Genomic DNA, 53,719 nt, shown 5'->3' with positions numbered 1-53,719 from the left:
CGTCGTGGGGCCCCCCCCCCCCCCCCCGCCCCGGTACGCCTCGTCCTGAGCACGGCACATCCGTTATCGAAGCCGTCTCAGCAGCCGATAGCTCATCGGACGCGAGCCCGCAGCGGACAGACGCTTCAGCCATTGCTCCGCGCGAATAACGTGAAGCGCTTCGAGGTTGGATCTTGGGGAGGGGGTGCCAGTCCTGAGTGATGACCAAGCCGCACTACTCATGGCAGTCGGCGGAAGGCAATCGCGTCGACCATGCCATCCCGCAGATGAAGGCCGATGGAATGCGGGCAATCGGAACCGCGACAGCAGCTGACTACGTCTTGGCCTGGAACCTCGACGCGAGCGACCGCTGGCTGACGCGGGAACTCAGGGTCCAGGTCGAGTCCTTCGACTGGTCACGGTCGCTCACTCTGCAACGGCACGCCAGCGGTGCCTGGTCGTCCGCTGTCTCCGCCACCGGCTCGCCGGACCTTCCGGCGGCGAATGTACTCGAGGACGTTCCGCGACCAGCCGTGCACGGCCGTTTGGCCGGCGCACCAGTCGCGGAGGTCGTGGTAATCAAGCCGGTCTAAGAGGACGGTGATGTGACCCCACGGCAGTTGTCCAACAGCCTGTTGGACGATCGCATCCGCCGAGACACGTCGAGCTTCGACCGCCGCAAGCTGCGGCACAGGGATCTTCTCAGTGTCATATGCCGGATGACAGCGGTCGACGTGGTGGCTTCTCTCGACATCGATGACACTGGCGCGCTCCTCGAGCTTTCAAGGTCAGAGATCGTGGCCCTTCTCGAGTTCGGCCGCCTGTGGGGCTATGACGCTGGGGCTGGCAATCGCATCCCCACGTGGCAACTCGTTCGGGACTCATCCTTCGAGCCGGTTCGACTGCTGGGCAGCTCGCTAAGTGCTGTCGTCGCCGCCATCCCGCCGAGCGCAAGCCCGGGCCTCGTGAGACGTCTGATGACCACCGAGGATCCGTCGCTAGCGTCCTGGGCCGAAGCCGCGTTGACGCCAGCGGAGTGGGTCGCGCGGGGACACTCCCACTGGCCGGTGGTGGCCATCCTCCTGCGGTATCTCACGGGGTCCAGTGACTTCGCGAATCCGCTCCTTTGGGACAGCGACCTGATCCGCTAACCACAGGCGGCTGTCCAGTCGGACGCAACCGACCGCGTACGCGGGTGGGCGCCAGACTCGGCCGTAGGCTAACCTCCGGTAAACATTGAGGGGGCCGCATGTTTGTGGAGTCGATCGAGTTGCGCAACTTCCGGAGCTTTGGCCCGGTGGCGGAGACAATTCGCCTAGAGCCATCGCTCACCGCCTTCATCGGGGCGAACGGATCGGGCAAGACCGCTGTCTGCGAAGCGTTCCGAAGGCTCTTCGGGGTATCGAACGATGAACGCACGATCCGCGCCGAGGACTTCCACGTCGCTCCTGACGACGACCCGGATCCTTCGACTCGGAGCTTGTCCATCGAGGCTGTTGTCGCTATGCCGGAACTCAACGACGGGCCGGACGCGTCAGCGTCAGTCCCTGATTTCTACGCTCATCTTGCCGCGAGGGAAGACGGCGAGCTTCGGCTGCGGGTACGTCTGCAGGCCACCTGGGCAGCAGACGGCACCATCGATGGCTCGGTCGAGACCACCGTCAGCGCGATCACCACGATGGCTCAGGACCCCGAACCTGACCAAATCAAGCCGTTCCCTGCGGCCGAGCGTGCGCGCATCCAGTTTGTCTATGTGCCAGCCTCCCGCGACGGCGCCCGGCACGTCACCGCCTTCTTGCGCGGGCGTCTATGGCGCGCTGCTCGCTGGTCAGAGAAACTCGGCACGCTCGTAGAGGAAAACGCCGAACAGATCGGGGATCTGTTCCACAAGGAACGTGCCACACAAGTCGTCGAGGGAGCGTTCAAGGAACGGTGGCAGGAGTTGCACGGGTCCGGGATGCATGCCGTCCCTCGCTTCCAGCCGCTGTCACCCGAAGTCGCCGAACTGCTGCGCGAGGCAGAGCTGACGTTAGAGCCAGATCACACGAAGCAGTCGCAGGCCGCCAGCGCACTCAGCGATGGACAGCGATCCCTTCTCCATCTCGCGCTGACGACCGCGTCGCTCGACATCGAGCAGCAAATCATTGACGAAGGCGACGCTTCCGGTTTCGATCCGGAGGCTGCGCTTCTGCCTGCCTTGACGTTGCTCGCTGTAGAGGAACCGGAGAACAACCTGTCTCCATTCTACCTTTCCCGAATTATCAAGCAAATCATTGAACTTGGCGGCACCAACAGGGTACAAGCCTTATTGTCGAGTCACTCCGCAAGCGCGATGCAACGAGTCGAGCCGTCCTTCGTCCGCCACTTCCGCATGAGCCCGGTCAGCCAAGCGACAACGGTTCGCCCACTCACCCTGCCTTCCGATGGGACGGCGACTTCGACCTACGTCCGTGAAGCGGTGCGAGCGCACCCCGAGCTGTACTTTGCACGCTTCGTGGTCCTTGGGGAGGGTGACTCAGAGGAAGTCGTACTTCCCCGCGTCGCCACTTCCCGAGGCGTCGATCTTGATCCCTCGTTTGTGGCGATGGTCCCCCTAGGAGGTCGACACACTCACCACTTCTGGAGGCTTCTCACAGACCTTGGGATTCCTTTCGCGACACTTCTCGACCTTGACTGGGGGCGCAGCGGGGGCGGGGGTGGTCGAATCAGGACCGCGGTCCGCAACCTTGAGGCAGTCGGCGTGCCCGCACTCGCTGCGGTACCCAACGCCACGACCGTAGAATCCATCAAGGACGACATGGACGTTGAAGACCTTGGCGTAGCGATGGGTGCACTACAGCAGTACGGGGTGTTCTTCTCGACACCTCTTGATCTGGACATGGCAATGATGCTGGCGTTCAGGCAGCAGTACGAGAAGGCAGCTGGCAGCCGTGGACCCGATCCCCGCGACGCCTATGCGGCCGTGCTGCACAGCGGCGGCCATCCACAGGCCGTCGAGTTCTGGAAGCCCGCCTCGGAACCCGCCAAGACTCAGAAGGCGAATGACCTCCGCTGGTACCGACACTTGTTCGGAACCCGCTCGAAGCCCGCGACGCACTTGAGCGCGATGAATCTTCTCGACGACGACGCCCTCAAAGCAGCGCCGCCGGAACTTTTAGCCCTCATTGACTTCATGCAGGCGAGGATCGGCGCATCGTGAATGATCAGCACCTCTGCTTCCCCGGTCGATTTGTAGCCCCTGAAGCCTGGCAACCACTCGGCGTCGAGTCGCTCGAACCGGCCGCTCGCGATGCTGTGAGGCATGAAGGTAATTCGGCGGTCGTCGCCGGGCCAGGCGCCGGGAAAACAGAATTCCTGGCGCAACGTGCCGCGTTTCTGTTCCAGACAGGTCTTTGTCGAGCACCACAGCGCGTTCTCGCAATTTCATACAAGCGGGACTCCGCCACAAACCTCGCGCGGAGAGTGTCGTCGCGATTACCTGAGTACTCCAATAGGTTCGTGTCGCTAACTTTCGACGCGTTCGCCAAAGGACTAGTCGACCGTTTCGGAGCCGCGTTGCCCAAGCCGTGGCGCATTGGGCAAAAAGGCTATGAGATCTCCCTGTGGACCGCGAGCGAGGTCGGGGACTGGGCCGCAGACGCCTTTTCGAACGAAACGGCTTCTCTTCAGTATCAAATGCGATCCATCGTCGACCGAAGGCGATTCTTGCACGACATCGTGGGCACCTACCAGTTGCCCAACGATCCAACCGGGACGCTCACCGATCTGCGGCTCTACGCGGACATGCGCTGGTGGCACGACCAGTATTTGACCGGCTCGACCAAGCGGGTCGATTTCGTGATGCTGAATCGCCTTGCCGAGTTGCTTGTTCGAAGCAATCCTCAGGTCCGTAATGCGATCCGTGCCACCTACCCCTTCGTGTTTGTCGACGAGTTCCAAGACACGACCGCCGCTCAGATCACCTTCTTGGACGCCCTTTTCGGAGGACCCGGCGTGACCACGACAGCGGTGGGCGACGGCAAGCAGCGCATCATGCAGTTCGCCGGCGCAATCAAGGACGCCCTCGCGAAATACGAATCGGACTTCGAAGCGCGGCGTTTCGACCTCTCCTGGAATTTCCGATCGTCCGAACCCCTCGTTGCGGCGCAGCACGTCGTCGGCACTGTCATCGACGCCCAGCTCGAGCGCGCAGAATCGAAGATTTTGACCAGTTCGGAAGTCGAGCCGTTGTCAATCTGGACGTACCCATCGGCAAGCGTCGAAGCCGCACACCTGGCGCACGCGGTCGCCAAAGACATACGCGAGAACGGTCGTCGACCTTCCGATACTGTGCTGCTTGTCCGACAGAAGGCCGCTGTGTTCGAGCCCGCTCTAGCTGCGGCCTTCTCCGCGGAAGGACTCCGGATCCGCAACGACGACACTATCTACGGGAAGATGCGCCTTCAGGACTTGCTGAAGCACGATCTGAATCGCCTCCTGATTAGCGTGCTCAGCCTCGCGTGCACGCCACCCCCGCTTCCCGATGAGTGGCTCACCGCCTATGAACTCGTCGGCCGCGTTGCTGGAGCCGACCGCGGACGCACTGCAGACCGACGCACCGCCGACGAGTTGGGACGCTTCGTGCGGTGGCTGCACGCCTGGCTCGCATCTAACGGCATAGCAACGACGTCAGCGGATGCCGTGGTTCGGGCCGCTCGAAACGTAGTGGACGACGATCGAGCCGCTGCGTTCGTCTTCGGACAGAACGCCGGAGACGAGGTCGAGGTCATCCTGGAGGCGCTGACCGCCCGTGTCCAGGCGATTCGGTCGGACTGTGGATCTTGGTCAGAGCTAGTTGCTCGAATCGCCGACGAGGACGCCGTACCCCTGATGACCATCCACCGCAGTAAGGGGCTTGAGTTCCACACCGTCGTGCTGCTTGGTCTAGACGATGACCAGTGGTGGGCGTATGCAAAGGATCCCGGCGAGGCCACGTCGACGTTCTTCGTGGCGCTCTCTCGGGCAGCTGGCCGAGTCATCTTCACCAGGACCGATGAGCACCCTGCGACCAGGAAGATACGAGGGCTCTACGAGTTGCTCGACACTGCTGGCGCGACCTACCGACGCTTCGACTCGATCGATGATGAGGCTTGATCAGGGGCGCGCTCTGCCATAACGCGCAACGGACGAGAAGGGCGAACCGAGGCGGGGCTACGGGCGGTCCCGTGGCCTCCGAGTCTGGACTCGCAGACTTGGCCGTCAGAGGGCGACGCCGGGCTGGCTCGGCGGCAGTTTGGCCCGACCGTACTGCGTCGATAGTCTGCGTGGCGACGTCCCGAATTATAGAAATTATAGATGGTTTCGTCGCGAGGCCGACCCGTCGATTGCGATCGAACTCACCGTGCACTACGACGCGCAGGGGAACTCGTTCTTCGTTCACGGTCACGAAGCCCGCCGCGTTCCGGCCTTGAGCAGCCCTGGATGCCACCTTCACCATCTGCGCGGGTCCTCGAAATCTTCATCCTGCTGTCGGTCCTGCTCTGCGTTACGTTCGCTCGCGGCCGCGATGCGTAGGTAAAACTGACGAGATGGCGATCCGTCTGCAAATGAGGTAGCCAGTTCTTGAGCTCGAGAGGCACGACCGAGGTCAACGCCGAAGTCGCCAATACTGCGGGAACGCATGCCGAACATGGTGGCAGCGTAAAGGGCGCCGGCGATCCTCCCCTCGGCGTCCCGACTCACCGCTCGCGCTGCGTCAAGAAGCTCAGCCGCGAACGCAGGCTGTTGCATTCCATATTCCTGTGGCGCTTCGTCCAGCGCTGCTGCTGCAGCTCGGATTGCTGCATCCGTTCCGTCGCGGACAAGCGAGAGCACAAGCTGCTGAATCTCATCGTCCCAAGGACCCGCAACGAGCGCGAACAGCTTCGGTGCCCACCATGAACTGATCCCGCGCGGGACCTTGCTCATCCAGGTCGCAAGGTCCCGAACGAGCACCGGGTAGTTCGGAGCCGCGCGGAAGTTAGGACCTTCGTCCCAGTGGTACGGGAGGGCCTGGTACCCCTTCTCGCGGTCGATAGCTTTCTCGACACGGCTGCGCAGCATGCGGAGAACTTCCTCCTCGCGTCCGGTGACTGCGAGCGTAAGCAGCTTTTGCACCGAGTAGTCGCTGATGTCCGGGGTAGCGCCAAGCTTATTGATTAGCATGGCCTGTGTTGGCGCGGGTAGATGGTCCCAATGTATGTTTTCCGCGCCGTACGCAAGCAGCTGAGCAACGACGTGAGCAACCGATTTGAAAACGTCAACTTTTGCATTAGCGACGATCTCGAACGCGAGTGTCTCTGAATCCGAGCCGTACCAACGAATGCCTGAGACGAGAGCAAGCTCAGTGTCTTCATCCGACAACGCGAGGAGCCGGTGGACGAGATCGAGTTCCAGTTCAGACGCTTGTCCGCCATGATCACCACAGACCGAGCCCGCCACGATGGAACTCCACCGGACGTCCTTTGCGAGGAGGGCGTCTGCCGCAGCAAGCCCCCGGTCAGGCTGAGACTTGAGAAGGTGGCCGAGCGCAGGGAGGACGAGTGAGCGCCACGCAAGGTCATCCGGATCGTGCTCGATGGCATCCCCGAGGATGACGCTTGCGAGAGTCCCGCGCTCGTCACAGAGCAGGGTAATGAAGTAACCGGGCAGGACAAAGTGTCCCTGCTCGGCTATCTCGGCCCGTATCGCTTCCAGGATCGCTTGGACTACTTCCTCGTCACTCCCCTGCTTCGCTAGCAGTGCATGCGCTGTCGCCGCGATCTTCTTCTCGCTCGCGGCGATGGTGTAGCGACCCTCTTCTTCATCGTCCTCATCAACCGCCCAGCCCGATCGGAGAAGACGGATTACTTGAATGTCGAGGTCAACCTTGAAGGTTGAGCGGAGGTCTCTGGCACGGGAGCGGGTTGCGCCCTCCCCATAGGTCGCGTGCCAAGACAAGGCCCGGAAGGCCGCGAGTCGTGTCCCTGCGCTTACCGCAGAATCATTCATCGTCCTCCCAAGAACATCTGAAACCAGCGCGAATTCGTCATCAATCTCTGCCCCAGCACCCTGCAAAGCATGCTCGAGCACCTTGATAGCCGCCGCCGCTACAGCCGGATGCTCACGCAGTTGACCCCTCACGATGCTGATGACAGCGGAACGGATCGAGAGGACGTCTTCAATGGGGACGCGGAAGCGTGTGAAGGTCATCGTCAGGGACCCCTCAAATCCCTCTGACATTCCCTCGCGGTCCAACGCCGGCATCAGCAGCCCGATCAACGTCGCGCGCTCGGCTGGACTGGTGCCTTCTTCATCCAGCCAGCTTGCGATAGTTTTCACATACAGGTCAGTGAGGGCGTAGCGCTTTTCGAGGTCGAAGGCGCCAAGCTCACGCAGCAGCCGAAGCCCGTGCTCAGGATTCTGATTCTCGGGACGGCCATCCTGTTTGCCGATTTGCCACAGCAAGCGCATCGCACGAGGAAGACGCTCGAAGTCAGCAGAGTTCCTAATCAAGCGAGTGAGGGCCCGCTCCACCTGTGCCGGCCCAGTCGACGTATCGTGGTCGAAGAAGTCGGCATAGGGCGACTGCTCGACGGGCGCAGGATTAGCGAGGATCTGCTCGGCAAGTTCGAGTGCCAGTGCAGGCCGGGTCCCCGCAACGTACTCCAGGTCGTGGGCCAACGCGATGCGTTCATTGCTACTCGCCGCAAGAGCGACACTTGTAATCGCCGTCCAGAGGTCTTCGGCTAGGTCCAGATCGGCTCTGTCCTGACGAGCTACCCACTCGGCGATCGCAACGTTGCGCAGGGCATTGCGTAGTGGAGCATTGGTCGCCGCAGCGGCTAGCGATTTCGAGTAGCCGGTGGAGCGACCAGAAGCGGTGACAAGGCTCTGTTCGAGGAGGGCGTCACCCAGCATGTCTGGGACGACCCGGACCGACTCGCCCCGACGAAGAAGTAGTCCGGCGAACTCGAGCCCGTCGATGGCGCGCGCGATTTCATGTTGTGGCGAGTTGAGCAGGCTCGCTAATGTCTCAATGAAATGCGAATCGTCGGTTCGAATGGGCTGGATGGCCGCAATGGCTTCGAGAAGGGGCTGCGAAGCTATGGAACCGCCATCTCCGATCAAGGAAGTTGCGTAGAGGTCGAGGACCTGGACTCGGAGTTCCTGGCTCGTTCCCATGCTCTCGGGGTTCAACCGCCCTTCTCGGATGAGATGCGAGCCGATGACGATCAAAAGGGGGCAGTCGCGACCGTTCAGGGCGAGAGCGCGCACGGTTCGAGAACTGGTTTCGGGTCCGAGCGCCGCCGTCGCGAGTGCACGAGCAGCGTCGATCGACAGAGGTGGCAGATCAATTCGTGGCAGATCTTGCCAGAGGAAACCCCTGCCGACAGCTCCGCGTATGCGTTCCTCGTGGTGCGGGCGGAAACCCAGAATGATCTGGGCGTCGGAACGTGCGCGGACGATTCCGTCGAGGAGCGCCCGGAGGTCGCTGTCTCGGTCACCTGCGTCGTCCACGATCACGGTCGGTGAACTGGGTAGTGCTTCCATGTCCTGAGATGAGATGGGTCCCCGTGCGGCAAAAACCACGTTGTGAGAGGCCGAGCGTCGCGCCAGCTCAGTGAGGAGGCGGGTCTTGCCGCTGCCCGGTCCGCCCGTGAGGACAATGATCTGCCGTCCCTCGTCGGCGAAGGTCGTGAGCGCTTGCAGCTCGTCATCTCGACCGACCAGGTCAAAGTCGCGTTCATACCCTGCTCGACCCGCGAGGAAGGGTTCGTTGGCAGATTCGGACAACCACGGTGACGGCGCTTGGATTCCGAGGAAAGGGGCCCGGTAGCCCGGGAAGTAGCTGTCCACGAGTTGCAATTTTTGATCGTCGCGGAGACCCCTGACGGCCTTGGAAAGGTCTTCGCCATCCTCCAGAACCCACTCGCTGTAGGCGGCTGCCCTTGCTCGCGCTGCCGGCGTGGCTAGGGGACGGCTCAGTGCGATGACACCCCGATCGATCTGCTCGTTCGATGCAGCGTCCTCAATGGCGGCCTGAACGGCGGCGGCTCCGAAGTCTCGGTGCCGCTTGCACTGGACTCCTATGGTGAGTTCGGGCAAACGTACAATCACGTCGACCCCACCCTGAGCGTAGCCCGAGTCCCCGTTCCGCGACACGCTGGCCTGAGGGTAGCGATACGCCCACAGGTCCCGGCAGAACCTCTCGAAGGTTGCGTCAGACAGCTGGTCGAATGGAAGCACGGGCAAGAGCGGCGTCACCGGCGGACCAGATGGCTGCTCGTAACCTCCGGCCACGAGCAGATCTTCGGCTGCGAGCCCGAGGACATCTGCGAGCCGTTCGATCTTGGATCTGCGGGGGCGGCCAGCATCTCGCTCCCAAGTGCTTACCGCTTGTTGACCCACCTCAACCCTTCGCGCCAGCTCCGTTTGCTCTAGTCCCAGTCGCTCGCGGGTTTCGCGGATCAACTCACCGAGGGTGCCCATGTCCCGAAGGTACACACGCGGTGACGCGTACGACACTGTCACGCACGCGGTTCGACGGTCTCCTTCGAAACCGAAAGTGCAAGCCCAGCGTCGAGACTAGTGATGCTGAAGGACGTTGGCTCGGAACGCAATGCATCCGGGATCAGCCCATCGTGAGTTCCTGGATGCGGTCAGCACGGAACTTGAACACGAACGTCTCGTCCCCAGTGAAGCCGCTACCGCTCACGCGAATCCACACGATGGTTGCCGTGGCGGTGTTCTTTACGGAGACACTCGATGCGATTGTGGGTGCCGATGTGCTCCTGATCGCTCCACCGCGTGATGTCGGCCGCTCCAGTGAAGCGCCGCCCCCAGTTGACGCGACGACGTGACTTGACTCGACGTCGTTTAACGCGGAGGTAGTCGCCCAAAGCGGCACGGGGCGACCGGCTAACGGCTTCGCGTCCGCAGACGCGTCCGTCAGCGTGCACGTCGACTGCTGGTGACCGCCGACGCGGGCACGCGTTCCGGCGACAGGTTCGGACGCGTGCGAGGTGACCGCGCGCAAAAGATGCCCTCCCGGACGAGACATGCTCAACACCCAATTGGTTGGTGGGCCGAGCATCATCGGAATAAGAGACGTGCGGAGGTTCGACCCGAGCATCATTGGATAGCGCGACCAAAGTACGCACTCCCGCCGCGGTCGCCTATCCGATTCGGATCAAGACCCGCGAACAAAGTACGCACCACCTGGGACAGTACTCGGTTTTCACATGCTTGGCCATTCACTTCGCGGCATTCTTCGTTTATTGTGCGGTCATGAGTGACATCCGTTCCACCCGGCCTCGCTTCTCGTCGACGGGGGCTGGCCGCCCGCGCGCGCGGGCTGGCGCGGGTCGGAATGTCGCGCGCGACCGCCGAGCAGCGGATCTGATTCGGCGAGACGCGATCGACCTGGCTGCCAGTCAGGAGGGGCTCATGACCCTTGTGCAGCTCTCCCGCGCGCATGGTCGTTCAGCCGCCCAGCTGGGTACATACGCGATGGTCCGCCGAGCTGAGCTGCTCCCAGTACTGGACACCGTGTGGGTACACGCAGCAACGGGTCGGCTTCCCGGTTGGGACCAGCCGCTCGAAGCGCAAGCACGCTGGCTCGCCTTGGACCCGTCACTGCGGCTTCAGCAGCGGGTTCAGCAGGCACGAAGCACCTCTTTGCCGATCCCAGTGATCGGCGGCAATGCGGCGTATCGGCACTGGGGGTTCGGCGAGGTGCCGTGGAAGGCCGAACTGTATGTGCCGGCGGAGAGCGACCTCCTCATCTCCGATGACGAGGTCGATGTGGTAGTCGAGACGATCGACCGCGTCGACGTCCGGTGGGAAGGCTCGTTTCCGTACCTGGCTCCAGAAGCGACCCTGGCTCGTGCGTTCGAGGCGTCCGGTGATCTCGACGGTGTCGCGACCGACCTCCGGGATGCGATGTGGCGACTGTTCCCGTTGCGGCCGGAGCTGCTCTCGTACCACCTGCGGGTAGTCGCGGAGCGAAACGGGTGGGAGGACGATTGCTGGAACGGGAAGATCCTCTACATGCGCCTGATGTCCATGGCGGGTGGATGGCCGGACCAGCCTGCGCGGCCTCACTCAACGGTCTGGTGGGACGACGCGGCTCACATCCGCCGCGTCCAGCGGACACATCCGGACTGGCTGCACGGTCCCGCTCTCCGTCCTTGGTACGACGAGTGTCGGAACGAGCCTCGTGAGTGACGGCTTGGTTGCACGCTTGGCGTGCCCGACGGTGCCACGCAGCCGCGCTCATGCTGCGTCAAGCACGCATCGCACCCTTTGTTGCGACGCACGCATCCCGAAGCTAGCTCAGTCCGTGCTCATTCCTTGATGGCGCAGCGCGGGGTCGAACTCGCAATGGTCAGCCGCGGGCGGTGGCGTCAAGCGAGTACGGCCCGACCGGTACCCCTCAGTCGATTGACCTCTGTCGCAGATCGCCATAATGCTGGGGGGGGGGCCCGACACCGGCTGGCGTGGGCTGGGCAATCTCCACGATCGGTGACCTCGCATACCGGACAACATGATCCGATGTGCTTTGATTTCTCGCCGGACTCGTCGCCGACACTGCCGCACGATCAGGCTCGCTGCGATCGGTACGACGTTCTCATGGGCGCTCGCCAGACCACGCGTCACATTGGCGTTCGACGCTTGCTCGACGCCGATTCTATAAGCGAAACCTAGACTCACGACGAGCCTTCTTACGGAACGGCCGGCCACCCCAGAGGGGGTAGCCGGCCGTCATCATCGGCGCCGCTTACGCCGGCGTTTACACGCTCGAGTCGTCGCTGGTTACGCCACCGTCTTTATCCGCGCCGCTGCTTCGCATCGAGGGTCCGGCCGCTGGCTCGACTCAGCGAGCGCTGGTTCCTCTGCTACCGCGCGATCCATAGGCATGGCGCGCGTGGGCGTCCGCAAGGCGCAGCAACGACCCCACTTACGGGACGGGCTTCTGGCGCAGACGCCTACTTCATAGCGCACGAAGCGACAGGCGCGAGAAGGATGCCAGGGCCAGATTCGATGGAACATTGGGCTGCTCCGACCCGACCGGTCAACATGCCACGCAACCGCCATAGACAAGGCGTACTTCTCGGGCGACCGGACCACCGCCATGGACAACTCGCAACCGACTGTCAGCGTCACCCTCGAATGAATACACGACACAACGTAGCCGAAGCAGGCGATCATTGTCTAAGATGAAACAGTGTCGAGCCCCAAAGGGAGTCAAAATGACATCTGTTACGGTCATCATACCAACCTACGATAGCGCCGAATTTCTGCGCGAAGCGCTGCAAAGCCTCGAACGCCAGGGACTCGATCGATCTCAGCTCGAGGTGATCGTTGTCGACGACGGGTCACTTGATCACACCGAGGAAGTCGTACAATACTTCTCCTCACTCATTTCCACGTATACGAAGATCGAACATACAGGAAGCTGTGGTCACGCTCGAAACGTGGGTCTTGACGCAGCCTCGGGAGAATTCCTCTTTTTCCTGGACGCCGACGATCTGCTTGCCCCAGGCGCACTTCCCGACCTAATCAGCGCCGCGCGCAGACACAATACCGACATAGTGATCCCGCGAATGGTGGCAGAAGGCGGCAGATCAGCACCGAGTGGAATGTTCTCTCATGATAGCCACAATAAAGACTTCCTCGAGTCAGGAGCATGGAACAACTTCGGCGCCTGGAAGCTTTTCCGGAGAAGTTTCCTCGAACATAACGCGATCAGGTTCTGCGACGACATGATATTTAGCGAAGATCAAATATTCGTTGCGCAAGCCTACTTCCGCGGAGCCGCAGTGTCCATCCTTACAGACAGGCCGTATTACATTTTCCGATGGCGACCGGATAACGGAAACACCACGGCGAGGAGGCAAACTCTCGAAGACAAAAGAAAGGTCGTTACGAGACTCGTCGAGCTAATCGGCAGACATGAGGGTCCCGGAGAGAGACGCGACCAGCTTATGCGGCGTCCTTTTTCTTGGACTCTGCCGCGAGGTCTACAGCATCAAATGATCACCGCCGATAAGTTGACGCGCGATGTCGAACTCGATGCAATCTCGCACAAGTTACACCCGTTCTACACGGAAGGTATTTGGGCCCAGTCTTCTATGCTGGCTCGCATCAAGCTAAATTTGCTGTTTGCAGGGGACTATCACACGCTCGAGGAATTGGCAGAGATAGAAGTCGCGATGCTCGAGGTTGACAATCGGAGAATTTCCTATGACCAAGAAGGCGGCGACCTGATGTGGATTCCAAAACGAATTCGAGCAGCAGGAGCTTGGGGTCGCACCTCATCAATTCCTTTGCCATAGGTCAAAGGAGACGCTATTGAACAATCGATCCTTCTGGCTAGTGTTCGGCGAATGTGCCAGCGTGCTCGGCAACGCTGCAACCTCTCTAGCGATCCCCGTTGTAGCCGCCGGCTACCTCAAGCTCCCCGCGAGCGAACTCGCGTTTCTCTCCTCCGCATCCTGGATACCGTGGCTATTCGCCATCGCGGTTGCGCACGCAAGTCGTCGGTGGAGCGCACGCTTGATCCTTACCGTGGCCAACGCAATGTCGGCGCTGGCTCTATTCACCACGGCACTGCTTGTGGAGAACGGAAGATCTTCGTTCTACTCCCTCGCAGCGGCCTCCTTGATGCTGGGCGCATCGACTGTCGCTTATAAAGCCGCGTTCCCTAGACTCGTCCGCGACTCATTCAGGCCAGAACGAATTGCGGCACTGAATCGTGCATTATTCGGCGGTGCTGCTGTCGCACAAGCTACGGCGTTAGTCGCCGGGCCTTTCGTTTTGATAATCGGCGAACCGTGGATTTTATTCACGATCGACGCGAGCACTTTTGTAGTAGCGCTCGTGATTATCTGGGCCGTGTGTAAACCGCATCCGCAAATTGCCAGGAGCATCGGTGTAGAACCATGGGGTGTTAAAGCTAGCATCCTGGAAGTAAACAGAAGGAGTGTGTTGCTCAGACTGACTGGGTACACCGCCCTCACCAACATGTGCATTGGGGGATACTCGTCGCTAGCAGTAACATTGTTTAGTCCGACTAGCTCCGCAGGCGGGTCAGTCGAGGACAATGCATGGCTTGCTGTCGCACAAATCGGAAGCGCCTTGGGAGGTTTCCTCTATTCGCTCTTTGTCAAAGTCTTAGACACTCGCCTGTCTAACGAACGAATCTACGCGATCTGTGGCGTCTTGATACTCGTCCTCCCGCTAGCAACAGCGGGAGCCAACTCGCTGTTCGCGTTCCTGGCGTTCTTCGGAAGCGGAGTCTTCTCCGCAAATCTGACCGTCAGGAAGGCGATTTACTTGTCGCGGGAGATCCCGGCCCCGAAGATCACGCATGTGTCGGCCATCACGCAGCTGACGACAAACGGCGCGTACTTGGTGGGTACGTTACTGGCCGCGGCCTTCGCTACGATAATTGAGGCACGGGTCATCATCGCGGTGTCCAGTGCAGCGCTGACGGTCATCTCGCTCTGCTACGCCATAACCGACCGCCGGGCCGGGCGAAGTTCATCGACGCTCTGAGCGACGAGTGACGCCTGTTGAGACCATCGCCCGTTCAGCTTGCTGCAATTGCGAGGCATCGAAACGTTGCTGCAGGAACCAACTCACATATTCTCTTACCGTGTCAGTGAAGGAATGACTCCGGGTCCAGCCTAACGCCAGAATGGAACCGCTGTCACTAATCATATTCCTAGGATCCCCGAGTCGGAACTCGCCGGTAACCTCGGGACGACCAGCGTATCCGAACGCCGAGACGATCTCGTTCGCGAGGTCCGCAACTGTGGTGGTCGGATCGCCGCCCACGTTATGCACCTCATGTTCTTCGCTTCGGCGTTCCGCCATCATCACATTTGCACTAGCAACATCCCTCACGTCAACAAAGTCACACAGCTGGCGGCCGTCCTCGTAAAGTTTCGGCGGCCGTCCAGCGACCATCGCAAGCATCGCACGGCGGGCCAGCCCTGAGTATGCATTGTGGACCGAGTTCCGGGTACCCAGCACGTGGGTGTAGCGAAGCCCTACCGTGCCGATTCCGAGCCTGTTGCCCAGCGCGCGCGCCAGATGCTCCTTCGCCAGCTTTGACACTCCGTAAGCTGTGTTGGGAGCACTACACGAAGCGACATCCATCAGCAAGGGCGAAGCTTCTGCACCGCAAGAGGGACATTGGTGATCCCACTGACCGCGAGAAAGCTGCGAGAAGCTGCGTGGGACGGGCCAGAAATCGTGCCCGTTTGGACAACGATAATGGCCTTCGCCGCACGCCGCTTGCGATGACGCGTAGACGATACGCTGTAACGGGAAATCAGACCGACTCGATTCCGCAATGCGGAAGATGCGGGCCATGGACTCGGTGTTAGTGTGGATGAAAGAGTCGAAATCTGGTTGATGGTCCTGATAGGCGGCCAGGTGAATCACCACCTCAATCCCCTCCATGCACGACTGCAGCTCCTCTGCATCCGTCACATCCGCCTGTACGAACTTCGCACCGGGGTTGAGCCATTCTGGGACACCTAGGGGATGCACTCGTGTTTGCAAACTATCCATCGCAGTCACACTGTGCCCCCGCTCCACGAGCAAGTCAACAGTGTGTGACCCGATGAAGCCAGCAGCTCCTGTCACAAGAACGTTCGTCACTGATCGCACTCCTTCTGCAGTTCATCTAGTAGGTGCTCATCAACCCGTCGCAACGTGTACCAAGGCTCAGACGTGGCCCAAAATTCATCGCAAGGCCAATCATCGTGGACGGCGCTTATCAAACGTCCGGTGATCGAGAGCTGCTCGGAGAGCAGCTTCTCTATTAAAGCTACCGGTGCGTCGAACGCCCGCGAAGATGCAGCCGCTCGGGACGCGGCATCCGCCATTCGGGTTGGCATGAGGCCCGGCGCAACGGCGTTCACCTTAATATCATAATTCCTCAGTTCGTGGGCTACGCATTCGGTAAGCCGCACGACTGCTGCCTTGGATGTTGCATAAGAGGACCAGGCATCTCGCACCGAGGTTGCTCCTCCTCCGGAGAGCGTAACGATGCGACCAAACCTCGCGTCCATCATGCGCTGAGCCGCTGCGCGCAGGCACAAAAATGTGCCCATCAAGTTCGTTGCGATTACTCGTTCCCACTCAGCAAGCGACGTCTCCCAAAATGGTCTCGGAGTCGGCGCGATGGCCGCACAAATTACGACGCCATGCAATTGGCGGGCACCAGGTACGAGGTCGAAGAAACGTTCGACGCTAGTTTCGGAAGCGACATCTATCTGAGAGACTGAAAGACGGCGCTGCCCCATACCGATCCCTCCCGCAATTCGGATGGCGTCTGCTCCTTCTTGCGAACGTACGCCAACAAGAACGTCATAGCCGTGCGCCAGAAGGGTCCGGGACAGACGAAGGCCCAATCCGGATCCTCCTCCAACGACCAATACCAAGGGGCGGTGTTGCGCCGAGCTGAGCATCTCATCCATAAACTATCCAATCAGAAAACCAGTGATACGCTGTGATTCTAGGGTATGCCTATACGTGAAAGGTGCGACTGATGCGCGTGGCGATATTGGGTTGCGGATTGATCGGACAACGACGAGGACATGTCGCTCGACAGCTGGGCGACGAAGTAGTCGCCGTTTACGACACAAACGGTGAACGTCGCAACACAGCTGGTGCCTTCTTCGACGCGCAGCCTGCTCCCTCTACGACCGCCCTGCTGGAGTCAGCAGCGGATTCGGTGGTCATCGCCACCACTCACGTCGATCTTGCCTCTCTTACTAGGCTCGCGCTGTTGGCCGGCAAACATGTGTTCGTTGAAAAGCCAGGAGCGCTAAGCGCTCATGACCTCTCGTTGAATGCGACCATGGCAAGCCAACTCAATCTCGCGCTGCAAGTGGGTTATACACATCAGCATCATGGCCATGTCGCTGCCGGGCTAGCGAGGGTTAGCAGCGGCGAATTTGGCAGAATATTGAGCATCAGAGGGTTCATGGGAAATGGCGGCAGGCCGGGTCTTGGTGGTGAATGGCGGGCAAATCCAGCTCTGTCAGGCGGGGGAGCCAGTACTGATCTTCTCGTTCATTTGATCGAGCTCACGTCGCACCTACTCCCTCAACCTGATACCTACTATCTTAGTACAGCAACGACCTATTGGAATTTCAACTCTAAAGGCGAGAGTGCTGACGATAACGCGTCTCTTGTAATGGTCGACAAATCGGGAGCTGTTGCGAATCTGGCGGCGAGTTGGACTGAGTGGGCAAACTCTTTCACGTTTGTCATCAACTGCGAAACTCACACACTGCGAATCAACGGCCTCGGGGGCGACAAATACGGAGAAACGTCGCTAACCTTGGTTGCACAAGCTTGGGATGGGAAGAGGCCTCCAGAGCAACTACTTGATTCGACGGAATATGCGAACCGGGACCCGTGGGCGGCCGAATGGCAGTCGTTCAAGAACCTTGTGAATCAGCCTGCCGGTCCGGATGGCGGTCGGCTCAACAGGGCGATCACCACTCTGACCCTCCTGAAGCAATAGACAGATATTCGATCAGGATTCTGCCAAGTAAGCGCCGGCATAATCGAAATCGCAACACAAGGGAGAGCTAGGTCGACCAAAGAGACTCTCAACCGAAAGCTCATAGTAGTCGAACTCTAGTCCGTCGTCCGTCTCAGCTTGAATGGCGTGGAGTCGACGGAACTCTCGAACAGCTGAACGAATGTCTTGCGCCCCCTCGAGGACCGGGTGGGATTCACAGATCTCTTCGTAAGATAAGGCCATGGCCTCCTGACGTGAGCGATCCGCGGTCGCTGCCATTGTCATACTTGCTTTCGAGGCTACGTTTCGGCCATAACCCATGGTCACGACGCCGGTGAACGAAGGTTCGTGCCCGTCTCTGAGCAAGTTCAACCAGGCATCCCAGTCCTCCAGCTCTGTTCGCCGCTGGTCAAAGCTGACCCAACGTCCCGACGACACAGCTGCCGAACTAGGTGGGATCACGTTTGTACTCTGCAGCGCGCTGAAGACGTTTGGCCAGCCAAAACCCGCCGTGGTGAGCGCTGCTCGTCCGTTCCCGTATGTGACAACCCGTGAACCGCTCCAGGCGAACCCTTTCGCTTCGGGAGAGGACAAAGCGTCAGACACTCGGGCGAGGTGATGAGGACACCACACGTCGTCGTCGTCGAGGAATGCTACTGGCGCAGAGCCCGCCTCGTCCAGCCCTATGTTACGTGCCCCTGCAAGCCCGACTCCTCCCGTCACCAACACGGAGAGTCGGGCTACCTCCTCCAACTCCGGGCAGGCGTAACGAAGATCGCGGCCGGACGCACGTCTGTCATCAACCAACACCAAGTTTGGTGCGCTGCTCTGCCTTAGTACGCTGCGCACTGCATACTTCAAGTGCTCGCCACCTACCGTGGGCAGTACGACAGAAAACATCACTTGATCCAACCCCCGCTGAAGACAGGCCTTCCGTTTCCATCGAGGTAGCGCCGCTTTCCCAACCGTCTTTCAATGTCGGCGCGGAAGGCTTCGTCTCTCGCGAATCTTTGTCTCACTGTTCGCCGAATGTGCTCATGCGATTCGAGGGAACCTGGCCTCCGCCCATGGAGTTCAGGTAGGTAAAGCCAGGCCATAAGGTCGGTCATCGACAGCGACGGATACCCATTGGCGATCAGGAGAGCCTCTTTCTCTTTTGTCGACAGCTCCACAAATGGCGCAAAATCTCTCGCGAGTGGCGCAGTTGGAGCTTCAGGGCCGCGACGGAGTTCCAGGCGCAGAGACCCAACATAAAGAACACCGATCCCTCTCGAGAGGCAGAACGCGATTGCCTCCTGCGGTGTGTCGACGATCGGCTCGTCCTTGTCATTCATCGACGTATTCGCAACGATGGGCATTCCCTCAAGCGCGTCGAAGTGACGAAGTAGGTCGGCGAGCTGTGAGTTGGTACTTTCGGAAACGGACTGCACCCTAGCAGAACTGTCGAGGTGCGAGACGCCGGCCAATTCAGCAACGCGCTCCGGCCGAATACTGACAGTTTCGAGCATGTATGGAGTGTTCACCTGGGACTCAAAGAACCGCACCATCTCCGACTCAAGGGCCACAGGAGAGACTGGGCGCCACCATTCACGTCGCTTGATCTCATTCATACGATCCTTCGTAGCGACGGTACGTGGGTCCCCCAGAATACTTCTGTTACCGAGCGCCCTCGGCCCTATCTCGCTTCGCCCCTGGAACCACCCAATGACATCTTTCTTCAGGTCAGAGACGACGTCGTCCATGGTCCAGGCCCGCGAGGATGAGATGAAGTTCACCCAGTCCGAAAGATCGGGCTCCGGATGTTCTCGTCCTAAGTAGGCTCCGGGGAACAAGAAGTCGGGCCAGTCTCCTTGCGGGTGACACCAGCCGAGCAGTCCGAGCCCATAGGCCTGTCCAACATCACTAACACACGGAGGTGCCTGCAACTTAGCAAAAGAGAACTCTCTGCGCAGCTCTGTGTTTGTTGGACAGTTCAAAGCATAGCCACCGGCAAGCGCCAACCGAGCTTCCGAGGGCTGAATCTGCGAAAGTTCAAGAAGTCTGATGATATCTCGGCGCAAGACGATGCGGCCCAGCTCTTCCACCTGCTTCATGACAGCACTGGCTAGATTGTCCTCCGGGCTGAAAGCGGGATCAGAGTCTTGAAGCGTCGCTCGCGCCGCAAGCACCAATTCCGCGAGAATCGCAGCGTCGCGCCCGGGAGAAGCGCCGAAGAAAGTGGCTTCGCGGAAAGTTGCCAGATCGGGCGTAGGCATCCAAGCGGTGCAGGCTGAGGCGAGTGCCATGAGAGTACCCTCGCGTCGACCGAACACGTGGACAGCTTCTGAATAAATCGGCGCCGGCGACTCTATAGGAACGACATGGAGTTCACCATTATCGATCCAGCATCCCGCGTACCAGTTCTGATGTTCACCTCCGTCGAGCACCAAGTCTGGCGTGTCATCCACGGCCAGGCCGATAAGCTTCCCGCCCATATTCAGGTAGTGGGTGTCACTGAAGATGGCCGTAGCCAGATGACTGAGTGAGTGCAGAGGAAGATCGAAACCCTTCCACGGAGCGAAAGGCTCGATGCTTTGCAGGCTAGGCGTGCCCCAACACCCTTGGATGTCGCCCCAATCGAGGTCACAGTCGGCGAGGAGATTTGAAACAAAAAGACGAAGGCTTTCATCATCACGGAAAGCAACGCCGTGACCCTTCATGCCGCTCAACCGCTCAAATTCCCAGTGAGCTTTGAGTTCAAGAGTTTCGCCGTCCCATTTCCACAGCGAGACGTTATGGTCATGTCGGGGCCATGCTTCGAGCGCCGCAGCAAGACCGGGGTCGCTCACGTATACGGAAAGGTAATATCCGTCCTTCATGCCTATCATCGGCTCTGACCCACCCGTGACTCCCAGGTCAATGCCTGTGCTTTCAGCGCAGGATGCCCCACTATGAGATGGGAAACAAGGACCTGAAGACTCTCCGTCAGTAACGTCACCAGATCAGCTGCAACAGGCGGAGTCTTCAAAACCAACCGACTTGCCTGAGCCGCGTATCCTCCGCCCGGGCCGACAATTCCCGAGACAGTCGCTCCCCTTACCTGAGCCAGTTCGATGGCGCGGACAAGGTTCATGCTAAGGTTCTCTTCGCGATTACCCCCTCCAACCGAGAAAACGAATAGCAGATCTGCCTGGTCAATTCCGCTTCCAGCAAGCCAGTCAGCATATGCGTGCTCCCAACCGTCGTCATTCGCCCTAGCCGTGAGTTCGGCCACGTTGTCAGTCGCGTTGAACGCTTGGACATGACAAAGTTTACGCAAGTCGGATACAAAATGCGTCGCGTTCGCTGCGCCACCGCCATTTCCGATAACGAAAACGCGGCCGCCGGTGCCGCGGACGACTTCGAAAGTCCGCACAATCTCCTCAAGCCGAGATTTGTCGACGATAGCGATCGCTTCCATCGCACCACGGACGTAATCATCGATGTATGTCACTATTTCCTCCGATAGCTTCTCAACGACTAAAGACTCGCTTGCCGAGTTCTGCAAATGCTGTAGATATAACGTCGGGAACAATTCCACGGCTTGCCAACAATGAAAGTAGATCTAACTTCGGATTCGCGAGGAGGCCTGTGGAACAGCCGGCCGCCTGCCCGGCCTGAACGTCAGTGAAGCCATCCCCAATCATCCAGGAACTCGACGGCCGGGCGCGGTAGAAACTCATTGCCTGCAGCAAAAGCCCCGGTGCTGGTTTTCTACATTTGCACCTTACGGCGAACTCACGAAGAACGCCCTCCGGGTGATGAAAACAGTAGAAGGACGCCCCTAGATAAGCTTCCTCCTCACCGAGCAAAGACCGCATCCGCGCATCAATTTCTTGAACTCTAGACGGACTAATTTGGCCCCTCGCGACTCCCGGCTGATTCGAAGCAATGGCAATGGGTATACTTTTTGCGTTGCATTGCCGGACAAAATCTGACACGCCGGGCAACAAACGGACATCGTCTAACCGCTTAGCACTGTCGAGAACGCCGTGATCTTCATCTACAACCATGGCTATGAGAACACCATCTCGATCCAGAACTATCAGGTCTATCTCGCGCATTCGACCGGCTCCTCGAGACGCAACGTGCCCATCCGGATCGAAGCTCCGGCTGCCAGGTTGTCATCATCCCGCGCGATTGCATCAATGGAATCTGGTTCGCCGACGAATAGGATGTATCCACCTCCACCCGCGCCCACCAGCTTGTGCGCATATGCGCCAACCGATCTACCACGGGCGCAGATCGCCTCCATGGACCCCACCAAGGGCGAGCGAAGAAGCTTCAACTCATTATGCGTCTCGACAACCTCGGCAAAAGCCGGCAAATCCCTCGCAATCAGTGCAGTTCTTGCCGGAGCCACGAGTTTCTTCAATTCCCGAAGCTCCATCACGCGGTTTTGCAGGGCGCGCGTGCGCTGTGACTTCAACTCAAGTTCTGCGGACCGCGTGACCCCCGTTGGTATAAGAACACAGCGCTCCGCCAGCCAGTGCTGCAGCTCGACATCGTCGGGAAGCGACCTTCGGAGAACTTCCCCGTCACTGCGCAGCTCGAACGATTGAAGTCCGCCGTAGCTAGCGGCCCAGGTATCCTGCACTCCAGCTTCTCCGTCGGACAAAGCAAACTCAGCGGCTGACGCCATTTTGGCTATCTCACGGCGATCAAACGGTTCTCCTTCGAAGAAGCGAGCGAGCGCCGCGAGTCCGACCAGAAGTGCCCCTGAACCGCCCAATCCACTGCCCGAGCGTACGTCGCTTCGTACCGTTACCCGGAGATGCTTCGGTCGCCGGCGCCTCCACAGAAGGTCGAGCGCACGAGCCACGAACGGGTCCCCGTCGTCCTCAAGGTTGGAACTACTCGAATCGATCTCGACTGCTACGCCTGCGTCGAGCCCTCCGGTGAGGAGTTCCCCCCCGTGATCTGCTACGAACCATGGAAGATCAGATCCGCCTCCCGCGATGGGCAACCTCAAAGGTACTCGAACTCGCCACGCGCCCTCATTCATGCGGACTCACGTGCCTTACGGAATTCGCCCACGACCTCAAGGGTACGAGGGTCCAACAGCGCCTTGTCCATCATCGACTCCGGGACCGTGACTATGTGTGCACCCGCCCGAAGCCAACTTGAGATGTTCCCCGGGTGACGAACAGACGCAGCAATCATTTCCACGCCAGCGACTTCGACGTCAAGGAGACGCCTCGTGTTCGAAATCGTCTCGGTTGCGTCGATATCGCGATCGAGTAGCCGACCCGCGAAGATCGATACGTACCTTGCCCCCGCTTTCGCCGCCAGGAGGGCCTGCAGGGGGCTGAAGACTGCTGTCGCATTCACCTTGATCCCCTCGGATGCAAGATCCTTGATCAAAGCCAGCGCGCCACGCGTGTCATGGTCGGACATTGCTACTGGGACCTTGATTACTACGTTAGAACCCAGTTGATGATATGCACGGGCTTGCTCGACAACGACGCGAGGGTCCTCGCTAAGTACCTCGATTGACACTGGCGCCAAGGGCGCGACCTCAAGGAGAGCTACGTACGTTGCGTCCCAATCCGTCCGGGCAGTTCCGCGCGCGAGAATAGAGGGGTTCGAGGTCAGCCCATCGACTGCACCCACTCCGTACCAACGAGCAAACTCGGTCGGACTCGCGGAGTCAAGAAAAAGCATTATGCCTCCAGGGGCGCGAGTTGATCACGGGCTTCCGCGATGCACTTTCTGACTCCAAGTGCGAGGTCGATGGTGGGATGCCACCCCAATGCTTTCGCCCGCTCGATATCGGCAATAGTCAACGGAGCTTCGGGGATCGTAGTCGGGACATACTGGGGGCGCGCGTCGGAGGACATCTCGTCGCGCACGAGATTTAGTATCTCGTCAACGGAGACAGCTTTGCCGGTACCTAGATTGAACGTTTGCCCGGATGTACGGTTGTCTTCCAGGCAAAGGAGGTGGAAGGAGTTGACGTCGTCTACGTGGATGAAGTCCCGAGCGACGGATCCATCCCCATAGATCACCGGAGTTTCCTCGCGCAAGATCGCGCCAATGAAACTTGCGATCACCGGGCCGCGCACCCGACGGTAGTCGTGCCCGGCACCGTAAACGTTGAAGTATCTCAGTGTCGTAACCGCGATACCCGCGGCCGGCGCCAAGCTCTGCACCACGGAAGCTCCGCATTGTTTTGTGAACGCGTAAACGGTTTGAGGAGCGTTCTCGCTCTCGGGGGTAGGACGGAGGGACGTTCCTTCGTAAACCGCTGAAGTCTCAGCTTGGATCAAGCGATGAACACCTGTTCGACGCATCGCGTCGAACACACGGAACGTCCCGAGAGCATTCGTGCTGATCGCGCGCGCTGGATTCTCCTGGCAGTCGGGAACTGCGCTGTAAGCCGCAAGATGGAATACGGCTTCGGCACCAGCGAGCGCGTCGTCCAGATCATCTTGTGCGATGTCGAGTTGTTTGAACCTCACGCGAGAATCAACTCTGGACAAGAGCCCTCCCGAAAGATCATCGATTCCGACGACGTCGTGACCCTCCTCAAGAAGTAGCCGCGAGAGGTTACTACCGATCAAACCAGCGACACCTGTGATAACAATCCTCATCGATTTCCCCTAAAGATATTGTTCGACTTCGTCGTCGAAGGCCATGCGGACCTGGTTATCGAAAATAGATTCTCCCCGACCCGCCCGCTCAAGAGTGTTTTCCTTGAAGCACTCACGAACAAACGGGTGCGATTGCCACAGGTGGTGACAGTACGCCCCAGGTGGAACCGGACCGCTTTTCTCAAAAAAATTCTGCAGGTCCAACTCGTACCACATGGGGAAGAAGAATGCGTCTGCGTTGAGCAGCGTCACATCGCTCCGCATGGCGGCCAAATATGCTGGATATTGCACTGAGTACTCCGACCAATAACGATCGCGACCAAGAGATCGAAATCCCTCCCAGTGGGAGGTAAGCGGATCGAAGCCTCGCAGCCACTCTGCTAGGAACGTGCTTCCGGGCTCAGCTAGGATAACTGCGTTGCAGGCACCAGGCGTCTGCGCTGGTACATCACTACCTTCCTGCCCAAGGACGGTCCTCAGGTCACGCAGGTCCGCGAACGGACGCACGCAAAGCACGTCGTTGTCCAAGTAGATACCGCCTTCAGAGTGCAAAATCTGCAAGCGTAAAAGGTCTGTGGCGTGAGCAGGGTGCACGATTGGTCGGCCTGCAACTTCGCGCGGTCGTTTGACGTAGTCAAGGGCGATCTTGTCCTTGAGCCGCTCCCACCAATAACCTTTTGGCTCTTGGTCGCAGTGCAGGACTGCCTCGTCGAAACCGTTTTTGTGCAAAGCACTCGAGACGCACAAGTAGTTGAGCGCCGAAAACGCACCTCCGTCCAGCCAAACCAAGTGCAGCACATTGGGTATCACTGTTCCCCCTCACGACGTTGTGTGATAGAAAGGCGCCCCACGCCTCGTAGTCAACGTATCGGGCATAGTACGACTGCGCAACCAGCAGATACACAGGGGCTCGCACGGCCAGCATCCTGGGCGAGCACGCCATGTCACCGGCCAAAAGGAGGAAGATCGTGCCCACAGCGAAGGTCGCCGTGGTTCCATGCGCTGGGAGAGGGACGCGCCTACGGCCACTGAGCGACACCATCCCCAAACCTGTGCTTCCGCTGGGTGAGCGCCCGGCGCTGTTTCACATTGTCGAGGAGGCGATCCAAGCCGAGATCTCACGAGTCATCCTCGTGGTACCCGCCGATCCCCTGCTCCAGCGCCTGGCCGAATCTGCGCTCGCTGACGTTCCAGTTAAAGTCGACTTCTTGACGCAGAAGCGTCCCACTGGCCTCGGCACTGCTGTTTCCCTCGCATGCCGCTACCTAGCTTCCGAGGGCGAAGAGAGATTCCTCCTGCAACTTCCCGACGTCGTTCGTAAGCCTCACGCTCTGGGAGCACTCAAAGTCCTACAGGATATAGCCACTGAGTCTGGCCACGCGGCACTCAGCCTCAGTAGCAAGTTCGTCTCGGAAGCGAGTCAGCATGGGGTCGTCGAGGTGAGGGAGTCCGGCCCCCTATCTGCGATCAAGGAGGTGACCAATTTCATCGAAAAACCTCGCGGTTATAAATCGGCAAAGAGCGATATCTTCATAGCGGGAGGCAGATACGCCTTCGCCACTGAAGAGATTCTTCGTGCGCTTCCCGAATCGCTTCTTAGAGACGCAACAGAAGATTGCGAAGTGGATCTAACCTTCGCTCTCGATGCTGCAATAGCGCAGGGGGCTCTGCTCGGCGTGCCGTCAGAGGATTATGCAGACATTGGCTCCTGGGACGGATACAGAGAAGCGTCGGCGGCTCACTTCAAATCGCTGCCAAAACGGAAGGGGCATGCAGGTGAGTAACTATGGTGATTCGCATGGGATTTTCATCAATGGGGCGTTCGGCGCTGGAAAGAGTACGGTTCTCGATCTAATTGGGGATCGTCTAGCTCAGGCTCAGCTACCATTCTCGCTCATGGACGTAGACTGGTTCCATCGATCTTCCCCGACCGCCAGTGACGATCCGGATAATGTGTTGACTGAAGCCCGCAATATAGCTGCTGTTTGGTCGAATTACCTCGAGGCGGGCCCTAGAATCGCCGTGCTAAGCGGAGTAATTACGTCCGCTGACGCGAGACGACGATATGAGGTCGCGCTCGGCCGCCGTCTCCATGTCGTCTGTCTTTCAGTCTCGAAGCGAATTGCGTTTGAACGGCTGGAGCGTCGGTACGGCGGTCGACAGCCGGAGGCATTGGCTTGGCATCGGAATCATTGGGCTCTGACCGCGAGCGCGATAGAGCGATCCTCGGAAAATGACTTTATCATAGAAACGGACGACCACTCATCTTCTCAAGTGGCGGACATAATTCTTGATTACAGCAACCGGGTAGGCCTCACCTAGTCCCTCTCAGCTCGCTTCTTCCCCCCGAAGCACCCCCGCCCTCCTGCGGCGGATGGCCCCTTAGACATAGCGCAGGGTTGCCAACTCGTCGCAAAAATGCTGCTCGCTGGGTCCGACACCATCGAACCTCCAATGTCGACCGAGTTCTCCCCGTTGATCACACCCTGACCCGATCACGGGCGGCCCCTCCCGGGCACACCGTTGGGCTTGCCAATCGGGACGGACCTTGTAGCGCCTTACGCTGAGCACGGGTCGACGGACAGAGCCAGGATCTGTGCATCACCATCGTTCGAAGGCGCGCACGGCGAGCCGAAAACGCGGCACGTCGAGGCGCTGATGCGACCAGGACGAGCAGCAGGCAAGGAGGCGGACGTTCAGTTTGGCCGGCGGGCGTGACGTGGCTGTGCGCGGCGCTGGCCGCAGTGGCAGCCGTCGGGTGCTCGTGGCCGGCGATTTGCCCGGCCGTCGTGTGCATCAGCACCGTAAACACGATCAGCAGCTACAACGCCAATGTCGCCGTGACTTGCAGCAGCAGCCGGCGGCGCAGAGAGGTGGTGGTGATGGGCATCAGCTTGTCGAAGGGACGGGTTCGTTGAGCGCTTCTACCGTGCACCACCTGTATCGGTGACGGCGACACCATATTCGCAGCCGTCTCGCCGGGGCTGGCCGAGGCAGGAACATCGTAGCCGGTTTCGCTGCGTGGCAAGCGGTCGATTGGGTCGTGAGCGCTAACACGAAGCGCCACTCCAGCTGCACCTCGGCTGACCGACAGGGACACCGATCAAGCGGCTCCGACCGTCGGCGACGTAGGGGCGGACGAGCGCCACCCGTGGGCTGCGATATCGCACGACGACATCTCGCAGCATTCGCATTGCGTTACGATTTAAAATGGCTGATTGCGTGATGGCGAATATGCGGCCAATTTCGATACCAGTGCGCAAACATCAACCCACGCGTGACGCGCGTCAACGGCACTCGTGAAAGCGCCTGGTGGCAACAGAGATGCCTCCCATCCCACCCTTGTCCCCCGGTGCAGGATTGAGTCCTCGACGATCGGCAGTACGTTTTCTGCACTCCACGGCCCCCGGGGATCCGCCGAGTAAATAGCGATCAGCTGGTCAGCAACGTCACGAATTTTGCGCGAATCCAAAGCCTTCTGTGGGTGAAACAGCGCCAGGTAGGAGTGTGCGAGATCAATCAACAACGTGATAACCCGGTAATCCAGCTCCATCTCAGGGACAATGCCTTCCGGGAACTTCTCAACTAAGCGCGCATCCAGCTCGCGGCCCCGGATGTAGTCATCGGGCAAGGGAATGCGGTCCTCAGCGGCAGCCATCAGCGCGGGGTTGGTGGACCAAAGGTCGATCCTCGCCCAGAAGGCGTAGCGGTGGAACTGTTGCCCGACCGCGGGATGGGTGAAACGTATTTTACGTGTCCTTGCGCTCCTGCGAGCCCCAGCAAGCGCGGACGCGAGGCCCGAGGGCGAAACTGTCCACCATTGGCCGGCGTTTTCGTCTTCCCCGCGTTGTTCGATAAGTAAGAAGGTGGGCAAACCGCCTCTGCTAGCGGCAACCCATTGCTGAAGTGTGTCTGTTCGGAGCGAAAGCGTTGAGCCATGAGCCAGTGACTTCACCTGGAAGTGTGCCGCTCGCCCGGACAGCTCCCACGGTGGCGCATCAGCGTCAGGCGCTAACTCGGAGAACGTTGAGGAAACCGGTAGCTGCGCGTGCAGGTCCCAGCCGAAGTCTGAGCCAGTGAGGGAGTTGATGCTCATGCCGAAATCCAGCAGCAGTCGAGTTGCCTCGATTTCACCAACGTTTCCACGATACTGATTGAACGTCATACTCACCATAGGGGGATCCTAGCTTGACTGCGGGTGTCCGGGCGCTGGGTAATCTGCTAACGCTGATTTCGTTGTGGCGGCGGACCGATTGCGGCAACAGCCGAGCCTCGCCGTTTCGCTGGTGGAGCCGACCGGTAGGGGCGGCGATACCTCACCGCCCTCAAGGTCGGAGCAGTTGAGAATTGTGGACGCCGAACAAGCGCCCCGACCGCCGACGAACCGTTGGGCTGCTCGGCCGCAGCGGACCGTCGGAACGAAGGAACCAGGTGGCGACTGCCCCGCGGCACCCAGTCGCTGTATGAGCACTGCGGGGAGATGCGGACGTAAGGGGCGGGCTAGCAGCCTGTTGCTGCACATGCTGACTGTACGGTTCGGCGGGGCTCGGAGACCTCAGCAGTTCCACTAATTCACAATCAGCGCTTTCTCCGGGGCAAGGCGCTCCTTTGCGGCGCCTCCCAGCCGCGACCCTGCAGCCGCGGACAGAGAACGCCGGGGCACTTGTCGAGCAAGGTGAGTGGCGCCTGACTCCGATGCAGAGAACGCAGACAAACCCGCTTGCAAGCGAGTCGACGAGCGCAATCCGCGGAAGTTGTCAGTGCCGCCCCAGCTGCCGGCCGACTGAGCGCGGCCGTCGCTTAGCGGCAAGGAGACTTCGACCGCAGCGATCCAGTCCAGCGGCCGAGCCCTACGTGCGAGGGGGACAGAAACAGTGCTCGGGGGGAGGGGGGCAGGCGAGCGGTTACGCCGAGCCAACTGCGCCAGCGACACCTTCGGATCGGAGTGAGCAGCTCCTCGGTAGCAGCGGCCGCCTCTGCGATGCGGTACTGGTCCAGCTGTCGCCGCAACCTCGGCGCACGAGTCGGCGATCGCCTTCGAGCACATCGCGTGACACTTTCGACACGTAACCGCGACGGTAAGAGGAATGTCTCTCCGCAATGCGTCGCGCCCATGCGACCGCACATACCCATATCGACCGCTGTCGCTCCGCGGCGTCTGGCCTGGCGTTGGAAGCGCGGCCGCGCCGTGAACCGCCGGCGAAGTCACGCTGGGCGACTCCCAGAGGGCCGGTGGTCACGTTTGTGGTTTCGACGTCGCGGCACTTTAGGGCCTGATCATGCTACGGTGCTGCTTTCGGATGAAGGGATGTAGCAAATGGCGCAGAAAGTAACCACCACATTCGTAGACGACCTCGATGGTCGCGAGATCGAAGCAGGCAAGGGCGGAACCGTGTCCTTCGCTTTCGACGGCGTCGACTACGAGATCGACCTCAGTGACAAGAACACCGAGAAGCTCCGCGCGGTCCTGGAAAATTACATCGCTGCGGCTCGTCGCGTCGGACGACCCGGAGCACAGCGAGCCGCGAAGCGAAGCCAGCGGTCAAGCGAAGACCTGGCCGCGATCCGTGAATGGGCGGCTGGACAAGGCATGGCGGTGTCCACGCGGGGCCGCATCGCTCAAGACGTGAAGGACGCGTTCTACAAGAGCCAGCGGTAAGCAGACTGCCGACAGACGACGCCGGGCTCGAACGGGTCGTGTTCTGGCCGCCGAGCAACCGCGGTGACTGCGCAGCTCTTCTTTGCAGTGAAATCCTCACCCCCTCCGGACCAAGCCGGGCTGACCAGAGAGAGCTGCTGTCGGATCGGCTCTTGAACTGCGTGAGTGCTGCGGCTGGTCGCAGCTGTCGCGGCACGTGTATCGCGGCGCTTAGCGTTCCCATTGTTCGCGGGTTAAGGCCCGGAAAACGGTGGGTTGTGGAGCCACGTAACCGCGAGATCGTGGATTCTCAGGAGGGCGAGATTGCCTGATCGCCTCACAACTGCAAGGGAGTGCACCTGTGAGCCGTCCTCCAGCGTGACGCTCCCGTGAACGTGCATATGCCCGTGGAAGGTCAGCCGCGGGTGCACCCCCTCTCGGAGTTCCGTTACCAGCTCCCGAGAGCGCTGGCTCGCGAGGCGTCGATCGGCGGACCACCGACGGCTGCGTATGGCGGCGTCAACGGTCGAGATCCCGGCGTCGACGGCTTCGTGAAGGAGGAGAACGTCGACGTCGCCGTCCGCGGCAGCGGCCGCTACTTCGAGCGCGTCTGGAACCTCTCGCTGGCTCCACGTGGCGCTTCGAAGGCCGCGACCCAGCGAAGCGGCGCCGCCGAACGACATGAAGGTTGCGCCGTCAAGCTCCCATCGGAACCCTCGTGGGGCAATCCAGATTCGGTGCGCAACGCGATACATGCGGTCGGGATGGCGCCCGAACTCCTCGTGGAGCTGCTGCCACCAGTCGTGGTTTCCCGGAGTGAGCAGCAGTCGTACGATCCCGTGCTCGGCTAGCAGCGCGTCGAGCGCGACGATGAATGGTTTTGCTGAGGATCTGCCACCGCGCGAACGGGTCGGTTCGGCGTAGCGGAGGTCCCCGAGGTGGAGGATCGTTCGAACATCGGGAGCGGTCCGACGGAGAAGGTGCAGGGCAGCCGTGGTGCCCTCGATGTCGGACTCCCAGTCTCCCGCTACGGCGACGCGCGTTTCGCCGTTGAGTGTGAAATCAGTGGTTGGGGAACCATCGGCTGTGGGCCACAATCGGCGCTCGGCCGGGGAGAGCCTGCGTCGACTTGGCGTCGCGGGGGTGTTGCTCATGGTACTCCCGTCGTTGTGTTTCCCGGTCGTGCGCCTGGTCGCGGTGCAGCGCGATGGGACGCGAGCACGGTGAGATGTCCTTGGGGGTCGTCGTCAATGAGGCTTGCGCCGACGGCGGCGAAGTCGATCGACATCAGGCCGGCAGCGTCGAGAACGGTCCTCACTGGTACTGGTGCACTGAGGGCGTCTCGGAGCCATGTGGCTCGGAGCCGCCGCGGGGACAGCTCGGGCAGCGCGTCGTTGTAGACCAGCCACTTTCGGATGCTGGTGAACGAGGCGGCGGTCGGGGTCGCTGATGCGTGGGCGAGAATCCCGTCTCCAGCGTCGCGCAACAGCCTCTCCACGATGGGGTTGTATGACTCGTGCACGATGGTGGTGCGCGACGGGGAGTGGCTTGTGGCGGTGTGCACGCTCGTGAGGTGCACGACGTATCGGCCGTGACGGGTCTCGATGTCGCGACCGCGGAGGTGCACCAGCTCGATCGCGTGCAGCCCGGCGCCATGGTGGAACGCCAGCGCGGCTTGCATGTACCGGCTGCGCGCCGGGGTGCGCTGCTTGGCGGCAGCGTCTTGGTAGAGGCGGATCTCGTCGGGGGTGTAGGGGAAGGACACGGTTTTGCTGCCCGGCGTGATGGTGCGGGAGCGCCATGGTGCTCGTCGGGTGTTGGCGATGCCGACCCGGCGCAGAGCCCAGCGCACGCCGATCTGTGTTCCGTGCACCCACTGCGCTCTGTCTCCGGAGGCGAGGTACTCCTCCAGGCGTTCCGGGGTGATGAGTTGTTCGGCGACGAGCGGAACGTCTTGTTGTTCACCCCAGATGACGAACGCGGCGGTGATCGCTGCGAGTCGGTGAGCGTCGCGGGCGCTCGAGGGTCGAGTGGTGGTGACGAGGTCGCGGACGAAGTCTGCGGTCTGTTCGGTCCACCCTGTGTTATCCGCTGGTTGGTAGGTGGCAATGCGGTCGACCACCTCGGGGCGTAGTGCTTGGCGAGCGATGATGGTGCTTCCTTACAGTCGGTTGCGCGGTGCGCGGTGCGCGGTGCGGAGCAGATCCGGCAGTCAGGTGTGCCGGCGAGTGCGCTGAGCCGTGGTGTTCCGCTGCGTCTTCTTGCGGAGGTGCAGGGCCGGTGTTTTCGGGAGGCGGCGGCGTCTCGGTGCGCGATGTTGGGGGTAGTCGGGTGCGGTGGGGTCTACGTCCTCGCCGTACGTGTCTCGGAGCATGCTGATGTTGACGGCGATGCAGTTGAATGCGAGAACCAGCGTGTTCGCGGTCACGCCGAAGACATGGGTGCTGTGCCGTCGCATGGACCCGCGCCAGAACTTGAGTTGGGCGTTGTCGCTTTCGACAAGGTTGCGGAGACCGTAGTACGACGCCCACTTCGTGGTCCCGAAGGGATACCGCTGACGCTCCCATGCGGCTTCGTTTGCGGGGATGACTTTGGTTGCCGCGCATGCGCAGTCGGTGCCGGGCTTGCAGGTTGTCCGGGGCACATGGGCGGGAAGCCGGTGGGAGGGCGCGTAGTTCGGGCAGCGGAGGTGACCAGCTCGCGCGGGACCCTTCATTTGGACGTCGCCGTTGCTGTACCGGCGGTTCGGGACGAACGCCCAGCGCGCGCGTTCGTCGTACAGGTCGTGGAGTTCGTTCAGAACTTCGGCGCTTGCGCGTGCCTTGAATCCGGGAAGCTTCCGGAGTCGCGTGGGCAGGGCGTCAGGGAAGAGGCTGCCGTCGATCCAGATCACGCCGGGCATGCTCTGCGAAGGGTGTGGACGGCGCTGGTTGCGGTGCAGGTCATGGATCGGGATGATGCCGCGGTCGGTGAGCGGGTGAGCCCACGAATCGGGAACAGCGTGGCTGTAGCCGCGGTCTGCTGCGAGGTGGGTGAAGGAGCGCTCGGGAAGCGAGTCGATGAGGTCGAGTCCTGCTTGTGCTTTGTAGCTTCCGGCGGGGCGGAGCGCGATCCCGCGGATGAGGGGAACCCAGTACTGCAGTCCCGGTCGGCCAGCGTCGACCAGGAGGTGTGCGTCGTAGCCGTTGAAGGCGTTGGTGCTTCGGTCGTCGTTGCGGGTGCGCCAGCCGATGCGTGCTTGCAGGTCCGGCGCGACGATCTTCCGCCCGTCGAGGTGACCGACTTTTGGCCAGTTTGTAGCGTCGTCGGTCCACTCGTCGGATTCGGAGTGGTCGTCGGGGATGTAGGTGTCGATGCTGTCCGGCTTGGCGCTCCATGCGCGAGGGCGGGCGTGGCTTTCGATGTCGGTTGAGTCGATGGCCTGCACCGGGGTCATCGGGAGCCGTCCGAGCCACGCGGGCAGCTTCGCGGACGCCGCGACGAGGGTGTTGACGAACGCGTCGAGGGTCGGCAGGTTGGCGTTTCGTTCCATCAGGACCGTGCCGAACGCATCGACTCGTCGATCGCTTCCTTCCGGTTCAAGTTCCTGGCAGAGCCGTCGGAACGCTGACTGGTAGGCGAAGTACGTCCACTCGCGGTTGGGGAGGCCGAGACGCCGGCGCTGTGCGTGGTTGAGCGAGCCTGCCCACCGGGCGACGTCGGCGAGTTTCGGGTCGCGTTTGGGTTCTTGCACCTTGAAGGCCAGGAACGTTGCGAGAACTGGTGTGAAACGCATCTCGCGGCGCCGACCGGGGAGGTCGCGTTCGAGGCGGGACAGGATCGGTTCGACTGAGGACGCGAGGGCGCAGCCGTAGTCGACGGCCTCGTCGTTGGTCATGAATCGTCCCGGCGGGAGGAAGTCGGGCATCGGGTTGAAGGTTTCGTCGATCATGAGTCGTATCCGGCGAGCGTTGCCGCGATGAGGCCGGGGTCCTTTCGGGGAGTGAGATGCGGGAGTAGGTGCGCGAAGCGCAGGTCTGTGATGCCTGCCGCGTCGGCGAAGGTGGACAGCTGAATGTCCGCGTTCAGCACCTCGACCATCCAGGTGGCGCGGAGCCGACGCAGTTCCAGTGGTGGAGCCCATTCGGCGGGAATCTCGAGAAGTGACTTGATCCGCGACAGTGGGTTCCGTTGATCTGGGGTGAATGGTCCGAGCAGCGGTCCGGACGGGTAGTCGTTCAGCAGCTGCAGGAGGGCCACTTGGTGTGCACGCCGTATGGGGATCGTTCTCGATCGGGGTCCGCGGACGTGAACGAATAGCAGCCGGTCCCGCCGTTCGAAGTCGGCTGCGGCGACAGCTTCCATCTCGGTGCCACGAAGCCCGGCTCCGAGGCCCAACCGGACGATCCCCTCGAGCGCCCGTCGCCGACGCTCGGTGCGTTGCTTCGGCGCGAGGCTGCAAAGCGCGTGCTGCTCAGCCGCGCTGTACGGTTCGGCGATGGACGCGCGCTGGTACCGCGGATCCGGCGATGTCCATCCCGCCCTCCGAGTGACGTGCCGGCCGATCTCGCGAAGTGCTGCTCGCTGCGTGCCGCGGGAGTGTTCCCCGTGGTTCCGCAGTTCTGTCGCGACGTACCACTCAACGTTTTCGGGGGTGAACAGCATCTCGGGGTCCAAGGGAATCCCGTGATGATGCGCGAACCTGCCCATCTTGCAGCTGCTGAGCACTGTCTTGTACGCAGCAGTCGGCGTCGTAGGGTTCGTTCGCCGGGCGAACCCGACAAGCGTCTCTCGTGCATCGACGAACCAAGGCTCGTGAGCGAAGCGCGGTCGGTACCGCTCGAACACCTCCTCGACGGTGTAGGCCCAGGACCCTCCGACGAAGGCGCGGCTCACCACGGTGCCACCCGGGTGCGCCGCGGTGGCGGGGACAGGAGTGGTTCCCGGCATGGACGGGACCGACGCGGATGGCTTCTGCGGCGCGGCGGAACGACGTGGGGGTTCTCGGATGGTGCGCCGTGACGTCGCGGGAGGCGTGACGGTGGGGTCGACAAAACTACGGGTTGCGCAGTCGCGGCGGAGTTGGTAGCCTCGAAGCAATCTTTGGTAGAGGTTCTTCGAAGGCCATCACCCAGCGGCATGTCTGCTACGGTGGTGGCTTTTGTAGTTTCGTCGTCGTAATGACGACTCTGCATGGTGGGTTCCTCGGTCTCCTCCCTGTCCGCAGACAGTGGTGATGTGGGCAGTTAGCCCATTGGTCCGACGTGAGCGTCGTCGGAAGTTGTAGTGGCAGCGGCTCGGCGGTTCCTGCGACTGCCGAACGCTGCGGTGGAGCGGTAGCGGCCTCGACCGACGCGTGTGAGTTCTCCACGCTTGACCATCGAGTTGATGGTGGAGTCCAGGATGTTGTCCGAGCGTGCGGCGGTGCGATCGAAGCCAAGTGCCAGCCGGAGGTCCTTCAGCGCGAACTCGCCCTTCTCTGGGACGCTGGCGCGGACCGCTGCCGCGAATGGAATGGCGGGCGGGGTGGTGAGCTGCTCGTCGACGACCCGCTGTCGCAGTCCTCGGTCGCGCACGCGCGCATGCATCGTCGACCAGTTCACGCGCAGCGGTGAAGCAGCCAGCGCGTCATCTGCGGAATCCGTGGCGGCTGCAATGTCGCCCTGCACCTTGCCGGCGACGTGCATCAGCGTCTCGATCGCTGACTCGAGTTCGCGCAGTTGCGCGGTACGTTCCTCGCGGTACCGCTGAAGATCTTGGTGGTGCATGACGCGTCGGCCTCCTTGTCGTCCAAGGATGACCGACCGGCATCGGCGAACTGCGGACTCAAGACGATTCAGCCACTCAGCACGCCCGTACAGTACTCCCTGACGATCCTGAAGGATCTCGCGGAGCTGCGGACCGATGGTGGGGTCATCGAGGAACCGCTGCAACTCCGTCAGTCGCAGGTATCGACGGCCGTACTGCAGCTTGTCGAGCTGCTCCTTGGTGAGTCCGTGCCGCCGTGCGACTTCACCACGAATCTGAGGTTGCGTGTATCTGAGGATGCGAGCTTCCGACCACAGGTTGCGGATCGATCGGATCTCCAGTTCGAGGTTCCAGGCAACGACGAGCGTCAGCACGAACTCGATGCGATCCCTGTGCACACCAGGACGATCCGCCGGATCGAAGGGCCACTCGCTGTCGTATTCGTCGCGTGCACGCTGCCGTGGGGTGGGAAGTGCAGCGGGCACGTCTGCACGTTACCGTCGCTCACTCAATCTCACAAGTTGTCAGATATGAGGTTGAGGAAAGCAGGGCAGCGCTGTCACGGACCGCAATCGTCGAATGCAACCCTCCCTGACCTGCTCCGCCAACGCTCCTGATGCCGTGGATTCCGCTCCTTGAATCGGCCGGTCGGAAGCGCAACCTCAAACGCGGTCGGTGCCGCGGTTGAGCGCCGCGAACTGCTCCGCGCTGGTGGCGACTTCGAGGAACACTGGTGCTGACGTGAACGAGAGTGGGCTGATCGGCCCGGACACCATGAATGGGTAGACCTTCTCCTGCAGCGCGCGCGGGTTGGCGAAGGTGCGGTAGAGGTCCGCGCTGGTCGCGCCGACGTCATCGGCGACGCGACGGAACTCGGCGCCGCTGGTGAGTCCGTACCCATACGCCCGGATGCTGAGCTGGTTGTAGATCCCCTCATGAATGGCCCGTGTCTCCTGCGCGATGAAGGTCCATCCGAGCCCAACCTTGCGGGTTTCGCGGACGTTTTCGACAAGCTGCGCGCTCAGCGCTCGGACCGCATCGGAACCGTCTGTTGCTGAGGGGGCGAAGCGGGCTGCTTCGTCGAAGATCACGGAGCAGTTGATGGAGCGTCCTGACTCTGTCCAGGATCGGTCCGCCAGGCGGCGCAGGTGGAACGCGATCGTTCGAATGATGCGCGCTTTGATGTCCTCCTGGTCGAGCCAATCGGAGCCCTGCTCGCCGGCGACGTTGATGACGACGTACGGCTTGACTGCCCGGCTCGTGTCCGTGACCTGACGCAGGATGCTCAGCAGCTTTGTGCGTCCGGTCGGGTTGAAGACGGCGTGCACACGAGTGAACTCGTTCAGCAGGTCCGTCCACAGTCGTTCGCCCTGCAGCGCCTCTTCGAGGGTGTCGCTGAAGCGGGTCTGCGCCGTCCCGCGCGCGTAGACCCGGTTCAGGTGCCGCTCTTCGTGCAAATGCTCCAGCAGCGCCCGCAGAACGTCTTCGGGGTCATGGTCGTACCAGTGTTCGCGGTCGCGAAGCGCGGACTCGATCTCTGCGATCGCCTCCTGCCGGTTATCCGCACGTTTGATGGTGAGCAGTGAGAAGAAGCGTGTCTGCTCCAGCAGCTCGGTGAGGAGGCCGTTCGACGGCGGCAGCTGCAGATCCCGCGCGACTGACTTGACGATCACCTCACGGCCGTAGCTGCGTGCGGCGTCTTGCGGGCTGATGGGAAGTTGATTCTCGCTGCTGAACTGGCCCTGCGGGTCGAAGACGAACACGCTCATCTGCGTGTGCCGCAACTGCTGCGCGAGCATGTATGCCGCGAGGGCGGTCTTGCCGCTGCCGGTCCGGCCGAAGATGCCCGTGTGGAACGCGCCGTCGGTGTGCTCGGAGGCGAAGTCGCGGATGAACATCGGAAGCCGCACGTCACTTCGGTACACGCGCCCGAGGTACACGACCTCGTGTCGACGACTTGCGATCAGACCCTGCACGAGGTCCTCGTCGACGAGATTCACGCCAGCGCCGGTGGTGGGACTCATTCCAAGTGCCCCGCCTGATTCCGTTGGTACGCGCCGGAACGGCGGCGCGGGGGCGTCGCTTTCGAACACAGCCTGCACGCGCACGTTTGCGGTACGCACGTCGCCCTCGGCGGACAGGTGCGGCAGGGAGCCGTGTATGCGAAGCACACCGCGCATGTTGGGGTCTTCGTGCCACCGGTTGTGCGTCTCAATCTCGTTGACGGTGCCGAGCGCGATGAGGTAACGACCTTCGTTGAGGGGGTGGTACGTGTACACCATGTCGCCGAGGAGCGTCTCATTGGCCGCCTTCTCGACGATGTCGATCGTGACGTCGCCCGTGCCGCTCGGCGAACCTACGATGCCGATCTGGGTGGGACGTAGGCGGGGTCGCTCCCTTGGGGCGGGTGCGGGTTCGGCGGTCATCTCAGACCCCTTCCGTGCGGTATGACTGCACCAGCATCGGTGCCAGTTCCTCGTGGTGCCGCGCCAAGTGCAGGTGAGCCGCTGCGCGGAGGGCAGACAGGCCGAGCCCGACGCTTTTCGCGATCACGTCAGCGAGGTACTGCGGGTACGGTTCGCGGACGAACGGACCGGTGATTTGCAGCTGCAGCGACGCGAACAGTCGGTGCAGGTGCTCCGAGCTTTCCGCAATCTCGGGTTTCACTTCCAGCCGGTAGGTCGGTGCTGCTTCGTCCGGCTTCCAGTAGAGGAAGTACATCCGACGGTCCCGGAGCGGCTGAATGATGTCGTCAAGGGCGCGGACGATGTTCCTGTTGTGCAGTTCGCTGCCTTGCCGGGCGAACAGGTGTAGTTGCCGCCACGGGTCAGCTTCGACCTTGGTTGGGCGTGTGTACTCCCCTGGCTGAAGGATCATCGAGGTGACGTACTTGTCGTCACCCGGGATCGACAGGCCGATCTGTTTGGAGAGCGCATCAGCGATCACCCGTGACGAGTCGTACTTTGGCATCGCAACGATCGCCGGATTCGCAACGAAGGACTCGAGCGAACCGACGAGGTCGTAGTCGACGGCGAGGTCACCGCTAGTCCCGGACACCGTGGCATCCGCGGACGAGAACCCGCTGTTCAGCTGAATTATTGGCGTGAGGTGGCTGCCGTCGTAGACGCGGATGAGGTGCGGAGAGTCGGCGAGGACTCCTAACTCGTGCACGATCATCGCGGCACGCGCGAGGCGTTCATTGTCTACGTTGTGAACCAGCACCCGCTCAAACGACTGGTACTGGTTGTGATCCCATTCGCGACCGGGTTGGCCTGGTCCCGAGAACCCTTCAACCCCTACAGCGACGGCCATCACCATATCGACGGCAACGGTTCGCTCGACCGCGAATCCTCCGTCAACCGCGCACACAGTGTCTGATTTCGCCGGCTGAGCCGTCAGGATCAGGCCGGACTGCTCCGCGGCAGTGCGCAACTGGTCACGCTGCTGCAGCGCCGGGAGCAGGAGCGCTTCGACCTCCTGCGCGGCGGCGGGTGCGCGTTGCAGCAGCGTAGCCAGGAGATCCTCCGGCAGCCGGGCATATTGATGCCCGTCATCGGTGTGCATCAGTCATCTCCTGGCATCCCCCATACGCCTCGCCGCTTCGACGATGCCGCGGCGTACCTGCCGGGCAAATCCTGTTCCGAAACGTGCTGCTTCAGTCTGCTTCCCGCGCCGTGGTCCCAGAGGCCGACATGCTGCAAACGCGCGACAACTACGGACGGTGCGACACCGATCTGCTCAGCGAAGTCGAGCACGTCCTCCGGCGTATGAAGGTCCAGTAGTTCATTCGCTCGGGACGAAGGGATCAGCAACTCGTACGCGAACTCCTGAGCCTGCCGCTCTTCTACAGGCACACCATTAGCCGACTGTGCCGCCGCGGAAGCTGCGTCCTCGTTCTGGTCGTCAGGGTCCGTTTCGACGAAGAGTTCCGCATGACCGTGCAGCAGAACGTGCCCCAACTCGTGGAACAGGGTCTCCCACAGCTTGTCGTCCGTTCGACCTCGAAGGCTGAGTTGCACCACTGGCTCAGACGCGCTGAACCAGCGAGTGACGCCGTAGGCGCGTGTCCCTGGCACGTCCTCAACGAACACGATACGCAGACCGAAGCTTGCCGCTAGGGTCACCGTTTCCTGCAAAGCTTCCCGAACCGGGCGCTGAGTGAGCGCTCGAAGCTGCGGTAGTGCCGTTCGCAGCGCATTCGGGCGGAACGCCGGCGCGGGCAGCTCGCGGGCTGCAAGTTCACCGAGCCGAAGCCAAACCGCCACAGCGGCGTCATCAATTGAGTACGCGGATGTTTGGCGAAACCGCACGACTAGAGATCCCATGAGGGCATCAAACGTGGGCTTGTTGGCGACGCCGAAGAAGCGCAACAGTTCACCGACACGGTCAACGTCCTCGACCTTGCCATCGCGAAGATAACCGCGCGCGACGAGATGCTTGATCGGCATGCGCCGCATCCAAGGGATGAGGGTTCGGAACGACTCGCGCTGTTCAAGCTGCTGCAAACGTTCTCGGTAGCTTGCTTCGAGTCGTAGCCACCAGTGCGCTGGAGTGCCGGTGACCATCTCGAGCCGCTGTGCCACGTCCGCGCTGACGCTCGCGCTGCCACGGACGATTTGATTGATGTGCTTCGGTGTGAGCGACGTTCGTCTCGCGAGTTCCGCCTGCGTCATGTCAATTTCTTCTAGCCGAACACGAAGCGTCTCACCGGGCGCGACCGCCCAGTCAGTGTTTCGCATGGAGAACGGCTTGCGGGGCCGATTTTCAGTGTTCATCTGACACCTCCCTTCAGTGGTAGTCGACGATCTCGAGGATCTCGATGGAACGGATCTCGGACCAGTCGTCGTATGGTTCGTCGACGCCCACTGGGACGAAGACGAGTCGGCGCGGGTGCTTCAGGTCGAGCGCGAACTGGCCAGCACGGTCGGCCTTGAGCGAGTGAAGGCGACCACCGAGCAGCTGCAAGTCTTGCAACGAGTCGGCCTCGGTCAGGTGTTGCAGTCGCATCTCGATACGGGCCGCGTTGTCGCTGCCGAACATCCTGACCAGCTGACGGTGGGATGCGCACATCTCCTCCAGCTTCGGGTCGGCGAAGAACACGTCCATGCACCTGATGCTACACGCGTGCACCGGACCGGTACATACCTACCGGTAGAGTCGCCAAGCTTCACGCCGGAACGTCTGCCAATCGGTCCGTCGCTCCGAACGCGGCACCGCCCACCGCTCCCGCCACCACTCCGACAGCGCACCCACGGGGTCGTCCCGCCACTCCAACGCGTCCTCCTCACCGCGGAGGAACTCCAAGGAGTTCGACGCCGTCAGCCCGAGAAACAGCTCCCGTTGTACGCCATGGAATCGGAGCCGGCGCCCGTCCAAGCCCATCGCATGCAGCGCACGCTGCACCACCTCCCGGCGGTTACGGAAGCTCGTTCCTCCCCAACCGGCCTTCCGCTGGGTGAGCCCATCCCCCAGCCCTTCCGACGCCAACGCCACCAGATCGTCGTAGATCGGACCAGTGAAGTGAAAGTCGCCACTGCCTGACGAGAACCCGACCGGCGCCAACGCCCACGAACCATCCCGCCGACGCAGCCGGCTATACACAGACGACCGCCCCAACGCCGACGAAGTCGTCACCGCCGCGAGCTGCGCGCTGCGCTCCTCACCAGAGATCCGCCCACGGGACCCGCTGTACTTCCGAGCGAAGACCTCCCGAACCTCGTTACTCGTCGCCAGAAGCGCCATCAGCTTCCCAGCGAGCAACTCCCGGTACGGGGGGACAGCACCAAGAACGAAAGCGTCCATCATGTTGATCAGCCCTGCACGCTGCTGCTGACCCGACCAGCCGATCGCCGCGTCTCGAGCACGCATCGCGAACACCGGATCCGCGAGCCCGATCAAACCCATCAGACGATCATTATGCCCCTCGTCAACAACGAGGAAACGGACGCGTCGACCGTAGCCAGCCGAAACCGGGATCGACCAATGCAGGGTCGACCACCGCCACAACAAGCCGTTATGGTCTCGCGGCGAGTGCAGCTCGATCAGACGAGGACGAATCCGAGACGGATCAACCTCATCACCATCAGCCAACCGTTCAAGGAACGACCCCTCATGCCGCTCAAGCGCAGGACGCGCTCGGTCAAGCTGCGATCGTACGGACTCCCCATGCAACGCACGCAGATGCTCCTTGTCCTCGACCGGCGGAGCCTCCAACCCGCCATCGCGGAACTGGAAACCCTGACGCCGCAGGTGAACGATCAAGTCCTTCCGGAGACGCAACGCCGACTCCGACAAGGGAACACCGTCCGGTCCCACCGCTGGCAACCCATCCACGGACAGCACCGCCCCGACCGCGGAGGACTCCCCATCAGTCGGCAACGCGCGCACGCCATCAGCCGCCGACAGAACCATTAGTCGAGTATCCCAGGCCCTCGAAGTCCCCTGGCACCCAGCGTCGCCGAACGAGGCGCACGCGCCCGATACCAACGAAACGGGCCAACGCAGCCAGGCGTCGACACCCCGAACTGCCTGACCGATCTGGCACACCAGGAAAATCGCCGAGCGCGCGCCCGTAAAACCCCAGATCAGGCGCCTAGTCGAGAGGTTATTGATCGCGCCAAGCTCGCAGCCGGACGGGCGAAGAGCCGCGAAGGACAGCCAAACTGTCACGCCGCGGCATCCAAGTGAGAGGGAGCCGATCCGCGAACTGACGCGGATCGGCCGCCACTTTCCTCAATGGGTAGCCGTGACTTTCCACAACTACCCGACTGCGGAGACGGAGGGATTTGAACCCTCGGTCCCCTCAAAGGGGACTCCACCTTAGCAGGGTGGTGCACTCGGCCGGACTATGCGACGTCTCCGTGCGCTCTCACGAGCGCGTGACCCACCATACAGGAGGACGAGCGTCCTCTCGACCTCCCGCCACGACACGATCACCTCGGGTCGGTCGCCGGGTCCCCTGAAGTGGGGACAGGTGGGGCTTGTCCGCTCGTACCCCGACGCCTAGCATCGTCGGGACGCGGACATCACGTTCCGGGGGCATCACCTCCCCCGTCGCCGCGACACAGCACCAGACGTCGTCCCCCCCTTCTGCCGAGCCCGACGCACCCGACCGCGGCGGCCCGGACGGGGACGACCAGGGGGCGCGGACCCGGTCCGCGCCCCCGCTCTGGGTGCTCTCCGGTGGGCGCTGCCCCCACCGTGCCTCACGCGGCGGAGCGGAACCGGTCGGGCAACGCGATGAGGTCCTCCGCCAACCCCACGAGCGCTGCGGCGCACTCGTCGAGCTGTCCACGCTCCGCCGCAGCAGCCGCCCGTTCGACCTGCTGCACGCGAGCACGCCGCCCGACGACGGCGTCGATGCCGTTCGCCACGGCGACGTCGTCCGTGAAGAAGGTGTCGAGCACGGCCCGCTGCGCCGTGAGCCAGTCGGCACTGACGATCGCACCGCGCCGACGGAGGTACCAGGCACCGAGCTCGACGAGCGCCCCGGCCTCGGTCAGGCAGGACCTGAGCACGAGCGCGTCGAACTGCTCATCCGCCCCCTGGCAGCCGGGAGCGGGATCGGCGATCATCGCCCGGGCGACCCGGAGTCGCTCGACCATCTGGCCGACGGACCAGTGGGCGACGACGACGCCGACGTACCGCTGCACGCTGACGAGCCGCAGCGCCTCGAGCGGGACGAGGGCTTCGCGGACGGGTGTGCGCGAGACCTGCATGTCCCGGGCGATGTCGTCGAGCCGGAGCCGTTGCCCCCGCCGGTAGACCCCGCGCAGGACGTTCTCGAGCAGCTTGAGGAAGACGGCGTCACGCAGCAGGCTGCGGCGGATGCCGTTCGGGTCGGGGACCCGGTCGTTCCCCGAGGACGATGACCGATCCATCGCCCCAGGGTCACGCACGACGACCACCCGGTGCTCCGGGGGCGGGCGACCAGGGGAACGATCCGGTCGGGGTCGGGATGTGGAGGAGTGCCATGCCGAGACCCTCCCAGCGAGAGGGTCTCGGCGCTAAACATCACGTATACGAAATCCTACTTCTTGGACGCGTCGGTGAGGACGGACAAGGGTTGGGTGATGTCCTCCAGACCCTTGCGCGCCGCGTCGACCCCGAACACCAACGCCACGATCCCGCCGGCGATCATCACCGCCGACCCGAGCAGGTACCCCCAGAAGAGCGGTTCACGTGACGACCCGTCCCCGATGAACGCACCGTAGATCGCCGGGGCGACCGCACCGAAGATCTGCGCGAGGGCGAAGAAGTACGAGATCGCCTGCGACCGCAGCTCGAGCGGGAAGATCTCGCTCACGGTCAGGTAGGCGCTCGAGGCACCGGCCGAGGCGAAGAAGAACGAGACGCACCAGAACACGACCTGCACGGTGGCGCTGATGGCGTCGGCTCGGAACAGGAACGCCGAGGTGGCGAGCACCAGACCCGACACCAGGTAGGTCAGGAAGATCATCTGCCGACGACCCCAGGTGTCGAAGAACCGGCCGAGCACGATCGGCCCCAGCAGGTTGCCGATCGCGAACGGGAAGAAGTACACGGCCGTCTCGGCGGTCTTCAGCCCGAAGAAGTTCGTGAGCACCAGGGCGTAGGTGAAGAAGATCGCGTTGTAGAGGAACGCCTGGGTGATCATCATGGTCGCGCCCACCAGGGTGCGGGTCGGGTACTGCTTCAGCAGCACCTTGGCGATCGTCAGGAACCCCACCTTGTCCAGCGGCGTGACGGTCATGGCCTTCGACTCGTCGACGTCCGGCAGCCGGTGTCCGGTGGACTTCTCGACGGAGGCCTCGATCTCGGAGACCGTGCGCTCGGCCTCCTCCTCGCGTCCGTGGGTCATCAGCCACCGCGGGCTCTCCGGGATGTGCCGCCGCAGGAAGATGATCGCGATGCCGAGCACCGGGCCGAGGAAGAACCCGATGCGCCACCCGATGTTCTCGGCGAAGATCGACGTGTCGAGCAGGTAGATGTTGGCGAAGGCGCCGAGCGCCGCACCGCCCCAGTACGTGCCGTTGATGGCGATGTCGACGTGCCCGCGGTACTTCGACGGGATGAGTTCGTCGATCGCCGAGTTGATCGCCGCGTACTCACCGCCGATGCCGAGGCCCGCCACGAAGCGGAACGCCGCCAGGAACCAGAAGTCCTGGGCGAGTCCGGCGATGCCCGAACCGATGAGGTAGATCGCGAGCGTCAGGATGAAGAGCTTGCGGCGGCCGAGCCGGTCGGACATCCGTCCGAAGACCAGGGCGCCGACGACCTGTCCCACCAGGTAGATGGTGCCGAGCAGGGTGACCTGCTGCGTCGACAGGTCGAGGTCGGCCTGGAAGCCGGCGTTCGAGACGATCTGGATCTCGAGGCCGTCGAGGATCCAGGACACCCCCAGACCCACCACCACGCTCCAGTGGAAGCGCGTCCACGGCAGTCTGTCCATCCTGGCGGGGACCAGGCTCTTGATCGCCCCGTTCGTCGTGCTGCTCACGAGAGCGGACCGTACTCCGGAGATTCCAGGCTGGTTCCCAGTACCAGCGCAGCTTTACGTCCTCACAGATTCAGGAACTCGTGCGACGCGGACGGGAGGCGCGGGGCGGGCCCGCACCGTGCCTCCCGTCTGCGTCGGATCGCGGTGACGCGCGACGTCACGACCGCACGCGGCCGCAGCCCGCGTCGGTAGCGTGACGACGTGCCCACCCAGAACTCGATCGACCGCATCCTGACCACGCACACCGGCTCGCTCCCCCGATCGCCCGAGCTGACCGCGCTCCTGGTGGCCCGCGACCAGGGGAAGCCCCACGACGAACAGGCACTCCGCGAGGAGATCGCCGCCGTGCTCGCGCGCACCGTCGACGCGCAGCTCGACGCGGGCCTCGACGTCGTCAACGACGGCGAGGTCCCGCGCGTCGGCTTCTCGACCTACATCCGCGACCGGCTGTCGGGGTTCGGGGGCTCCGGTCACCGCAAGCCGACGCTCGACAGCGTGAAGTTCCCGGAGTACGCGGCGTTCCAGGCCCGGCAGATCGACGAGGGCGCAGAGTTCGCCCGGGTGTGGGACACCCCGCTCGCCCAGGGGCTGCTCGAGTACGACCAGGAGCGCGCCGGCATCCGCGAGGACCTCGACGGCTTCGAACGCGAGCTCGCCCGGAACGCCGCCGCCGGCCGCACCCCGGCCGGCACCTTCATCTCCGCCGCGACGCCGGGCATCGTCGCCACGACCCTGCTGCTCGACGACGAGAACCCGCACTACCGCGACCACAGGGAGTACGTGTTCGCGCTGGCCGAGCAGCTCCGCGTCGAGTACGAGGAGATCGTCGCCCGCGGGCACGTCCTGCAGCTCGACGCCCCGGACCTCGCCATGGAGCGCGTCATCCACTTCGGCGACGCGTCGCTCGACGAGTTCCTGGCCGCCGTGGACCTGCACGTCGACGCGCTCAACCACGCGCTGCGGAACATCCCGAAGGAGCAGACGCGGCTGCACGTCTGCTACGGCAACTGGCAGGGCCCGCACCAGGACGACGTCCCGGTCGACGTGCTGCTCCCCCACCTGTACCGCGCCGAGGTCGGGTCCTTCAGCATCCCGTTCGGCAACCCGCGGCACGCGCACGAGTTCCCGGCCTTCCGCGACCTGCCGCTCCCCGACGACGCGGTGCTCGTGCCGGGCGTCATCGACGTCACGACCAACTACCTGGAGCACCCGCAGCTCGTGGCGAACCGGATCGTCGAGGCCGCCGAGGCCGTCGGCGACCCCACCCGCATCGTCGCCGGGACCGACTGCGGCCTGGCGACCTTCGCGAGCTACGAGTTCGTCGCCGCGGACGTCGCGTGGGCGAAGCTCCGAGCACTCGTCGAGGGTGCGGAGATCGCGTCGCGCCGCCTGTTCGGCTGACGCTCCCGCCGCTCTGCTCCCGCAAGACGCAACGTCGGCGGGTCCTCGCAGCGGTACAGCGCTGCGAGGTGTCGCCGAGGTTGCGTCTTCCGGAGCCGAGCGCCTCCCGTCCGCATGTCGGTGCGCGGGCGTAGCGTGCGGACCGTGACCCGACCTGACATCCACACGGTCGGCGAGCTCCGCGCTGCTGGGCACGTCCAGAAGTCGGTCCGCGCCGAGATCCGCGACAATCTCCTCCAGGCCCTGCGCGAGGGCCGCGACCCCTGGCCCGGCCTGCACGGGTTCGAGACGACCGTCATCCCCCAGCTCGAGCGTGCGCTCATCGCCGGGCACGACGTCGTGCTGCTCGGCGAGCGCGGGCAGGGCAAGACCCGCCTGCTCCGCACGCTGCAGGGGCTGCTCGACGAGTGGACCCCGGTGATCACCGGGTCCGAGCTCGGCGAGCACCCGTTCGAGCCGATCACCACCGCGAGCACCCGCCGTGCCGAGGAGCTCGGCGACGCCCTGCCGATCTCGTGGGTGCACCGCGACGAGCGCTACGTCGAGAAGCTCGCGACCCCCGACACCAGCGTGGCGGACCTGATCGGTGACGTCGACCCGATGAAGGTGGCCGAGGGCCGCAGTCTCGGCGACCCCGAGACCATCCACTTCGGGCTGATCCCCCGCGGGCACCGCGGCATCGTCGCGATCAACGAGCTCCCCGACCTCGCGGAGCGCATCCAGGTCGCGATGCTCAACGTGATGGAGGAGCGCGACGTGCAGATCCGCGGCTACGTGCTGCGCCTGCCCCTCGACGTGCTCGTCGTCGCCAGCGCCAACCCCGAGGACTACACGAACCGCGGCCGCATCATCACGCCGCTGAAGGACCGCTTCGGCGCCGAGATCCGGACGCACTACCCCATCGAGCTCGCCGACGAGGTCGCCGTCATCCGGCAGGAGGCCCAGCTCACCGCCGAGGTCCCCGACGCCCTGGTCGAGATCCTCGCCCGGTTCACCCGCGCCCTGCGCCAGTCCAGCGCCGTCGACCAGCGGAGCGGCGTCAGCGCCCGCTTCGCCATCGCCGGCGCCGAGACGATCTCCGCCGCCGCCGTGCACCGCGCCGCGCGGCAGGGCGAGGAGCACCCGGTCGCGCGGCCGATCGACCTCGAGACCGCGGTCGACGTCCTCGGCGGCAAGATCGAGTTCGAGAACGGGGAGGAGGACCGCGCCGACGAGGTCCTCGAGCACCTGCTCCGCACCGCCACCGCCGAGACCGTCCGCTCGCGGTTCCGCGGGATCGACTTCGGCGTCCTCGTCGAGGCACTCGACGGCGGCACGATGGTGACGACGGGCGAGCAGGTCAGCGCCCGGGCCTTCCTCGAAGGGCTCCCGTCGATCGGCGAGTCGGACGTCTACGACCAGGTGTGCGAGCGACTCGGGGCGACCGACGACGGCGAGCGGGCCGGCGCGATCGAGCTCGCGCTCGAGGGGCTCTTCCTCGCCCGGCGCATCAGCAAGGAGTCGGGGGGCGGCGAGGCCGTCTATGGCTAGCCGGCAGAACCGCCGCCTGACCCGCGACGCCCGGTACGGGAAGTACGAGGGCGGACCGGATCCCCTCGCTCCCCCGGTCGACCTGACCGAGGCGCTCGACGCCATCGGCGAGGACGTCATGGGCGGCACCTCCCCCGAGCGTGCCCTCCGCGAGTTCCTCCGGCGCGGCGGCCAGACCCAGCGCGGGCTCGACGACCTCATGCGCCGCGTCGCCGAACGGCGGCGCGAGCTCACCAGCCGGAACAACCTCGACGGCACCCTGCAGCAGGTCAGGGAGCTCCTGGACCAGGCCCTGCTCGCCGAACGCGGTGAGCTCGCCCGGAACGTCGACCTCGACGACGGCGACCGTGCCCTGGCCGAGCTGCAGCTCGACAGCCTGCCGCCGTCGCCCGCGAGCGCCGTGCAGGAGCTGAACGGCTACGACTGGACGAGTCCGACGGCCCGGCAGAAGTACGACGAGATCAAGGACCTGCTCGGGCGCGAGGTGCTCGACCAGCGCTTCGCCGGCATGAAGCAGGCGCTCGAGAACGCGAGCGACGAGGACCGCGCAGCCGTGTCCGCGATGATGCGCGACCTCAACCAGCTGCTCGACGACCACCGCCGCGGCACGGACACGCAGGAGCAGTTCGACGCGTTCACGGCGCAGCACGGGCAGTACTTCCCGTCCGGCCCGCAGAACGTCGAGGAGCTGCTCGACGACCTCGCCGCACGAGCCGCGGCCGCGCAGCGGATGCGGAACTCGATGACGCAGGAGCAGCGCGACGAGCTCGACGCGCTCGCCCAGCAGGCGTTCGGCTCACCGGACCTGATGGGTCAGCTCGGGCAGCTCGACGACACCCTCCGCGCGCTCCGCCCCGGCGAGGACTGGGGCAGCTCCGAGCGGATGGACGGCGAGCAGGGCCTCGGACTCGGCGACGGGACCGGCGTCTTCCAGGACATCGCCGACCTCGACGCCCTGGCCGAGCAGCTGGCGCAGTCCGGGCCCGGGTCCGACCTCGCCGACCTCGACCTCGACGCCCTGCAGCGTCAGCTGGGCGACGAGGCCACCGTCGACGCCCAGACCCTGCAGCGGTTGGAGCAGGCCCTGCGGAACTCGGGCGCGGTGCAGCGCGGCACCGACGGACACCTCCGGCTGACCCCGAAGGCGATGCGGCAGCTCGGCAAGAGCCTGCTCAGGGACGTGGCCGAGCGGATGTCGGGGCGCCAGGGCGCGCGTGACCTCCGTCGCGCCGGGGCGTCGGGCGAGCCCTCCGGGGCGACCCGACCGTGGGCGTTCGGTGACACCGAGCCGTGGGACCTCCCCCGGTCGATCACGAACGCCCTGGTCCGGACCGCGGCGGACGGACGCACCGGACCGGGTGTCCGCCTGACGATCGACGACGTCGAGGTGCAGGAGACCGAGGCGCGGACCCAGGCGTGCGTGGCGCTCCTCGTCGACACGTCGTTCTCGATGGCGATGGAGGACCGCTGGGTCCCGATGAAGCGGACGGCCCTCGCGCTGCACACCCTCGTCAGCACGAGGTTCCGCGGCGACGACCTGCAGCTCATCGCCTTCGGGCGCGAGGCGGAGGTCATGGACGTCGAACGACTCGTCGGCCTCGACGCCCAGTGGGACAAGGGCACGAACCTGCACCACGCACTGCTGCTGGCCAACCGGCACTTCCGGAAGCACCCGACGGCGCAGCCAGTGCTCCTGGTCGTGACGGACGGCGAGCCGACCTCGCACCTCGAGCCGAACGGCCAGGTGTGGTTCGGCTACCCGCCCGATCCCGTGACGATCGCGCTGACGGTCCGCGAGCTCGAGAACGCCGGCCGGCTCGGGGCGCAGACGACGTTCTTCCGACTCGGTGACGACCCCGGGCTCGCGCGGTTCATCGATGCCATGGCCCGACGGGTGGACGGCTCGGTCGTCGCGCCCGAGAACGACGACCTCGGGGTCGCCGTGGTCGGGTCGTACCTCGGTTCCCGTCGCGGAGGCGCGTCCCTGTTCGGCGACGACCGGGCGGGCTGATTGCGACCGGCCGTCGGACGGGAGGCTCCCCACCGGGCACGGCCCGGCAGCCGCTGGCGCGTCTGCCGGGAACCGGCCGGCGTGGGCCCCGGCGCCGGACGGTGCCGCGCCTCCCGTCCGTCAGAAGAGGGGCCAGGGGACGGCGGGTCCGTGTCCGGGCGGCGGCGGGAACATCCCGACCGCGCGCAGCGCGGCGCACCGGGCCCGCAGGTTGTCGATCTCCCCGCGGGTCAGGTGCTCGGCGAGCGCGACACCGAGGTCGCCGCGGAGCGCCTCGGACACCCGGTCGAGCCCCTCGAGCTCGTCGGGGTCGAGCGGCTCCCCGATCCAGCCCCACAGGACCGTGCGGAGCTTGTGGTCCACGTGGAAGGTCAGCCCGTGGTCGACGCCGTGGCGGTGCCCGTCCGGCATGGCGAGCACGTGCCCGCCCTTGCGGTCGGCGTTGTTCACCACCACGTCGAACACCGCCATCCGGCGGAGTGCCGCGGTGTCCTCGTGCACGAGCGTGACGGGCTGGTCGTGCTCGTCGATGGCCTCGAGCACGGGCAACCACGGGGTGCCCTCGGCGTCGGCCTCCTCGGTCGGCACCAGGTCGACGGGGTCCTGCTCCGGGTCGACGTCCTGCCAGCGCTGGACCATGCCGGGGCCGAACGGGCCGTCGCCGAGCCAGGTGGGCGGCACGATGCCCCACCCGAAGGCCTCGGAGACCAGGTGTGCCGCGACCTCCCGGCCGGCGAGCGTGCCGTCCGGGAAGTCCCACAGCGGACGCTCCCCCTCGACGGGCTTGTACACGACGGACTCGCCGTCGAGGTCGGCGAGGAAGGTGGCGTTCGACGCCTCGCGGATGCGCGCCCGGATCGTCAGCGGGCCGTCGTACCGGGGTGCGTCGTCGCTCATGCGTCGCCGGGGCGCCGACCGGCAGCGACGACCTCGCGCGTGCGTTCGACGAAGGCCCGGGCGCTGCCGACGGGGATCTTCACCTGGAAGACCTCGGCGGGCTCGGGCATCTCGACGACGGCCTCGACCTCGTCGCCGTCCTCGTCCGTCTCGGTGACGATCTCGAGCTCGTCCTCGATCGGGTACGCCTCGATCACCACCTGCGCCGTCGCCGGGTCGAACCCCAGGCTCAGGGCACCCGCGCGGAACTCGGGCTCCACCGGCTGGTCGAGCGGCGCGGCGTCCCGGAGCTCGGACGGTGCCGCCGGCGGGACGCTGAAGCGGTTGTCCTCGACGGTCGCGACCTCGTCGAGGAGCTCGGCGACCTTGTCCGCGAGCACCGCGGACTGCTCCTTCTCGAGCGCGACGCTGGTCACCCGCTTGCCGTCGCGTGCCTGCAGGTAGAAGGCGCGTTCACCCGGGCGGCCGACCGTCCCGACGACGAGACGTTCCGGCCAGTCGAAGCCGTGCACGATGGTGGGCATGACCCGATTGTAGGAGCGTGCGGCTCCGTCCGTTCAGGGTCGAGCGGTCCCCGGCTCACTGCTGCCGACCGCTCCGTCCGCCGAGCCGGTCCCGTCGTGTCCTGCTCCGCCGCCGGTCCCGTCCGCTCCGCCTCCGCCGCCGGTCCCGTCGTGTCCTGCTCCGCCGCCGACCGCGGCGTCGCCCGAGGGGGCCGGTGCCGCGGCGAGCCACGACAGGTCGCCGGAGTCGGTGTTGGTGGCGACGACCTCGGGCCGGTGTTCCCCGTAGCGGACGACCGAGACGGACGCCGGACCGACCGCGATGCGCTGGAACAGGTCGAGGTGCATGCCGAGCGCGTCGGCGAGGACGGACTTCACGATGTCGCCGTGGCTCACGGCGACCCACACCGCCGTCGGGCCGTGCTGCGCCTCGACCTCGGCGTCGATCCGGCGGATCGCGGCGACCGCACGGGACTGCATCGTCTGCATGGACTCGCCGCCGGGGAACACCACGGCGCTGGGGTTCGCCTGCACCGTGCGCCACAGTGGTTCCTTCGCGAGGTCCGCGAGCTTCCGGCCCTGCCAGTCGCCGTAGTCGGCCTCGGTGATCGCCCGTTCGACCCGCACGTCGGGGCTGCCCTGCTGGCGGGCGAGCAGGGCGCGTGCGGTCTGTCGGCAGCGCTCGAGCGGGCTCGTGACGAGCGCGACGAGCGGGATCGGCGCGATGCGCTCGGCGGCCCGGTCGGCCTGCTCGCGGCCGACGCGGTCGAGTGCCACCCCGGCGGTGCGACCCGCCAGGACCCCGGTCGCGTTCGCGGTGGTGCGTCCGTGCCGGACGAGGAGGACGGTCGCCATGCGGTCGATCCTAGGCCGCGGCGGCCACGCCCTCCGGCGCGGTCACGATCCGCCCGTCGACGACGGTCACCAGGTCGTCCAACGCGTCCCGGTGCACGAGGTCGTGCGTGACGAGCAGGGTCGCCGTCCCGCGCTCGTGCGTCAGACGGGCGATCAGCTCCATCACGGCACCGCCCCGCTCCTGGTCGAGCGCACTCGTGGGTTCGTCGACGAGCAGCACCTCGGGGTCGTGCACGAGCGCCCGGGCGATCGCGACGCGCTGCCGTTGTCCCCCGGAGAGCTGCGCCGGTCGTGCATCGCCGTGACCCGAGAGCCCGACCGCGTCGAGCAGGTCGTCGACCCGGGCGCCGGGGACCCGACGATCGCGGGCGCCGAGGTGTCCCATCACGAGCAGCTGTTCGCGCGCGGTCAGCGACGGCAGCAGGTTCGACTGCTGGAACACGATCCCGATGCGGTCCCGGCGGAGGTCCGACGCTGCGTCGCGGGACAGCGACGCGGCGTCGACCGCCGTCGATCCGCTGCCGACGAGCACCCGACCGGAGTCGGGGCGGACGAGCGACGCGGCGACGGCGAGCAACGACGACTTACCGGACCCGGAGGGGCCGGTGATGCCGGTGACGCTGCCGGCCGGAGCGGCGAGGGAGACGTGGTCGACCGCGGTGACGCGACGGTCGCCGTCGGGGAAGGTGAGGGTGACGTCGTCGAGGGTGATCATCGGTTGCTCCCGAGTGCGGTGAGGGGGTCGGCTGCGGTGACGGTGCGGAGGGCGACCGCGGCGCCCGCGAGACCGAGCACGGCCATCGCGACACCCGGTACCAGGGTGGTGAGGGGGCTGAGGAGGAACGGCAGCGTGCCCCCGGCGAGCGCACCGAGCACCGCGACGAGCGCCGTCCCGGTGCCGATGCCCGCCACGAGGACCACGAGCGCCTGACCGAGTGCGTCGCGGACGAGCGACCCGGTGCTCGCTCCGAGCGCCTTGAGCACGGCGACGTCACCGGCGCGTTGCATGGTCCAGACGGTGAAGAAGGCGCCGACGACCAGCGCGGAGACGCCGAACAGCATCGCGATCATGAGACCGAGCGACCCGACCTCGGACCGGAAGGTCTCGAGCGCCGTCAGCGATCCGAGCGGTGTGGTGGCGGACGTGTGCGTGGTCGCGGCGACGGCTCCCCAGTCCGGCGAACCGGACACGGCGAGCACCGTCGGTGCGCCCTCGCCGCCGAGCCGGCGGTCGGCAGCGGCCCACGCACCGGGGGTCATCACGACGACCGGGGTGTGGCTGTACCAGGCGTCCCCGCCGACGGACGCGACGCGGTGGTCGGTCCCGGAGACCGAGATGCGGTCGCCCACCACGACGCCGAGCTGCTCCGCCGCCGCCGCCGACAGGCCGACCGAGTCGTCCTGCGCGGGCGCCAGCGCAGCCACGACACCGTCGCCGCCCCGCGGCAGCCCGAACAGGGCGACGCCGACCGCGGACGCACCGGCACCCGACGTCGCGGGAGCAGCGCTGGCGCGTCCCTGGACGATGCCCACCGGCACCA

The 53,719-nt window shown here is 63.6% G+C and carries 43 protein-coding genes and 1 tRNA gene (1 of these 44 running past the window's edge); 14 read left to right on the top strand and 30 right to left on the bottom strand.

All coding sequences use genetic code 11. From position 1 onward, the window contains the following. Nucleotides 1-200: 200 nt before the first annotated feature. From Q9R28_RS16840 to Q9R28_RS15925, 4 genes are all read left to right on the top strand, one after another. Nucleotides 201-572 (top strand): putative glycolipid-binding domain-containing protein, encoded by a 372-nt coding sequence (locus tag Q9R28_RS16840; protein ID WP_396137172.1) that lies wholly within the window; start codon nucleotides 201-203, stop codon nucleotides 570-572. 42 nt (nucleotides 573-614) lie between these two features. Continuing rightward, nucleotides 615-1,130: a hypothetical protein gene (locus tag Q9R28_RS15935; protein ID WP_311206591.1), complete on the top strand. Its 516-nt coding sequence runs from the start codon at nucleotides 615-617 to the stop codon at nucleotides 1,128-1,130. 104 nt (nucleotides 1,131-1,234) lie between these two features. Next, nucleotides 1,235-3,178 (top strand): AAA family ATPase, encoded by a 1,944-nt coding sequence (locus tag Q9R28_RS15930; protein WP_311206588.1) that lies wholly within the window; start codon nucleotides 1,235-1,237, stop codon nucleotides 3,176-3,178. Further along, nucleotides 3,175-5,112 (top strand): ATP-dependent helicase, encoded by a 1,938-nt coding sequence (locus tag Q9R28_RS15925; RefSeq protein ID WP_311206587.1) that lies wholly within the window; start codon nucleotides 3,175-3,177, stop codon nucleotides 5,110-5,112. Before Q9R28_RS15930 ends, Q9R28_RS15925 begins: the two co-directional genes overlap by 4 nt. A 336-nt stretch (nucleotides 5,113-5,448) precedes the next feature. Here Q9R28_RS15925 and Q9R28_RS15920 read toward each other — a convergent pair whose 3' ends face one another. After that, complete coding sequence (locus Q9R28_RS15920; RefSeq protein WP_311206586.1) at nucleotides 5,449-9,468, bottom strand: helix-turn-helix domain-containing protein; 4,020 nt, start codon at nucleotides 9,466-9,468, stop codon at nucleotides 5,449-5,451. A gap of 798 nt (nucleotides 9,469-10,266) precedes the next feature. Here Q9R28_RS15920 and Q9R28_RS15915 point away from each other — a divergent pair. From Q9R28_RS15915 to Q9R28_RS15905, 3 genes are all read left to right on the top strand, one after another. Beyond that, the gene (locus tag Q9R28_RS15915) at nucleotides 10,267-11,205 is read left to right on the top strand and encodes a hypothetical protein (protein WP_311206585.1); all 939 of its coding nucleotides are present in this window, start codon (nucleotides 10,267-10,269) and stop codon (nucleotides 11,203-11,205) included. A gap of 1,025 nt (nucleotides 11,206-12,230) precedes the next feature. Next, on the top strand, nucleotides 12,231-13,316 hold the full coding sequence (locus Q9R28_RS15910; RefSeq protein WP_311206584.1) for a glycosyltransferase family 2 protein: 1,086 nt from the start codon (nucleotides 12,231-12,233) through the stop codon (nucleotides 13,314-13,316). Between the two features lie 16 nt (nucleotides 13,317-13,332). Beyond that, entirely contained in the window at nucleotides 13,333-14,538 is a 1,206-nt protein-coding gene (locus Q9R28_RS15905) for an MFS transporter (RefSeq protein WP_311206583.1), read from the top strand. Here the strand turns inward: Q9R28_RS15905 and Q9R28_RS15900 are convergent. Beyond that, complete coding sequence (locus tag Q9R28_RS15900) at nucleotides 14,524-15,651, bottom strand: SDR family NAD(P)-dependent oxidoreductase (RefSeq protein WP_311206582.1); 1,128 nt, start codon at nucleotides 15,649-15,651, stop codon at nucleotides 14,524-14,526. The two genes, Q9R28_RS15905 and Q9R28_RS15900, sit on opposite strands and share 15 nt — an antisense overlap. Then, complete coding sequence (locus Q9R28_RS15895) at nucleotides 15,648-16,472, bottom strand: SDR family oxidoreductase (RefSeq protein WP_311206581.1); 825 nt, start codon at nucleotides 16,470-16,472, stop codon at nucleotides 15,648-15,650. The genes Q9R28_RS15900 and Q9R28_RS15895 overlap by 4 nt, the downstream gene beginning before the upstream one ends. A gap of 71 nt (nucleotides 16,473-16,543) precedes the next feature. On the opposite strand from Q9R28_RS15895, the gene Q9R28_RS15890 reads away from it, so the two are divergent. Then, nucleotides 16,544-17,527: a Gfo/Idh/MocA family oxidoreductase gene (locus tag Q9R28_RS15890; protein ID WP_311206580.1), complete on the top strand. Its 984-nt coding sequence runs from the start codon at nucleotides 16,544-16,546 to the stop codon at nucleotides 17,525-17,527. 12 nt (nucleotides 17,528-17,539) lie between these two features. Here Q9R28_RS15890 and Q9R28_RS16835 read toward each other — a convergent pair whose 3' ends face one another. The 8 genes from Q9R28_RS16835 to Q9R28_RS15855 are packed head-to-tail and all read right to left on the bottom strand — an operon-like array spanning nucleotide 17,540 to nucleotide 24,948. Then, the gene (locus Q9R28_RS16835; RefSeq protein ID WP_396137171.1) at nucleotides 17,540-18,427 is read right to left on the bottom strand and encodes a glycosyltransferase family 2 protein; all 888 of its coding nucleotides are present in this window, start codon (nucleotides 18,425-18,427) and stop codon (nucleotides 17,540-17,542) included. After that, complete coding sequence (locus tag Q9R28_RS15885; RefSeq protein WP_311206579.1) at nucleotides 18,427-20,385, bottom strand: carbamoyltransferase C-terminal domain-containing protein; 1,959 nt, start codon at nucleotides 20,383-20,385, stop codon at nucleotides 18,427-18,429. The genes Q9R28_RS16835 and Q9R28_RS15885 overlap by 1 nt, the downstream gene beginning before the upstream one ends. Nucleotides 20,386-20,390: 5 nt before the next feature. Next, entirely contained in the window at nucleotides 20,391-20,999 is a 609-nt protein-coding gene (locus Q9R28_RS15880; protein WP_311206578.1) for an SIS domain-containing protein, read from the bottom strand. A 19-nt stretch (nucleotides 21,000-21,018) separates the two neighbouring features. After that, nucleotides 21,019-21,609 carry an HAD-IIIA family hydrolase gene (locus tag Q9R28_RS15875; protein ID WP_311206577.1) on the bottom strand — a complete coding sequence of 197 codons (591 nt, stop codon included), beginning with the start codon at nucleotides 21,607-21,609 and terminating at the stop codon, nucleotides 21,019-21,021. Beyond that, nucleotides 21,597-22,550, bottom strand: coding sequence for a hypothetical protein (locus tag Q9R28_RS15870; protein ID WP_311206576.1), 954 nt, complete (start codon nucleotides 22,548-22,550; stop codon nucleotides 21,597-21,599). Before Q9R28_RS15870 ends, Q9R28_RS15875 begins: the two co-directional genes overlap by 13 nt. Next, on the bottom strand, nucleotides 22,547-23,209 hold the full coding sequence (locus Q9R28_RS15865; protein ID WP_311206575.1) for a transaldolase family protein: 663 nt from the start codon (nucleotides 23,207-23,209) through the stop codon (nucleotides 22,547-22,549). Before Q9R28_RS15865 ends, Q9R28_RS15870 begins: the two co-directional genes overlap by 4 nt. Then, complete coding sequence (locus Q9R28_RS15860) at nucleotides 23,209-24,138, bottom strand: NAD-dependent epimerase/dehydratase family protein (protein ID WP_311206574.1); 930 nt, start codon at nucleotides 24,136-24,138, stop codon at nucleotides 23,209-23,211. Before Q9R28_RS15860 ends, Q9R28_RS15865 begins: the two co-directional genes overlap by 1 nt. A 9-nt stretch (nucleotides 24,139-24,147) precedes the next feature. Further along, nucleotides 24,148-24,948 carry a glycosyltransferase gene (locus Q9R28_RS15855; RefSeq protein ID WP_311206573.1) on the bottom strand — a complete coding sequence of 267 codons (801 nt, stop codon included), beginning with the start codon at nucleotides 24,946-24,948 and terminating at the stop codon, nucleotides 24,148-24,150. A 158-nt stretch (nucleotides 24,949-25,106) separates the two neighbouring features. Here Q9R28_RS15855 and Q9R28_RS15850 point away from each other — a divergent pair, with 158 nt between their 5' ends. Together Q9R28_RS15850 and Q9R28_RS16830 are read left to right on the top strand one after the other, a co-directional pair. Beyond that, on the top strand, nucleotides 25,107-25,922 hold the full coding sequence (locus Q9R28_RS15850) for a nucleotidyltransferase family protein (protein WP_311206572.1): 816 nt from the start codon (nucleotides 25,107-25,109) through the stop codon (nucleotides 25,920-25,922). Next, nucleotides 25,831-26,460, top strand: a complete 630-nt coding sequence (locus Q9R28_RS16830; RefSeq protein ID WP_396137170.1) for an AAA family ATPase — start codon at nucleotides 25,831-25,833, stop codon at nucleotides 26,458-26,460. The genes Q9R28_RS15850 and Q9R28_RS16830 overlap by 92 nt, the downstream gene beginning before the upstream one ends. Before the next feature lie 883 nt (nucleotides 26,461-27,343). On the opposite strand, the gene Q9R28_RS15845 is transcribed toward Q9R28_RS16830, so the two are convergent. Beyond that, the gene (locus Q9R28_RS15845) at nucleotides 27,344-28,312 is read right to left on the bottom strand and encodes a hypothetical protein (RefSeq protein ID WP_311206571.1); all 969 of its coding nucleotides are present in this window, start codon (nucleotides 28,310-28,312) and stop codon (nucleotides 27,344-27,346) included. A 1,143-nt stretch (nucleotides 28,313-29,455) separates the two neighbouring features. On the opposite strand from Q9R28_RS15845, the gene Q9R28_RS15840 reads away from it, so the two are divergent. Continuing rightward, nucleotides 29,456-29,797: an Lsr2 family protein gene (locus tag Q9R28_RS15840; RefSeq protein WP_311206570.1), complete on the top strand. Its 342-nt coding sequence runs from the start codon at nucleotides 29,456-29,458 to the stop codon at nucleotides 29,795-29,797. A gap of 233 nt (nucleotides 29,798-30,030) precedes the next feature. Here Q9R28_RS15840 and Q9R28_RS15835 read toward each other — a convergent pair whose 3' ends face one another. The 13 genes from Q9R28_RS15835 to Q9R28_RS15775 form a co-directional block, all read right to left on the bottom strand. Next, a complete protein-coding gene (locus Q9R28_RS15835; protein ID WP_311206569.1) occupies nucleotides 30,031-30,930 on the bottom strand; it encodes a metallophosphoesterase in 900 nt (299 codons plus the stop codon). Next, complete coding sequence (locus Q9R28_RS15830; RefSeq protein ID WP_311206568.1) at nucleotides 30,927-31,898, bottom strand: hypothetical protein; 972 nt, start codon at nucleotides 31,896-31,898, stop codon at nucleotides 30,927-30,929. The genes Q9R28_RS15835 and Q9R28_RS15830 overlap by 4 nt, the downstream gene beginning before the upstream one ends. Nucleotides 31,899-31,988: 90 nt before the next feature. Then, nucleotides 31,989-33,707, bottom strand: a complete 1,719-nt coding sequence (locus Q9R28_RS15825) for a hypothetical protein (RefSeq protein ID WP_311206567.1) — start codon at nucleotides 33,705-33,707, stop codon at nucleotides 31,989-31,991. Next, nucleotides 33,704-34,651, bottom strand: a complete 948-nt coding sequence (locus tag Q9R28_RS15820) for a hypothetical protein (protein ID WP_311206566.1) — start codon at nucleotides 34,649-34,651, stop codon at nucleotides 33,704-33,706. The genes Q9R28_RS15825 and Q9R28_RS15820 overlap by 4 nt, the downstream gene beginning before the upstream one ends. 350 nt (nucleotides 34,652-35,001) lie before the next feature. Continuing rightward, the gene (locus tag Q9R28_RS15815; RefSeq protein ID WP_311206565.1) at nucleotides 35,002-35,988 is read right to left on the bottom strand and encodes a hypothetical protein; all 987 of its coding nucleotides are present in this window, start codon (nucleotides 35,986-35,988) and stop codon (nucleotides 35,002-35,004) included. A 177-nt stretch (nucleotides 35,989-36,165) separates the two neighbouring features. Further along, a complete protein-coding gene (locus tag Q9R28_RS15810) occupies nucleotides 36,166-37,929 on the bottom strand; it encodes a helicase HerA domain-containing protein (protein WP_311206564.1) in 1,764 nt (587 codons plus the stop codon). 1 nt (nucleotide 37,930) lies between these two features. Continuing rightward, complete coding sequence (locus Q9R28_RS15805) at nucleotides 37,931-39,067, bottom strand: hypothetical protein (RefSeq protein ID WP_311206563.1); 1,137 nt, start codon at nucleotides 39,065-39,067, stop codon at nucleotides 37,931-37,933. Continuing rightward, nucleotides 39,067-40,242 carry a HigA family addiction module antitoxin gene (locus tag Q9R28_RS15800; RefSeq protein WP_311206562.1) on the bottom strand — a complete coding sequence of 392 codons (1,176 nt, stop codon included), beginning with the start codon at nucleotides 40,240-40,242 and terminating at the stop codon, nucleotides 39,067-39,069. Before Q9R28_RS15800 ends, Q9R28_RS15805 begins: the two co-directional genes overlap by 1 nt. Nucleotides 40,243-40,291: 49 nt before the next feature. Then, nucleotides 40,292-40,609, bottom strand: a complete 318-nt coding sequence (locus Q9R28_RS15795) for a hypothetical protein (RefSeq protein WP_311206561.1) — start codon at nucleotides 40,607-40,609, stop codon at nucleotides 40,292-40,294. 39 nt (nucleotides 40,610-40,648) lie between these two features. After that, nucleotides 40,649-41,914, bottom strand: a complete 1,266-nt coding sequence (locus tag Q9R28_RS15790; protein WP_311206560.1) for a Druantia anti-phage system protein DruA — start codon at nucleotides 41,912-41,914, stop codon at nucleotides 40,649-40,651. Between the two features lie 359 nt (nucleotides 41,915-42,273). After that, a tRNA-Ser gene (locus Q9R28_RS15785) sits at nucleotides 42,274-42,363 on the bottom strand. A gap of 345 nt (nucleotides 42,364-42,708) precedes the next feature. Continuing rightward, nucleotides 42,709-43,383 carry a GntR family transcriptional regulator gene (locus Q9R28_RS15780; RefSeq protein WP_144411356.1) on the bottom strand — a complete coding sequence of 225 codons (675 nt, stop codon included), beginning with the start codon at nucleotides 43,381-43,383 and terminating at the stop codon, nucleotides 42,709-42,711. Nucleotides 43,384-43,532: 149 nt separating this feature from the next. Continuing rightward, nucleotides 43,533-44,933, bottom strand: coding sequence for an MFS transporter (locus tag Q9R28_RS15775; protein WP_066658565.1), 1,401 nt, complete (start codon nucleotides 44,931-44,933; stop codon nucleotides 43,533-43,535). A 249-nt stretch (nucleotides 44,934-45,182) separates the two neighbouring features. Between Q9R28_RS15775 and Q9R28_RS15770 the strand changes: the two genes are divergently transcribed. The 3 genes from Q9R28_RS15770 to Q9R28_RS15760 all read left to right on the top strand — a co-directional run bounded on the left by Q9R28_RS15770 (nucleotide 45,183) and on the right by Q9R28_RS15760 (nucleotide 49,923). Next, complete coding sequence (locus tag Q9R28_RS15770) at nucleotides 45,183-46,382, top strand: cobalamin-independent methionine synthase II family protein (protein ID WP_251154494.1); 1,200 nt, start codon at nucleotides 45,183-45,185, stop codon at nucleotides 46,380-46,382. A gap of 114 nt (nucleotides 46,383-46,496) precedes the next feature. Further along, nucleotides 46,497-47,912, top strand: a complete 1,416-nt coding sequence (locus Q9R28_RS15765; RefSeq protein ID WP_209685614.1) for an AAA family ATPase — start codon at nucleotides 46,497-46,499, stop codon at nucleotides 47,910-47,912. Next, nucleotides 47,905-49,923: a VWA domain-containing protein gene (locus Q9R28_RS15760; RefSeq protein WP_251154493.1), complete on the top strand. Its 2,019-nt coding sequence runs from the start codon at nucleotides 47,905-47,907 to the stop codon at nucleotides 49,921-49,923. The genes Q9R28_RS15765 and Q9R28_RS15760 overlap by 8 nt, the downstream gene beginning before the upstream one ends. Before the next feature lie 120 nt (nucleotides 49,924-50,043). Here Q9R28_RS15760 and Q9R28_RS15755 read toward each other — a convergent pair whose 3' ends face one another. The 5 genes in view from Q9R28_RS15755 to Q9R28_RS15735 are tightly spaced (at most 33 nt apart) and all read right to left on the bottom strand, a layout consistent with a single transcriptional unit that may run on beyond the window. Further along, a complete protein-coding gene (locus Q9R28_RS15755; protein ID WP_251154492.1) occupies nucleotides 50,044-50,820 on the bottom strand; it encodes an SCO1664 family protein in 777 nt (258 codons plus the stop codon). Next, entirely contained in the window at nucleotides 50,817-51,344 is a 528-nt protein-coding gene (locus Q9R28_RS15750) for a DUF3090 domain-containing protein (protein ID WP_066655829.1), read from the bottom strand. Before Q9R28_RS15750 ends, Q9R28_RS15755 begins: the two co-directional genes overlap by 4 nt. Before the next feature lie 33 nt (nucleotides 51,345-51,377). After that, a complete protein-coding gene (locus Q9R28_RS15745; RefSeq protein WP_081985021.1) occupies nucleotides 51,378-52,178 on the bottom strand; it encodes an MSMEG_4193 family putative phosphomutase in 801 nt (266 codons plus the stop codon). 10 nt (nucleotides 52,179-52,188) lie between these two features. Further along, nucleotides 52,189-52,893 carry an ABC transporter ATP-binding protein gene (locus Q9R28_RS15740; RefSeq protein ID WP_209685608.1) on the bottom strand — a complete coding sequence of 235 codons (705 nt, stop codon included), beginning with the start codon at nucleotides 52,891-52,893 and terminating at the stop codon, nucleotides 52,189-52,191. Beyond that, a protein-coding gene (locus tag Q9R28_RS15735; protein WP_209685606.1) for an ABC transporter permease crosses the window boundary here: on the bottom strand, nucleotides 52,890-53,719 show its 3' portion. 265 nt of this gene lie beyond the right edge of the window; 830 of the gene's 1,095 nt are visible here — the last part of the coding sequence; the start codon falls outside the window, past its right edge — the gene reads right to left on this strand; it ends in the stop codon at nucleotides 52,890-52,892. The genes Q9R28_RS15740 and Q9R28_RS15735 overlap by 4 nt, the downstream gene beginning before the upstream one ends.

The sequence above is a fragment of the Curtobacterium sp. BRD11 genome (genome assembly GCF_031844345.1).
Lineage (GTDB): Bacteria > Actinomycetota > Actinomycetes > Actinomycetales > Microbacteriaceae > Curtobacterium.
This window is presented reverse-complemented; position numbering and strand designations above follow the sequence as displayed.

Coding starts and splice junctions, on each gene's coding strand:
- Q9R28_RS16840 (WP_396137172.1), top strand. CDS start 201: ATGACCAAGCCGCACTACTCATGGCAGTCGGCGGAAGGCAATCGCGTC.
- Q9R28_RS15920 (WP_311206586.1), bottom strand. CDS start 9,468: ATGGGCACCCTCGGTGAGTTGATCCGCGAAACCCGCGAGCGACTGGGA.
- Q9R28_RS15915 (WP_311206585.1), top strand. CDS start 10,267: ATGAGTGACATCCGTTCCACCCGGCCTCGCTTCTCGTCGACGGGGGCT.
- Q9R28_RS15910 (WP_311206584.1), top strand. CDS start 12,231: ATGACATCTGTTACGGTCATCATACCAACCTACGATAGCGCCGAATTT.
- Q9R28_RS15895 (WP_311206581.1), bottom strand. CDS start 16,472: ATGGATGAGATGCTCAGCTCGGCGCAACACCGCCCCTTGGTATTGGTC.
- Q9R28_RS15890 (WP_311206580.1), top strand. CDS start 16,544: ATGCGCGTGGCGATATTGGGTTGCGGATTGATCGGACAACGACGAGGA.
- Q9R28_RS16835 (WP_396137171.1), bottom strand. CDS start 18,427: ATGTTTTCTGTCGTACTGCCCACGGTAGGTGGCGAGCACTTGAAGTAT.
- Q9R28_RS15885 (WP_311206579.1), bottom strand. CDS start 20,385: ATGAAGGACGGATATTACCTTTCCGTATACGTGAGCGACCCCGGTCTT.
- Q9R28_RS15875 (WP_311206577.1), bottom strand. CDS start 21,609: ATGCGCGAGATAGACCTGATAGTTCTGGATCGAGATGGTGTTCTCATA.
- Q9R28_RS15870 (WP_311206576.1), bottom strand. CDS start 22,550: ATGAATGAGGGCGCGTGGCGAGTTCGAGTACCTTTGAGGTTGCCCATC.
- Q9R28_RS15865 (WP_311206575.1), bottom strand. CDS start 23,209: ATGCTTTTTCTTGACTCCGCGAGTCCGACCGAGTTTGCTCGTTGGTAC.
- Q9R28_RS15860 (WP_311206574.1), bottom strand. CDS start 24,138: ATGAGGATTGTTATCACAGGTGTCGCTGGTTTGATCGGTAGTAACCTC.
- Q9R28_RS16830 (WP_396137170.1), top strand. CDS start 25,831: ATGCAGACATTGGCTCCTGGGACGGATACAGAGAAGCGTCGGCGGCTC.
- Q9R28_RS15845 (WP_311206571.1), bottom strand. CDS start 28,312: ATGGTGAGTATGACGTTCAATCAGTATCGTGGAAACGTTGGTGAAATC.
- Q9R28_RS15840 (WP_311206570.1), top strand. CDS start 29,456: ATGGCGCAGAAAGTAACCACCACATTCGTAGACGACCTCGATGGTCGC.
- Q9R28_RS15835 (WP_311206569.1), bottom strand. CDS start 30,930: ATGAGCAACACCCCCGCGACGCCAAGTCGACGCAGGCTCTCCCCGGCC.
- Q9R28_RS15825 (WP_311206567.1), bottom strand. CDS start 33,707: ATGATCGACGAAACCTTCAACCCGATGCCCGACTTCCTCCCGCCGGGA.
- Q9R28_RS15810 (WP_311206564.1), bottom strand. CDS start 37,929: ATGACCGCCGAACCCGCACCCGCCCCAAGGGAGCGACCCCGCCTACGT.
- Q9R28_RS15805 (WP_311206563.1), bottom strand. CDS start 39,067: ATGCACACCGATGACGGGCATCAATATGCCCGGCTGCCGGAGGATCTC.
- Q9R28_RS15800 (WP_311206562.1), bottom strand. CDS start 40,242: ATGCGAAACACTGACTGGGCGGTCGCGCCCGGTGAGACGCTTCGTGTT.
- Q9R28_RS15795 (WP_311206561.1), bottom strand. CDS start 40,609: ATGGACGTGTTCTTCGCCGACCCGAAGCTGGAGGAGATGTGCGCATCC.
- Q9R28_RS15790 (WP_311206560.1), bottom strand. CDS start 41,914: ATGGTTCTGTCGGCGGCTGATGGCGTGCGCGCGTTGCCGACTGATGGG.
- Q9R28_RS15780 (WP_144411356.1), bottom strand. CDS start 43,383: ATGGATCGGTCATCGTCCTCGGGGAACGACCGGGTCCCCGACCCGAAC.
- Q9R28_RS15775 (WP_066658565.1), bottom strand. CDS start 44,933: ATGGACAGACTGCCGTGGACGCGCTTCCACTGGAGCGTGGTGGTGGGT.
- Q9R28_RS15765 (WP_209685614.1), top strand. CDS start 46,497: ATGTCGGTGCGCGGGCGTAGCGTGCGGACCGTGACCCGACCTGACATC.
- Q9R28_RS15760 (WP_251154493.1), top strand. CDS start 47,905: ATGGCTAGCCGGCAGAACCGCCGCCTGACCCGCGACGCCCGGTACGGG.
- Q9R28_RS15755 (WP_251154492.1), bottom strand. CDS start 50,820: ATGAGCGACGACGCACCCCGGTACGACGGCCCGCTGACGATCCGGGCG.
- Q9R28_RS15750 (WP_066655829.1), bottom strand. CDS start 51,344: ATGCCCACCATCGTGCACGGCTTCGACTGGCCGGAACGTCTCGTCGTC.
- Q9R28_RS15745 (WP_081985021.1), bottom strand. CDS start 52,178: ATGGCGACCGTCCTCCTCGTCCGGCACGGACGCACCACCGCGAACGCG.
- Q9R28_RS15740 (WP_209685608.1), bottom strand. CDS start 52,893: ATGATCACCCTCGACGACGTCACCCTCACCTTCCCCGACGGCGACCGT.